At 69.8% G+C, this 57,051-nt stretch carries 58 protein-coding genes (1 of these 58 running past the window's edge); 43 read left to right on the forward strand and 15 right to left on the reverse strand.

The window, feature by feature from the left end; all coding sequences use genetic code 11:
* The first annotated feature begins 209 nt into the window (after window positions 1-209).
* From ABT245_RS15900 to ABT245_RS16040, 29 genes are all read left to right on the forward strand, one after another.
* Window positions 210-2,111, forward strand: a complete 1,902-nt coding sequence (locus ABT245_RS15900; protein WP_351733816.1) for a glycoside hydrolase family 15 protein — start codon at window positions 210-212, stop codon at window positions 2,109-2,111.
* 25 nt (window positions 2,112-2,136) lie between these two features.
* On the forward strand, window positions 2,137-3,654 hold the full coding sequence (locus ABT245_RS15905; protein ID WP_351733818.1) for a sensor histidine kinase: 1,518 nt from the start codon (window positions 2,137-2,139) through the stop codon (window positions 3,652-3,654).
* Between the two features lie 69 nt (window positions 3,655-3,723).
* Complete coding sequence (locus ABT245_RS15910) at window positions 3,724-4,239, forward strand: roadblock/LC7 domain-containing protein (protein ID WP_058082652.1); 516 nt, start codon at window positions 3,724-3,726, stop codon at window positions 4,237-4,239.
* Window positions 4,240-4,268: 29 nt separating this feature from the next.
* Window positions 4,269-4,649: a DUF742 domain-containing protein gene (locus ABT245_RS15915; protein WP_502982135.1), complete on the forward strand. Its 381-nt coding sequence runs from the start codon at window positions 4,269-4,271 to the stop codon at window positions 4,647-4,649.
* Window positions 4,650-4,701: 52 nt separating this feature from the next.
* Entirely contained in the window at window positions 4,702-5,289 is a 588-nt protein-coding gene (locus ABT245_RS15920; RefSeq protein ID WP_058084133.1) for a GTP-binding protein, read from the forward strand.
* Window positions 5,289-5,930 carry a GAF domain-containing protein gene (locus tag ABT245_RS15925; protein WP_058082650.1) on the forward strand — a complete coding sequence of 214 codons (642 nt, stop codon included), beginning with the start codon at window positions 5,289-5,291 and terminating at the stop codon, window positions 5,928-5,930. Before ABT245_RS15920 ends, ABT245_RS15925 begins: the two co-directional genes overlap by 1 nt.
* Window positions 5,931-6,014: 84 nt before the next feature.
* Window positions 6,015-7,268 (forward strand): acyl-CoA dehydrogenase family protein, encoded by a 1,254-nt coding sequence (locus ABT245_RS15930; RefSeq protein ID WP_058082649.1) that lies wholly within the window; start codon window positions 6,015-6,017, stop codon window positions 7,266-7,268.
* Window positions 7,269-7,405: 137 nt separating this feature from the next.
* Window positions 7,406-7,885: a LuxR C-terminal-related transcriptional regulator gene (locus ABT245_RS15935; RefSeq protein WP_237281007.1), complete on the forward strand. Its 480-nt coding sequence runs from the start codon at window positions 7,406-7,408 to the stop codon at window positions 7,883-7,885.
* 41 nt (window positions 7,886-7,926) lie between these two features.
* Entirely contained in the window at window positions 7,927-8,532 is a 606-nt protein-coding gene (locus ABT245_RS15940) for a hypothetical protein (protein ID WP_058082647.1), read from the forward strand.
* Window positions 8,529-9,104, forward strand: coding sequence for a DUF6624 domain-containing protein (locus ABT245_RS15945; protein WP_351733823.1), 576 nt, complete (start codon window positions 8,529-8,531; stop codon window positions 9,102-9,104). The genes ABT245_RS15940 and ABT245_RS15945 overlap by 4 nt, the downstream gene beginning before the upstream one ends.
* Before the next feature lie 73 nt (window positions 9,105-9,177).
* Window positions 9,178-9,645, forward strand: coding sequence for a DUF6082 family protein (locus ABT245_RS15950; RefSeq protein ID WP_351733825.1), 468 nt, complete (start codon window positions 9,178-9,180; stop codon window positions 9,643-9,645).
* 129 nt (window positions 9,646-9,774) lie between these two features.
* Window positions 9,775-9,960, forward strand: a complete 186-nt coding sequence (locus tag ABT245_RS15955) for an FxLD family lanthipeptide (protein ID WP_058082644.1) — start codon at window positions 9,775-9,777, stop codon at window positions 9,958-9,960.
* An 87-nt stretch (window positions 9,961-10,047) separates the two neighbouring features.
* Complete coding sequence (locus ABT245_RS15960) at window positions 10,048-12,087, forward strand: lantibiotic dehydratase family protein (protein ID WP_237281006.1); 2,040 nt, start codon at window positions 10,048-10,050, stop codon at window positions 12,085-12,087.
* Between the two features lie 2 nt (window positions 12,088-12,089).
* The gene (locus tag ABT245_RS15965) at window positions 12,090-13,154 is read left to right on the forward strand and encodes a lanthionine synthetase C family protein (protein ID WP_107112936.1); all 1,065 of its coding nucleotides are present in this window, start codon (window positions 12,090-12,092) and stop codon (window positions 13,152-13,154) included.
* 35 nt (window positions 13,155-13,189) lie between these two features.
* Window positions 13,190-15,235, forward strand: coding sequence for a methyltransferase, FxLD system (gene fxlM, locus ABT245_RS15970; protein ID WP_351733828.1), 2,046 nt, complete (start codon window positions 13,190-13,192; stop codon window positions 15,233-15,235).
* 4 nt (window positions 15,236-15,239) lie between these two features.
* On the forward strand, window positions 15,240-16,373 hold the full coding sequence (locus tag ABT245_RS15975) for a hypothetical protein (protein WP_351733832.1): 1,134 nt from the start codon (window positions 15,240-15,242) through the stop codon (window positions 16,371-16,373).
* A 214-nt stretch (window positions 16,374-16,587) separates the two neighbouring features.
* Window positions 16,588-18,528 (forward strand): ATP-binding cassette domain-containing protein, encoded by a 1,941-nt coding sequence (locus ABT245_RS15980; protein WP_351733834.1) that lies wholly within the window; start codon window positions 16,588-16,590, stop codon window positions 18,526-18,528.
* Between the two features lie 124 nt (window positions 18,529-18,652).
* Entirely contained in the window at window positions 18,653-19,480 is an 828-nt protein-coding gene (locus ABT245_RS15985; protein WP_351733836.1) for an NUDIX domain-containing protein, read from the forward strand.
* Between the two features lie 192 nt (window positions 19,481-19,672).
* Window positions 19,673-20,410, forward strand: a complete 738-nt coding sequence (locus ABT245_RS15990; protein WP_351733838.1) for a hypothetical protein — start codon at window positions 19,673-19,675, stop codon at window positions 20,408-20,410.
* Between the two features lie 4 nt (window positions 20,411-20,414).
* The gene (locus tag ABT245_RS15995; protein ID WP_351733840.1) at window positions 20,415-21,080 is read left to right on the forward strand and encodes a dTMP kinase; all 666 of its coding nucleotides are present in this window, start codon (window positions 20,415-20,417) and stop codon (window positions 21,078-21,080) included.
* The gene (locus ABT245_RS16000) at window positions 21,077-21,952 is read left to right on the forward strand and encodes an isocitrate lyase/phosphoenolpyruvate mutase family protein (RefSeq protein ID WP_351733842.1); all 876 of its coding nucleotides are present in this window, start codon (window positions 21,077-21,079) and stop codon (window positions 21,950-21,952) included. The genes ABT245_RS15995 and ABT245_RS16000 overlap by 4 nt, the downstream gene beginning before the upstream one ends.
* Window positions 21,953-22,067: 115 nt before the next feature.
* The gene (locus tag ABT245_RS16005) at window positions 22,068-22,538 is read left to right on the forward strand and encodes an NUDIX domain-containing protein (RefSeq protein ID WP_351733844.1); all 471 of its coding nucleotides are present in this window, start codon (window positions 22,068-22,070) and stop codon (window positions 22,536-22,538) included.
* Window positions 22,535-23,233: a TylF/MycF/NovP-related O-methyltransferase gene (locus ABT245_RS16010; protein ID WP_351733846.1), complete on the forward strand. Its 699-nt coding sequence runs from the start codon at window positions 22,535-22,537 to the stop codon at window positions 23,231-23,233. Before ABT245_RS16005 ends, ABT245_RS16010 begins: the two co-directional genes overlap by 4 nt.
* Window positions 23,230-24,174: an NAD(P)-dependent oxidoreductase gene (locus tag ABT245_RS16015; protein WP_351733848.1), complete on the forward strand. Its 945-nt coding sequence runs from the start codon at window positions 23,230-23,232 to the stop codon at window positions 24,172-24,174. Before ABT245_RS16010 ends, ABT245_RS16015 begins: the two co-directional genes overlap by 4 nt.
* Entirely contained in the window at window positions 24,171-25,076 is a 906-nt protein-coding gene (locus ABT245_RS16020) for a nucleotidyltransferase domain-containing protein (RefSeq protein WP_351733850.1), read from the forward strand. The genes ABT245_RS16015 and ABT245_RS16020 overlap by 4 nt, the downstream gene beginning before the upstream one ends.
* Window positions 25,077-25,111: 35 nt before the next feature.
* Window positions 25,112-26,992 carry a radical SAM/SPASM domain-containing protein gene (locus tag ABT245_RS16025; RefSeq protein WP_351733852.1) on the forward strand — a complete coding sequence of 627 codons (1,881 nt, stop codon included), beginning with the start codon at window positions 25,112-25,114 and terminating at the stop codon, window positions 26,990-26,992.
* Window positions 26,989-27,702, forward strand: coding sequence for a 2OG-Fe(II) oxygenase (locus ABT245_RS16030; RefSeq protein WP_351733854.1), 714 nt, complete (start codon window positions 26,989-26,991; stop codon window positions 27,700-27,702). The genes ABT245_RS16025 and ABT245_RS16030 overlap by 4 nt, the downstream gene beginning before the upstream one ends.
* 87 nt (window positions 27,703-27,789) lie before the next feature.
* On the forward strand, window positions 27,790-27,963 hold the full coding sequence (locus ABT245_RS16035) for a hypothetical protein (protein WP_351733856.1): 174 nt from the start codon (window positions 27,790-27,792) through the stop codon (window positions 27,961-27,963).
* Between the two features lie 98 nt (window positions 27,964-28,061).
* Complete coding sequence (locus ABT245_RS16040) at window positions 28,062-28,970, forward strand: aKG-HExxH-type peptide beta-hydroxylase (RefSeq protein ID WP_351733858.1); 909 nt, start codon at window positions 28,062-28,064, stop codon at window positions 28,968-28,970.
* A gap of 309 nt (window positions 28,971-29,279) precedes the next feature.
* On the opposite strand, the gene ABT245_RS16045 is transcribed toward ABT245_RS16040, so the two are convergent.
* The 4 genes from ABT245_RS16045 to ABT245_RS16060 all read right to left on the reverse strand — a co-directional run bounded on the left by ABT245_RS16045 (window position 29,280) and on the right by ABT245_RS16060 (window position 32,665).
* Window positions 29,280-29,678 carry a hypothetical protein gene (locus ABT245_RS16045; RefSeq protein WP_351733860.1) on the reverse strand — a complete coding sequence of 133 codons (399 nt, stop codon included), beginning with the start codon at window positions 29,676-29,678 and terminating at the stop codon, window positions 29,280-29,282.
* A 682-nt stretch (window positions 29,679-30,360) separates the two neighbouring features.
* Complete coding sequence (locus tag ABT245_RS16050; protein WP_351733862.1) at window positions 30,361-30,960, reverse strand: hypothetical protein; 600 nt, start codon at window positions 30,958-30,960, stop codon at window positions 30,361-30,363.
* Window positions 30,957-32,141, reverse strand: coding sequence for an MAB_1171c family putative transporter (locus ABT245_RS16055; RefSeq protein WP_351733864.1), 1,185 nt, complete (start codon window positions 32,139-32,141; stop codon window positions 30,957-30,959). The genes ABT245_RS16050 and ABT245_RS16055 overlap by 4 nt, the downstream gene beginning before the upstream one ends.
* Window positions 32,138-32,665 (reverse strand): secondary metabolite protein, encoded by a 528-nt coding sequence (locus ABT245_RS16060; protein WP_351733866.1) that lies wholly within the window; start codon window positions 32,663-32,665, stop codon window positions 32,138-32,140. The genes ABT245_RS16055 and ABT245_RS16060 overlap by 4 nt, the downstream gene beginning before the upstream one ends.
* 792 nt (window positions 32,666-33,457) lie before the next feature.
* On the opposite strand from ABT245_RS16060, the gene ABT245_RS16065 reads away from it, so the two are divergent.
* Window positions 33,458-34,189 carry an MmyB family transcriptional regulator gene (locus ABT245_RS16065; protein ID WP_502982128.1) on the forward strand — a complete coding sequence of 244 codons (732 nt, stop codon included), beginning with the start codon at window positions 33,458-33,460 and terminating at the stop codon, window positions 34,187-34,189.
* Window positions 34,190-34,202: 13 nt separating this feature from the next.
* Here ABT245_RS16065 and ABT245_RS16070 read toward each other — a convergent pair whose 3' ends face one another.
* Window positions 34,203-34,643, reverse strand: coding sequence for a helix-turn-helix domain-containing protein (locus ABT245_RS16070; RefSeq protein WP_351733870.1), 441 nt, complete (start codon window positions 34,641-34,643; stop codon window positions 34,203-34,205).
* A 743-nt stretch (window positions 34,644-35,386) separates the two neighbouring features.
* On the opposite strand from ABT245_RS16070, the gene ABT245_RS16075 reads away from it, so the two are divergent.
* From ABT245_RS16075 to ABT245_RS16120, 10 genes are all read left to right on the forward strand, one after another.
* Window positions 35,387-36,298, forward strand: a complete 912-nt coding sequence (locus ABT245_RS16075; protein ID WP_351733872.1) for a helix-turn-helix domain-containing protein — start codon at window positions 35,387-35,389, stop codon at window positions 36,296-36,298.
* 2 nt (window positions 36,299-36,300) lie between these two features.
* Window positions 36,301-36,993: a zinc finger domain-containing protein gene (locus ABT245_RS16080; protein ID WP_351733874.1), complete on the forward strand. Its 693-nt coding sequence runs from the start codon at window positions 36,301-36,303 to the stop codon at window positions 36,991-36,993.
* A gap of 163 nt (window positions 36,994-37,156) precedes the next feature.
* Window positions 37,157-37,801 (forward strand): WhiB family transcriptional regulator, encoded by a 645-nt coding sequence (locus ABT245_RS16085; protein WP_351733876.1) that lies wholly within the window; start codon window positions 37,157-37,159, stop codon window positions 37,799-37,801.
* A complete protein-coding gene (locus ABT245_RS16090) occupies window positions 37,798-39,456 on the forward strand; it encodes a hypothetical protein (protein WP_351733878.1) in 1,659 nt (552 codons plus the stop codon). Before ABT245_RS16085 ends, ABT245_RS16090 begins: the two co-directional genes overlap by 4 nt.
* Window positions 39,453-39,644, forward strand: a complete 192-nt coding sequence (locus tag ABT245_RS16095) for a hypothetical protein (protein ID WP_067135624.1) — start codon at window positions 39,453-39,455, stop codon at window positions 39,642-39,644. Before ABT245_RS16090 ends, ABT245_RS16095 begins: the two co-directional genes overlap by 4 nt.
* A gap of 122 nt (window positions 39,645-39,766) precedes the next feature.
* Complete coding sequence (locus ABT245_RS16100; RefSeq protein ID WP_351733880.1) at window positions 39,767-39,970, forward strand: hypothetical protein; 204 nt, start codon at window positions 39,767-39,769, stop codon at window positions 39,968-39,970.
* 125 nt (window positions 39,971-40,095) lie between these two features.
* The gene (locus ABT245_RS16105) at window positions 40,096-40,578 is read left to right on the forward strand and encodes a plasmid mobilization protein (protein WP_351733882.1); all 483 of its coding nucleotides are present in this window, start codon (window positions 40,096-40,098) and stop codon (window positions 40,576-40,578) included.
* Between the two features lie 15 nt (window positions 40,579-40,593).
* On the forward strand, window positions 40,594-42,336 hold the full coding sequence (locus ABT245_RS16110; protein ID WP_351733884.1) for a relaxase/mobilization nuclease domain-containing protein: 1,743 nt from the start codon (window positions 40,594-40,596) through the stop codon (window positions 42,334-42,336).
* Window positions 42,337-42,687: 351 nt separating this feature from the next.
* The gene (locus tag ABT245_RS16115; RefSeq protein ID WP_351733886.1) at window positions 42,688-43,131 is read left to right on the forward strand and encodes a hypothetical protein; all 444 of its coding nucleotides are present in this window, start codon (window positions 42,688-42,690) and stop codon (window positions 43,129-43,131) included.
* Between the two features lie 79 nt (window positions 43,132-43,210).
* Window positions 43,211-43,906 carry a hypothetical protein gene (locus ABT245_RS16120; RefSeq protein ID WP_351733888.1) on the forward strand — a complete coding sequence of 232 codons (696 nt, stop codon included), beginning with the start codon at window positions 43,211-43,213 and terminating at the stop codon, window positions 43,904-43,906.
* 55 nt (window positions 43,907-43,961) lie between these two features.
* Here ABT245_RS16120 and ABT245_RS16125 read toward each other — a convergent pair whose 3' ends face one another.
* The 4 genes from ABT245_RS16125 to ABT245_RS16140 form a co-directional block, all read right to left on the reverse strand.
* On the reverse strand, window positions 43,962-44,366 hold the full coding sequence (locus tag ABT245_RS16125; RefSeq protein WP_351733890.1) for a hypothetical protein: 405 nt from the start codon (window positions 44,364-44,366) through the stop codon (window positions 43,962-43,964).
* 219 nt (window positions 44,367-44,585) lie between these two features.
* The gene (locus ABT245_RS16130) at window positions 44,586-45,407 is read right to left on the reverse strand and encodes an SPDY domain-containing protein (protein WP_351733892.1); all 822 of its coding nucleotides are present in this window, start codon (window positions 45,405-45,407) and stop codon (window positions 44,586-44,588) included.
* Between the two features lie 16 nt (window positions 45,408-45,423).
* Complete coding sequence (locus ABT245_RS16135; RefSeq protein ID WP_351733894.1) at window positions 45,424-45,714, reverse strand: hypothetical protein; 291 nt, start codon at window positions 45,712-45,714, stop codon at window positions 45,424-45,426.
* Window positions 45,715-45,812: 98 nt separating this feature from the next.
* Window positions 45,813-46,166: an SPDY domain-containing protein gene (locus tag ABT245_RS16140; RefSeq protein ID WP_093724906.1), complete on the reverse strand. Its 354-nt coding sequence runs from the start codon at window positions 46,164-46,166 to the stop codon at window positions 45,813-45,815.
* A gap of 490 nt (window positions 46,167-46,656) precedes the next feature.
* On the opposite strand from ABT245_RS16140, the gene ABT245_RS16145 reads away from it, so the two are divergent.
* The 3 genes from ABT245_RS16145 to ABT245_RS16155 all read left to right on the forward strand — a co-directional run bounded on the left by ABT245_RS16145 (window position 46,657) and on the right by ABT245_RS16155 (window position 51,667).
* A complete protein-coding gene (locus ABT245_RS16145; RefSeq protein WP_351733896.1) occupies window positions 46,657-49,224 on the forward strand; it encodes a GIY-YIG nuclease family protein in 2,568 nt (855 codons plus the stop codon).
* Window positions 49,225-49,370: 146 nt separating this feature from the next.
* On the forward strand, window positions 49,371-50,894 hold the full coding sequence (locus tag ABT245_RS16150; RefSeq protein WP_351733898.1) for a gamma-glutamyltransferase: 1,524 nt from the start codon (window positions 49,371-49,373) through the stop codon (window positions 50,892-50,894).
* Window positions 50,895-51,331: 437 nt separating this feature from the next.
* On the forward strand, window positions 51,332-51,667 hold the full coding sequence (locus ABT245_RS16155; protein WP_351733900.1) for a DUF2267 domain-containing protein: 336 nt from the start codon (window positions 51,332-51,334) through the stop codon (window positions 51,665-51,667).
* A gap of 202 nt (window positions 51,668-51,869) precedes the next feature.
* Here the strand turns inward: ABT245_RS16155 and ABT245_RS16160 are convergent, their stop codons facing one another.
* The 6 genes from ABT245_RS16160 to ABT245_RS16185 form a co-directional block, all read right to left on the reverse strand.
* The gene (locus ABT245_RS16160; protein ID WP_351733902.1) at window positions 51,870-52,913 is read right to left on the reverse strand and encodes a SpaA isopeptide-forming pilin-related protein; all 1,044 of its coding nucleotides are present in this window, start codon (window positions 52,911-52,913) and stop codon (window positions 51,870-51,872) included.
* 65 nt (window positions 52,914-52,978) lie between these two features.
* Window positions 52,979-53,467, reverse strand: coding sequence for a hypothetical protein (locus ABT245_RS16165; RefSeq protein ID WP_351733904.1), 489 nt, complete (start codon window positions 53,465-53,467; stop codon window positions 52,979-52,981).
* Between the two features lie 31 nt (window positions 53,468-53,498).
* Window positions 53,499-54,368, reverse strand: coding sequence for an SPDY domain-containing protein (locus tag ABT245_RS16170; RefSeq protein ID WP_351733906.1), 870 nt, complete (start codon window positions 54,366-54,368; stop codon window positions 53,499-53,501).
* Between the two features lie 30 nt (window positions 54,369-54,398).
* Window positions 54,399-55,019, reverse strand: coding sequence for an HAD family hydrolase (locus tag ABT245_RS16175; RefSeq protein WP_351733908.1), 621 nt, complete (start codon window positions 55,017-55,019; stop codon window positions 54,399-54,401).
* On the reverse strand, window positions 55,016-56,161 hold the full coding sequence (locus tag ABT245_RS16180; protein WP_351733910.1) for an MFS transporter: 1,146 nt from the start codon (window positions 56,159-56,161) through the stop codon (window positions 55,016-55,018). The genes ABT245_RS16175 and ABT245_RS16180 overlap by 4 nt, the downstream gene beginning before the upstream one ends.
* Window positions 56,158-57,051, reverse strand: the 3' portion of a protein-coding gene (locus ABT245_RS16185; protein WP_351733950.1) for an ATP-grasp domain-containing protein. The gene runs 333 nt beyond the window's last position; 894 of the gene's 1,227 nt are visible here — the last part of the coding sequence; the start codon falls outside the window, past its right edge; it ends in the stop codon at window positions 56,158-56,160. The genes ABT245_RS16180 and ABT245_RS16185 overlap by 4 nt, the downstream gene beginning before the upstream one ends.

Here is a 57,051-nt window from a genome sequence, read left to right on the forward strand (position 1 = left end):
TCTGATCGCACTGATTCTCGGCCCCATGGCGTGGCTGGTTCTCCAAGGTGTCGAGCAACCGGCCGCCCCTCCAGCGGACGAGCACTCGGCGCCGAGGCAGAACAGGCTTCCTCGCTCCGGTGGCCAACGAGCCTCTCCTACCGACATCCCGGCTGCTACGGCGGCCCCGAAGCAATCCCCGGATTCCCGGGCCTACGGAGACCCACACGATGAATCGCCTTCCGCGCATCGAGCAGTACGGCCTGATCGGTGACATGCAGACCAGTGCTCTCGTCTGCGACGACGGCAGGATCGACTGGCTGTGTCTGCCCCGTTTCGACTCACCGGCCGTCTTCGCCGGCCTGCTCGGCACGGAGAAGCATGGCACCTGGCAGATCGCTCCTGCCTCGACCACTGGGTGCCCCAGTTCCGGAGCGGTCGCCGAACGCCGGTACCGCGGCGACTCGCTTGTGCTCGAATCGATGTGGCGCACCTCAGCCGGTTCGGTCCGCGTCCTGGACTTCATGCCGCCGCGCGACGGGGCACCGCAGGTAATCCGCATCGTCGAGGGCTTGCACGGCGAGGTGGAGATGGTCTCGGCCATGCGTCCGCGGCCGGGATACGGCAGCGTCAGCCCGTGGATCTACGAGGCCGGTGGGCGCATGGTCGCAGAGGCCGGCGTGGACGCGCTGTGGCTCGACGCCTCCGTCCCGCAGGCGGAGAAGGACGGCGTCATCGTCAGTGCCTTCGCCGTCGCTGCCGGGCAGAGAGTGGCGTTCGTCCTCAGTTGGTGCCCGTCCCACGCACCCGCTCCGGAGATCCCCGATCCGGAGGCCGCACTCGCCGCGACGCTCACCTTCTGGCAGGACTGGACGCAGGAGTGCACCTACGACGGGCCCTACCGCGAGGCCGTGGTCCGTTCCTTGATCGCGCTGAAGGCGATGACCTATGGACCGAGCGGTGGGATCGTCGCGGCGCCGACCACGTCGCTGCCCGAGGAAATCGGCGGCAAACGCAACTGGGACTACCGCTTGACCTGGCTGCGCGACGCCGCCATGACCCTCGCCGCCCTACTGGGCACCGGGTACGGGCAGGAGGCGCAGGCATGGCAGCGATGGCTGCTGCGTGCCGTGGCCGGTGATCCGGAGAACCTGCAGATCATGTACGGGATCACCGGGGAGCGTGACCTGGAGGAACGGGAGCTGCCCTGGCTGCCCGGGTATGAGGGCTCAACGCCGGTGCGGGTCGGCAATGGGGCAGCGGACCAGCCGCAGCTCGACGTGTACGGCGAGGTGATCGAGACCCTCTACCTCGCACACGAGAGCGGTGTGGCCCATTGCGCCGACACCGCCATGCTGCAGCGGCGGCTCGTCGAGCACCTGGCACAGCGCTGGCAGGAGCCCGACGCGGGAATCTGGGAAATCCGCGGGGCACGCCGGCACTTCGTCCACTCCAAGGTGATGGCCTGGGTGGCGATCGACCGCACCATCCGCCTGGCCGAAGCCAGCGCGCTCGACATAGACCTGGCTCCCCTGGTCGAGCTGCGGGCAACCATCCACCACGAGGTCTGCGCCAAGGGCTTCGACCCGGTGCGCAACACCTTCACCCAGTCCTACGGCTCCCAGGAACTGGATGCCGCCACGCTGCTGATCGCCCGCGTCGGATTCCTGCCGCCCAACGACCCGCGCGTCATCGGCACCGTGGACGCAGTACGTCGTGAACTCTCCACGCCGGACGGGCTCGTACGCCGTTACCCGACCATCGGTGACCAAACCGGGATGGACGGCCTGACCGGAGACGAGGGCGCATTCGTCCTGTGCTCCTTCTGGCTCGTGGACGCGCTGGCCCTGACCGGCCGCCTCGACGAGGCCCACGCCCTGTTCGAACGCCTCTTGGCGCTGCGCAACGACCTCGGGCTTCTGGCCGAGGAGTACGACCCCGTCCGGCAGCGCCAGCTCGGCAACTTCCCGCAGGCGTTCAGCCACATGGGCCTGATCCGGAGCGCCCGGCTCCTTCAAGTCCTGGGGTTGCAGTCCCCCCACCGCCGCGGCGCTGTCGCGGTTCCTGCGCCCCGCTCCACCTCTCGCAGCACACGTCAGACCTGCGCAGACATGACGCCGCAGCACGCTTAGCCCCCACCCCCTTACGAGGATTCCCATGCCCGACAGCGCCTTGCCGGCACGGCCGGCCGCTACCGGCCACCGCAGACGGCGGCCTTCGATCGACGCGTTCATGCTGCACCGTGTCCGCCGCGCCGTTGCGCTGCCCCTGGTGCTGCTTGCTGCGCTGCTGGGTGCCGTCTTCTCCCTCTGGTCGGTGTCCGCAGTGAGCCCCGGCTGGCTCCTGGCCGGCCTGGTCTGCGGACTGACTGTAGTCGCCACGGTGGCGGCTCGCGGAGCGCAAACGGCCGCAGGGGCCGTACAGACGGCCGCGGAGGAGGCCCAGGCACCGGCACTGGCAGCGATGGCGGGGGCAGCGGCGGCCGTCGAGAAGTCGGTGCAGTGGTCGGCGGACGAGCTGTGTCGCGGGGGGCGCCCGCCGCTGCCGGACCTGCAGGCGCCACCATCGACCGGTCCGAACACCGAGGTCATCAAGGCGTTGAGTGCCCTGCAGGTGCAGGCCATCGCGTCGCTGATACGGGTGCACGACGAGTCCCAGTCCGTCGTCCTTCTGGAAGTGCTGCGCCGCCTGGCCATGCGCGAGCACGCCCTGGTCGGCAAGGCGCTCGAAGCGTTAAGCCGTCTGGAGATGCTGACCGACGACCCGGAGCTGCTGGCCAAGATCTTCGAGATTGATCACCTCGTGACGCGGATGCGTCGCCAGGTCGAGAGCACGGCGGTGCTGGGCGGTCACTCCCTGCGCAGTGTGCGTCGGCCCGTTCCCGTCAAGAGCGTGCTGCGCGGCGCGGTCTCCGAGGTTGTGCAGTATCCGCGTGTGGCCGTCGCGGCCGGGTCTGTGGGCGCCGAGCTGGGTCTTCCCGGTCATGTGGGTCCGGACCTGACGCACCTGCTGGCTGAGCTGATCGAGAACGCCTGTGAGTGTTCCGATCCGGCTACGAAGGTGATGGTGCGTGCGCAGCGGGTGGCGAACGGGCTGGCGGTCGAGGTCGAGGACCGGGCCATCCCCATGCATCCTCAGACGCGGGCGCAGATGAACCGCCTGCTCCAGGCCCCCGACGAGGTCGACGTCAGCGGCCAGGTGCGAGCGGGGCAGCTCGGCTTGCTGGTCGCTGCGAAGATCGCCCAGTCGCACGGGCTGTCCGTTGTCCTGCAGGAGAACGTGACAGGAGGCACCACCGCCCTGGTGGTCATCCCGGCACGGCTCCTGGTAGCGATTCCTCCCGCCGACGATGCGAGCGCGCTGCCCAGGGACGCCCGCCCCTCCGAGCCGCAACCGCAGCAGGTTGCCGCGACTCCAGCCACCCCGAGGGCGGGGCAGGCCACACGCCCCGGCTCCGCAGCGGCGCCGGCAGCCGCAGAGGCAGGTCACTCTGCTGATGCGCCCGCTCTTCCCACTCGTAGACGTCAGGCCGGCTCGTTCCGTCCGCCACACGAGCGGGAGCAAGCCCCCTTGACCGCGGCGACACCAGGGCTCGCAGCCGCCTTCCGCAACGGCATCCAGGCCGGCGGGACCGCCGGTTCTCCCCCCGCTTCGACAGAGCGCCCCGGGCCCTGACCTTGTCACTCGACGTTCCCGGTGGCCCGTTACATCCGCCGGCCCTTCCCCCCTTCTGGAGCGATCCTTATGAGCACCCACCCCGCGATGAACAACGTGACCGGCGACGCGCCCGCATCCGAGACGACGGCAAGCGGACAGCGGGACAACATGGCCTGGCTGCTGCGTCAGTTCGCCTCCGACACTCCGGGCGTTACCCATGCCGTCCTGCTGTCGCGCGACGGACTGCGGCTGCTGGACAGCGACGTCGACAAGGACTGGGCGGACGAACTCTCGGCCGCACTCAGCGGAGTGGCATCCCTCGCGGCGAACATCACCGGCCCCAGCCACAAGAAGCGGCCGGCGAAGCAGGTCGTCATCGAGCGAGACGACTGCCTGTTCTTCGTCCAGAGCGCCGGGCGCAGCGCGGCTTTCGACAACCGCCCCGGCAACGAACGCGGTGAGGTGGACACGATCCTCGCCGTCATCGCCACCAGGGACGCCGACGCGGGCACTGTCGGGTTCGAGATGGGGCGCCTGGTGCAGAAGTTCGCCCCCTACATGTTGATCCCCGTCCGCGTCGGCACGGGCGGAGAGGTCCGGTGAGCCGACACGGCCGCCCGGCCGAGGAGTCGATGTTCGTGCGGACCTACACCTTGACGCGCGGGCGTACCAAGCCGCGGCACCTGCTCGGTCTGGAAACCGTGCTGGACGCCGGACCGGGGCGGCCAGGGCCGGCGCAGGCCGAGGAATGCGAGGAGATCCTCGCCCTGTGCCGGGAACGCCGGCGGTCGGTGACCGAGCTGGCGGGCCGACTCCGCCGCCCCGTCACCGCCGTGAAGATCCTCGTCTCGGACCTTCTGGACGCCGACGCCCTGGTCGTGCCCGTCACCGCCCCCTATGCCGCATCCGACCCGGACTCGGATGGCGGTCCCTCCACCCAGCTACTTGCGGCCCTCTCGGCGGGCCTGAAGAGGAAGTGGCCCGATGCTGTTGCCTACCCCCAGGCCGGATAGCCCGGCCGTGGTGCTGCGGACTGCGCCGTCCCCGCACGCCGGTGCACCGACCGTGTTGAAGATCGTGATCGCCGGGGGCTTCGGCGCGGGCAAGACCACCGCTGTGGGCGCCGTCAGCGAGATCACGCCGCTGAGCACGGAGGAGTACCTGACCGAGGCGAGCGCGGACGTGGACAGCCTGGAGGGCGTCGAGGCGAAGCAGACCACCACGGTCGCCTTCGACTTCGGCCGCCTCAGCCTGCCCGACGCACCCGTACCGCTGGAACTGTTCCTGTTCGGCACACCCGGCCAGGACCGGTTCGTCGACCTCTGGTACGACCTCTCCCGCGGAGCCGTCGGCGCGGTCGTCCTGGTCGACACCCGCCGCCTGGAAAGCAGCTTCACCCCCGTCAGCTTCTTCGAAGACATCGGCCTGCCCTTCGTCGTCGCCATCAACCAGTTCGACGGAGCGCACCGTTACCAGCCCGAGCAGGTCCGCACCGCGCTCGAACTGCCCACCTCAGTACCGGTGGTCACCTGTGACGCCCGTGACCCGAACCACGTCGCCGGCGTCCTGCTGACCCTCGTCGACCACGCCGTGAAGAACGCCTCCGCGAGCCGCATTCACCACGCGGCCCCTGCCACCCTCCAGGACGCCTGATGCCACAGCACCCCAGCGACCCCTATGTCGCACCGTCGACCACCCCACCCGCCCTGTCCTTGCCGCGACGCGACGTGCGGGACGCCGTCCGTGGGCCGTTCACCCCGCCGGCAACCGCCGTCACCGGCCCGCAGGCCGAGCAGGCACCGGAGCTGGTGCAGCGGTACGAGCTGCTCGAACGCTTGGGCGTCCCCACCGTGGCGAACGAGGACTTCGACGAGCTGGCCCGTGACATGGCCACGCAGGCCGGATTCCTGTACGGGTTCGTCAACCTCTTCCTGGAGGAGCAGACCTTCGTCGGGCTGCACCAGCCGCCCGCGGACAGCGGGTACGTCATCGTCGGGCGCACCATGAGCCGCGACCACGGCTGGTGCCCGGAGGTCATGGCCCGTAAGAAGGCCCTCCCGCTGCACGACGTGCACGCCAGCCCGCGCTTCAGCGGCAACCAGGTGGTCGACGCGGTCGGGATCCGCTCCTACTTCGGCGCACCGCTCATCCACGACAGCGGCACCTTGCTGGGCACGGTGTGCGTCATCGACCCCGAGAAGCGGCCCCTGAGCGAGGCCCGACGGCTCAGAGACATCGTCATCAACGCCGGCGTACAGGTGATGGACCACATCGTCCGCGCTCCCGTCCGCTAGGCCGTTCCACCACCCCCCACCCGGAAGCCGTAGGCGATTCCCGGCCGCTCCACCGTGCGACCTTCACCCAGGGAGAGGGAGACCATGTCCGCCACACCCACCCCGCCGCCACCGGCGCTGCGTCCCTACCTCACCGCCCACCACGAACTGCTGTGGGACGAGGCGGACGCCTTCGCAGCCGAGCACGTCGCGCCGCGCGCCGCACGCATGGAGGCCGCCCCGGGCAGGGTGGAGCGCGAGGTCGCAGACCTGATGGCCACGCGGGGCTGGTTCGCCGTCACCGTCCCGGCCGTCTTCGGCGGGCTGGGCGCCGGACACGTGGCCAAGACGATCCTGGTCCACCGCGTCGCACGGGTCTCGGCGACTGCCGCGGCCATCCTGCAGGCCACCTTGATCCCCGTCGGCGCTCTGCTGCACTTCGCCACCTACGAGCAGAAGGGACGCTGGCTGCCCCGTGTCGCGGACGGTTCCCTGCTGCTGTCGATCGCCGTGACCGAGCCGACCGCCGGCGGGCACATCGGTGGCATCGAAACCACCGCCGAACGAGCCGGCAACGAGTGGATGATCACCGGCAGCAAGGTCCATATCGGCAACAGCCACCTCGCGGGAGCCCACCTCGTGGTCGCCCGAACCGCCAAGCCCGGCGTGCGTACCTCCCAGGCTCTCACCGCGTTCATGGTCGAATCCGACCGCTCCGGGCTCTCCGTCGCCGACCACCGTCCCGGGCTCGGCCTGCACGGCTTCTCCGCCGGCCGCCTCGATCTCGACCACGTGCGCGTCCCCGAGGACAACGTGATCGGAGAGATCGGTCAAGGGCTGAGCGTGGCGCTGAGCAGCAGCATCCTGTACGGCCGACCCAACCTGGCCGCAGTCAGCCTCGGAATCCACGAAGCGGTCGTGGCCATCACGACTGCTCGTCTCAAGACCCGCTCCCGTTACCGGGGCACCCTGTCCGACCTGTCCGTACTACGGGACCGCGTCGGCGGCATGGAGGCCCGCTTGCGCGCCGGCCGCATACTCGCCTACCAATCTGTGCACCTCCTCGACCAGGGCCTGCCCTGCGACGCCGACCTCATCAACGCCAAGTACCTCGGCCACCAGTGGGCTGCACAGTCCGCTCAGGACGCCATGGAACTGCACGGCGCCCACTCCCTCGACGGCGACTACGTCCTCCAACGCCTGTGGCGCGACATCCAGCACACCTACCCGCCCGCCGGAACCGGCGAGGTACAGCGCATCGGCCTCGCCGACGCCGCGTTCGACGAGGACCACATCCAGTGGTCCGAGCGCCTCGCCGCTGAAACCGCCTGGGCACGACCCGACCCGACCGCCATATGAGCCACCGTGCGCGGCACCCCGTGAATCCAGACCGCTGCGCACGGGCCCGTGCCGCCGGCCCCGTTCCCTACGGGGACCGGCGGCACCCAACCGGTAACCATCACCCGAGCCGAGAAAGAGACACAGTGACCCCGCCCGTGACGACCAGCGCACCGATCACCCCCCTGACACCGACCTTGCAGCGCGTCGCCCAGCACCTCGCGAAGGGCCTCACACCCCAAGAGATCGCCACGCAGACCAAACTGTCGGCCGCTACCGTCCGCCAGTACGTCCGCGACATCCGCGAGAGCCTCCACTGCCCGCCCCGTTCCAAGCCCCCGGTGATCGTGCACCGCCTGTTCGCCACCCAGCAGGCGGCCTCTCCGGCAGCGGACAGGCCAACGCCACAGCTCAGCCCGCTGCAGCTGCTGCTGCTCCGAGCCGTCGCTGAGCACAGCAACCCGCGCGACATCGCCGTGGCCGCCAAGATCGCCCCCGCCGACCTGCGCGCCGCGCTCGACCAGCTCCTCGCCGACACGGGCGCACAGGACACCACCCAGCTGGTGATTCTGGCTCACGGCTGGAAGCTGCTGACGGCCGAGCAGGCCCACGCGACGCGGAGCGGAGCGAGCCGGTGAGCAGGCCCCCGACTCCCCTGGCCCGTGAGGAGCGACCGGCTGTGACCGCGTTCGCTCCGGCGCACCTGGTCGCCGTATACGAGGTGCGCTCGTTACGCACGGACGCCGAGCGCGAGGAAGCTGCTGCTCTTGTCCAGGACCGTCAGCGTTGGCTCACCTTGCGCGGTCTGCCGGTGCCCGCCCGTGCCGACGTCCCGGCTCTCTTCCGCGACCCGCAGACGAGGCCGGCTGGGCTGTTCGAGGACGGGAAGCTGCTGGCCTGCATGATCCCGCAGCGTGACCCCGACCTCGGATGGGGCGAGGGGGCGTGCCTCTTCCTGGGCTGCTTCCACACCCTGCCTGACCAGCCCGACGACATCACGCGGTTGATCACCCTGTGGGCCTCCGACTTCGCCGCCCGGCTCGACCTTCCGTTCGTACGGACGGAGGCGCTGGCCCGTCACGCCCTCGAAGCGGAACCCGTCGCCGCCCTTCTGCGTCGGCTGACCGACATGGGCTGGGATGTGCGGGGTTCCGGCCCGGGACGAGAGGGTGATCGAGTCGCCCGCCTTGAACTCGCCGCCGAGCGTCGGTCCGGGCTGAGCGCGCTGATCGGCTGCTGCGTCCACGAGCCGCAGGCAGCCCCGGACGATCGGGGCAGTGCGTGACGACCGCCGATCCACAGCGGCCCGATCTCGCCCGCGAGCTGATCGCCCGGGCAGCGGAGTCGGCCGCGCACCGGCTCAAACGAGTGCGTAACCAGCTCGATGCGGTCCAACTCGGTCGAGGCCGGCACGCTGATCACGCCAACACCAAAGTGTTGCGCCGCATCCTGGCCGAGCACGACTGGCCCGGCCACCGCCTTGTCGGCCCCGACGCGGCCCGTGCCGCGTGGAGCATCGCTCTTCACAGCGACGACGAACCCGACTTCCAGCGCGCCGCCACCACCCTGCTGAAGCGGGCGGTGCAGGCCGACGATGCGCTCATCCAGCACTGGGCGCACCTGCACGACCGCGCCCTGATCAACAACGGGCACGAGCAGGAGTACGGAACGCAACTCCTCCTCCGCGCGGGAGGTATCGAACTCTGCCCGCTGCGCGCGCCGGAAACGCTGGACGCGCGAAGGGCCAGCGTCGGGCTGCCGCCCGTCGCCGTCGCCTTGAAATCGGTGCATCGCCGCTACGGCTCGGATCACAGAGCTGAAGACGCCCAGACCTGCGTACTCGCGAAGGCCGCATGAGGAAGCGGAACCCAGGCTCTCCATCAGCCGGACGCTTGTCCGCAACCCCGCTCCACGAAAGGAACGTAGACATATGAGGCCCACCACCGCCGTCCTCGTTGCCGGCGCTGTCCTCTCCCTCACCACCGCCGTGGTCGGAGCCGCCCGGCTCAGGCAGAACGCGCGGCACCAGACCGAGCGGAACGAGGCGCTCGTCGCCCGCAACCAGCTCGACTGGCTGGCGCAGATGTCCACCAACGCCGACCTCGCCAAGCTCTGGGCGCCCGAGGACATGGACGTCGAGGAGTACATGCAGCTGCTGAAGGCCAACCAACTCATCTGCATGCTCAGCCTGCGCGACCGCCTCGGCTTCATCCGTGACGGGCACCTGCCGTTCTTCGCATCGATGGTCATGAGCAGCGACGTCTGCCGGCGCTACTGGCGCCGCTTCGGCGACCTCCGCGCTCAGGAGGCCGAGGGCGACGAGCGGGCCGAGCACTTCACCAGGGTCCTGGACCAGGCCGCGAAGAACCACCCGCAGGCGCAGCCCGCAGCAGCCTGACGGCACCACATACCGACCCCCAGGCGTCACGGCTCAGGCGGCTTCGCTGACCGTCGCCGTCTGGGAGCAAGCTCCGGAGCCCGACCGGGCCCCGGTACCCGCACCACCCATCACCCCTAGGAGGCATGCATGACCGCCATCCAGGCCGAGAGGCCGACCACCCCCGCGCAGGCCGACCCCGTAAAGACCGACGACGACCCGTTCGGGCTCGACATCACCTTCATCGAGGGCACGCCGGCGACCGAGACCGTCCTGATGTGCAGCACGGGCGACACCTGCGGCAGCTCCTGCCCCAGCGCCTGCACCACCTCGTAAGCCGGACCACCCCGGCAACGCGGGCCGGACGGGGCTCTCCCCGTCCGGCCCGCCCCGACCGCCACACAGAAGATGAGGAGAGCGCTGATGACACGGCACCGGCCCAGCCTGTACGAGGGCGCGGGACAGGCCATGCTGCGCGCCGCGGTGCACACGACCGAGCCCGTCATGCCGCCCTGGCCGGCGTCCACGGCGCCAGTGGAAGAGTGGCGCGCGTGGCTGAACACGGTGTGGTCCGACCCCGACTTTCGCCGGACCGTGTCGCAAGCGAGCCCTCACCTGGCAGAACAGGTGCTGGCCATCATCGACGGCCGCACGCCGAAGGTGCGCCGGATGCGCCGGGCAGCTCTGGCCACTGCCCGCTACGCAATCCGCTACGCCCGCCGTTCCACCCCTTACGGCCTGTTCGCCGGTGTCGCCCCGCTCGGCTTCGGCCAGGGATCATCCGTCCACTTCGGCGAGGAGCATCAGGCCGTTGCCCGCCCCGAGCCGGTCGGGCTCGACGAGATGCTCAGTGCCTGGGAAAGCGACGCAGCGCGCATGGCCAGCGCAGAGGTATGCGTCAACACGCTGATCCGGCAGCGCGACCAGCACATCCACGTGCCGTCCGAGGGCGATGCCGAGTTCCGCCTCGCCCTCAGCCCCGCGCTGCGTCTCGTACTCGGCCTGGCCCGATCGCCGATCGGGTACCGCCAGCTGGCCGACAAGCTGGCCGCGGAGTTCCCCACCGTGAGCGACACGGCACGCGACCGGCTCCTGCGCGAACTGCTGCGGGTGCGGCTGCTGCGCTCATCGCTGCGCGCACCCGCCACTATCGCCGACCCCACCGACGTCTTACCGCCCGCGGCGCGCACTCAGGCAGCCAGCCTGCAGGCAGCGTACGACCTACGGCTGGACGCCGACGTGCGGCTGCCCGAACAGGTGCTGACCGAAGCGGAGACCGCGGCGACCATCCTGGCCCGCCTGGTCACTCATCCGAACGGGACACCGACCTGGCGTCGATGGATCGAGCAGTTCACAGAGCGCTACGGCGAGAACACCGACGTGCCGGTGGAGGAGGCAACAGACCCCGACCGGGGCGTGGGCTTCCCGGCAGGGTTCGTCACGGCGAGCGAACCACCCCGGCCGATGTCCCGGCGCGACCGCCTGCTGCTGGAGCTCGCGGGCACCGCCGCCGCCGAAGGCAACCGCACCGTCGCGCTGACCGGGGCGATGATCGAGGAACTGGAAGCAGCGGCCGGCGACAAGCCCCAAGACCTGGCGCCCCACCTCGAAGTGGCCGCACAGATCCACGCCTCCTCCGTGAAGGACCTAGACCGAGGCAACTTCCGGCTACGCGTTCTGACCGTCTCCCGCTCGGCCGGATCGATGACCGGACGGTTCTGGCACCTCCTGCCGGACATGGAGGCGACGTACGCGCACCTGCCCACCGTCGATCCGGCGGCGGAACTCGCGCAGCTCTCCTTCCACGCCGGGCGGGTGCCGGCCGACCTGCTCACCCGCGCGCCGCAGGCCCTGCCCCGCGTCGTCAGCGTCGGTGAATTCCGCCACCCCGGCCCGAGCATCCTCTTCCCCCGCGACCTCTCGGTCGCCGTTGCCGACGGCCGCCCCCAGCTGGTGGAGTCCGCGACGGGCAAGCAACTGGAACTGCTGGCCCCCACCGCCATCAACTTCTTGTGGAACAGCTGCACCCCGCCGATGGCCCGCTTTCTCGGCGAGATCAGCCGGGCCGCATCCCCGCAGGTGACCTGGTTCGACTGGGGCGCCGCCTGGACGCTGCCCTTCACCCCGGCACTCACCTACCGGCGCACCATCCTTACCACCGCCCGATGGAAGATCCGCAGCCGTACGCTGCCGGCCCGCACGGCCCCGCTTCAGCAGTGGGCGGACCAACTGCACGCCTGGCGTGCCCGGTTCCGGGTGCCAGAACGCGTCCTGCTTGCCGAGGACGACCAGCAGCTACCCCTCGACCTCACACGCGACGTCGACCTGGACCTCCTGCGCGCGCACCTGGACGCCAGCCATTTCGGGATCGCCACGCTGCACGAGGCGTCCCCGCCGGACGCCGACGGGTGGATCGGCGGCCGGGCCCACAGCATTGTTGTCCCGCTGGCCAGGCGCTCATGACCATGACGACCGTGCCCCGTACGCAGGACCTGTCCGAGGGCGCCCTGGGGATGGCCCTGCTCGACATCGAGCGCGGTGACCTGTCCTCTGCCCGCCGCCACCTCGCCCAGGCCACCGTCAGGGGGGTGAGCACCGGCAGCAACGCCAGCCTCTTCCACGGCGCACCCGCCCTGGAATTCGTCCTGGCCCGCGCCCACGGGGCCAGGGACGACGTCCGCGCGGCCGTGGACCGCATCGTGGACGCCCGGCTCGCCGCCGCCCATCGCCGTCAGGCGGCCGGCGCGCTGCCCCACCTCGCCGAATGGGACCTCATCCGCGGCATGACCGGGCTCGCCGCACTGCTGCTGTCCCGCCGTCCGATCGCGTCCCGGCTGCCCGACGTGCTCGCCTGCCTCGTCGCGCTCGCACACCCCGCCCGAGGTGAAGGCCGCATTCTGCCCGGGTGGTGGTCGCCGGTTGGCCCCGACGGGAAACAGATGATCGGCGGACACGGCAACAACGGCATGGCTCACGGCATCGCGGGGCCCCTGGCCGTGCTCTCCCTCGCCCTCCGCGCCGGAGTCAGCGTCCCCGGGCAGGAGGCGGCCGTCGGTACATTCGCCACCTGGCTCGACCGACACGGCACCCACTACTGGTCTACCGCAGCGCACCTGGACGCCGGCCATCCGCCCGAGGCGGAGCCGGCCCGCCAGTCCTGGTGCTATGGCCAGCCCGGCATCGCCCGCGCCCAACAGCTCGCCGCGCTCGCCCTCGGCGACCCCGCACGGCGCCAAGCTGCCGAGGACACCGTTGAGGCCATCCTGACCGACCCCCTGCAGCTCGCCCGCGTCACCGACTCGACCCTCTGTCACGGCTGGGCCGGCCTGCTGACCCTCACCCGAGCGGTCGCCGCCGACAGCTCTGCTCCCGCACGTTTCACCCCCATCATCCAGGACCTGCACCGACGTCTGGCCGCTGGCTGGGAGCGCCTCCCCAAGCCCGGCTTCATGGAGGGTCGCGCCGGCGCCCAACTCGCCCTGAACGCCACGGACACCACCGGCTGGACCCGCATCCTCCTGCTCGCCTGACCTCGCCCCGCCGCCTCGCAAGGAGTTCCCTCCTCATGACCTTCGACGACGAAAACCTGCCGATCCCTGCGGACACGTCCTGGTGCCAAGCTTCCGTGGCCTTCCCCGACCAGCACACGGACGCCGCCCAGGCCCTGGCGACCGCGCTGGCCGGGCGCCGCTTCCACTTCCTGCGCAAGGACGCCGGCGTGCGCCTGCGCACCGAACAGCCCGTCACCGACCTGCTGGACCAACTCGTTACCGACCGCGTCATCACCAGCTGGACGGGCGGGATCTACGAGCCGGAGACGCACGCCTTCGGCGGCCCCGAAGGCATGGAAGTCGCGCACGACGTGTTCTGCGCCGACAGCCCGGCCGCGCTCGCCGAGACCGGCACTCCCGGCGCCCGGGAGCGCAGCGTGATGCTGCTATCCGCCATGATCCGTGAGGCAGGACTGGACCCGTTCGAAGCCGGAGACGTATGGGCCCGGTGGGCTGCACTCCGGCCCCCCGTTACCCCGCCCCAGGGGCCCGCGCTGGAGAAAGCCGTCTCCGCGATGCGGCGGCTGATGAACGCGGACGCGGCCATGCGTCCAGACGCGGAAGCGGGCTGGGTCGAGCGCGTCACCGCGTTCGAGGACGCCGGCCGCCGCCTGCGTCGGCTGGCTGCCGACGGCCGACTGATACGCGGAATCCGGGGCGTCATCGCCCATCACGCGATCTTCGCGTTCAACCGTGCGGGCGTGCCTGCCGACGTGCAGGCCGCCACCGCGTGGCTTGGCCGTCACGTCGCCTTCTCCGCCGATGAAGGAGCCGACGTGTCTACCCGCAAGTCCGTATCCGCGGACCCTAGCCTCCCTCGAATGGAGACCACTGTGACACCCGCAACCGAACCCAACGAGCTGCGCGAAGCCCTCGCACAGCGGCTCGTCGACAGCGGCCACCTGCGCAGCAAAGCGGCCATCGACGCCTTCCGCGCCACCGACCGGCACGCCTTCCTGCCCGGCGTCGACCTGGACGCCGCGTACAAGGAGGACGCGGTCCCGATCAAGCACGACGAGCACGGGGAGATGATCTCCTGCATCTCCGCGCCGTCCATCGTCGCCACCCAGCTCGAACAGCTCGGCGCCCAGCCCGGCCACAAGGTCCTGGAAGCCGGAGCCGCCACCGGCTACAACGCCGCCCTTCTCGGCAAGATCGTCTCACCCGGCGGGCAGGTGTGGACGCTCGACGTCGACGAGGACCTCGTCGCCGGTGCGAGCAAGCACCTCGCCGAGGCCGGTGTCGACAACGCCACCGCGGTGATGGCCGACGGCGCGGCCGGGCTGCCCGAGCACGCCCCCTACGACCGGATCATCTTCACCGTCGGTGCCGGCGACGTGCCCGTGAAGATCCTCGACCAGCTCGCCCCCGGCGGGCGCCTGGTCCTGCCGATGCGCATCCGCGGCAGCATCTCCCGCTCCTTCGCCTTCGAACGCGACGGCGACACGTGGAAGACGGTCTCCTGCGAGATGGCCACCTTCATCCCCCTGCGCAAGGGCGTCTACGACGACGTCTACACCCTCGTGCCGATGTCCGGCGAGGGTAACGTCCGCCTGGAGACGTTCAGCGAACAGGACGTCGACCGCGACGCGCTCCGCTCCGTCCTCGATCAGCAACAGACCAAGATCTACACCGGGGTCAAGTTCCGGCAGGGCTCGGCATGGGAGTGGTTGTACCTGTACCTGGCTTGCGTGCTGCCCAACGGCCTGTCCCGGCTGCCGGGCCAGCGCCCCGGGTTCACCCCGCACTTCGGCTGGGGCTCCATGGCCGCGCTGGACGCCGGGTCGCTCGCCTACCTGACTGTCCGTGAGGGTGAGGACGAGGAGGGCCGGTACTGGGAGATCGGCGTGATCGGCCACGGCGAGGGCGGCGCCGACCTCGCCGAGCGTGTCGTGAGCGAGATCCGCGCCTGGGACGCAAGCGGTGGCAACGACGCCCCCGAGCCGGGCTTCCGGATGGCCGTCGCCGACTCCCGCGACCGGCTCACGGCGGACGATCCGCGCTTCGTCGTTGACAAGCCGTACAGCCGACTCGTCGTCGACTGGGCGCGCAAGGGCTGAGTCGATGATCCCCGCGATAGCCAGCCGCATCCCCCTGGTCCGCCGCACCAAGGCGCCCGCGCTCCCCTTGGAGGAGCGCATCAACCACCTCACCGGGCTGACCGTCGCGCCCGCAGGTGCGAGCCACCACGACCTGGTGGCCCGCGCCTGCGGGGTCCTCAACTACGCCGCGCTCATCGCCTCCGACGTCGGTCTGCCCGACCTGGCCGCCGACCTGTGCTGGCGCCAGCACCAGGTCTTCGCCGACGCCGGACGCCTGAGCGGACCGATCGGGGTCATGTCGCTAATGCCGCTGGTCAACCTCTCCCGGCTGCTGACCCGTGACGGCCAGGGTGAGGCCGCCTACGACCTACTGGTCCGCCTCAACCACGCCGCGCGGCAGCGGGAGAAGACCGAGATCGACGGACGCGCCGTCGACCTGTCGGCCCTGACCGGCACGGACGAGGAGTACCGCACGGTGTGCCAGGAACTGTGGGTCACGCTGCTCGTGGACGGCGCCCGCGCTCTCGCCCGCGTCGGCCGGTGGACCGCCGCGGCAGAGGCCATGGCCCAGCACCGCGGCATCGGTAACCGACTCCTCGACGGCCGCCAGATCAAGATCATGGCCCTGATGGAACAGGGCCTGGACCAGCAGGCCCGCGAATTGATCGACACCACCCAGCCCACGGAGCCCTGGGAGAGGACCATCGCCCTCCTCCTGCACGCCCACTGCCGCCCCGCAGACACACCTGTCGCCGAAGCCGCCCTCGACCACACCCTGCACGAAGCCGCCCGGCTCCTTGCCCACCCCGACCCCTCAACCGCCGCCTTCCAGACCCGGACGGCCCTCTCAGCCCTCGAACTGGAGCCCGCCGGGCGGCACACCACCCCCATGCTCGACGCCCTCGTCGACATCGCCCGACTCGACGCCTACGCCGCCCGCGACGTACTGCATCATCCCGCCGCCGCATCCGCCTTGGGCACCGGCCCGACAGACGTCCTTGGCACGGTGATCACAGCGGCAGGACTGGGAGCACGCTCCCTGCCGGCCCACCACCACGAGGCTCTGACCGGCGCGGTCGCCCATGCCGAGACAGAGCTGGAAAGGCTGCTGGAGGCCGAGCGCGACCTCAGCCAATCGGAAAACCGGCCGGGATGACCTGCCGCATCACCTCACAGCACGGCGGTGTCAGCGTTTCGGCCACTTCGGGCGCGGAGCCGCTCCCCACCACACCAGGGATCCCGGCCCCGCAGGGCCTCCTCGCACCGGAAATAGCGGCCTCCCCAGCACGACCGAATGACGTGTGTTCGAAATCGCTACCGGGGTCGTTGATTCTCACGACTCTGCCGCAGCGACCGTCCCAGGGGGAACGATGACCTCGGCCATTACGCAGGATCAGCCGGCAAAACCACCGAAGGGCGCTTCTCAGGATGACTCACTGCAAGAGGCCGATGTTCGAGAGGAGGAGTACCTCTACCGCGACCAGTCCCGGCTCCAGGCCGGTTCCCTGCTGACGTCCCGCACCATGGCACGGCGCCTTCCCTCGCTCGTACGGCGCTCGGTGCAGATGGCCTGGCGGGTGGACCGCGGCGCAACCGTCGGACTGCTGGTGTGCCAGATCGGAACGGGCGTCCTCGCAGCCCTTGGCCTTCTGGCCGTCACGGGCACGATCACCGCGTTGATTTCCTCTGGTGACATCACCAAGCGGCTGTGGGACGCCGCCCCGCAGCTGGCCGTCATCGCCGTCGCCACTGGTCTGCGCGCCCTGCTGGGTATCACCGTCGTCTGGCTGACCGGCCGACTGCGCCCGGTGCTCGGCCGGGCTGCGGAGCTGACGATGATCGAGGCCGCGCTCGGCGCGGAACTGGCCGCGAACAACAAGCCCGGCTACAACGACGCCTACGACATCGCCGACCGCGGCGCCCAGGTCACCCCCGACCTCGTGGAAGAAGCACAGGACGTCATCGCGGCGACCGCGACGCTCGTGGCCGGCGCGACAGTGCTGACCGTCCTGCACCCGCTGCTCCTTCCCCTCCTCATTCTCGCGTGTCTGCCGCAGGCCGCCGCCTACGTCCGTTCCGCCCGCGTGATCTACCTCACCGGGCTGGAGACCTCCGGGCGGCGCCGGATGCTGGCAAAGCTGCGCTGGCACATGGCCTACGTCGAGTCCAGCGAGGAGATGCGTGCCTGTCTGGCCGGCCCCTTTCTGATCGGTCGGTACCGGCGGCTGGCCGCCTCGGTCAACGCGGCCGAACGCAAGGCCGCGAACACGGGCGCGTGGATGGGTCTGGCTGGGGCCCTCACCGGCGGGATGGCCTCGACCGCGGTGTGGGCGGCGCTGCTGTGGCTGCTGGCCTCGGGCCGTATGAGCTTGGCGGCTGGCGGTGGCGCCGTCTTCGCCCTGCAGACGGCCACCGGCTCGGTACGCGGCATCATCAACGGCGGGGCCCGCCTGGTGCGCACCGGCTGGTACGTGCAGGACTGGCAGAACTTCCTCGACAACGCCCACGGCCAGGCCATGACCGACTCCCGCGGCACCGCCGTCCTGCCTGCGGTCCCGGAGCGTTTCGAGGTACGCGACGTCACCTACCGCTACGACGACGCCCCGAAGGACAGCGTCAGCGGCGTATCCCTCCACGTGAACCGCGGCGAGATCGTGGCCCTGGTCGGGGAGAACGGCTCCGGCAAGACGACCCTCTCCCGTCTGCTGTGCGGACTACTCCTGCCCACGGAAGGCGAAGTGGCCTGGGACCACGCCTCCACGGCGGACCTCGACCCGTGGAGTTCGTGGGAGCACGTCGCGCTGGTCCCTCAGAAGTTCACGTACCTGCCGCTGACGATGCGCGACAACATCACCCTCGGGCAGGGCGACACCAGCGACGCGGCCCTGCTCGCCGCATGCGAGGCGTCCGGTGCTGCGGAGATGCTACCGAGCCTCCGCTCCGGCCTGAACACCCTCCTGACCAGCGAGTGGTTCGGCGGGCAGCAGCTCTCCGGCGGGCAGTGGCAGCGCCTAGTCCTCACCCGTGCCTTCCACCGGAAGGCTGCGCTGCTGGTGATGGATGAACCCACAGCCGCCCTCGACGCCCGCGCTGAGCACCGCATCTTCTCCGGCCTGCGCGAACTGGCCAAGGACCGCGCCATTCTGCTGATCACGCACCGGCTCACCAACGTGGCCGTGGCCGACCGGATCGTGGTCCTGGACGAAGGACGGATCGTCCAGGAAGGCACCTATCACCACCTCACCCAGGAGCCGGGGCTCTTTCGGTCCCTGTGGGAGTTGCAGCGCCGGATGAGCGGCGGCGCTACCTGATCACCGCTCGCCGGCCGCAACGGACATACCGCATCCAACGGAGGCACGCGTGTCTGACGACACCCAACAGACGATCCCAGCCGTCCCGAGACCAGCGGCAGTCGGTGAACCGCAGGAACACCACATGCACCTACTCCCGCGGTACTACCGCCAAGTGGAGGCAGGCCGCAAGACGATCGAAGTGAGGGTGGCCACCCTGCAGAAGCGCGCCGTTGCAGTCGGTGACGCGGTCGTCTTCCACGACCGGGGCACCGGGCGGGAACTCGACGTCATCGTGAAGCGGATCGCCCCGTACGACTCCTTCGAAGATCTGCTCAGCTCGGAGGACCCCGCGCGCATCGCCCCGGATAGGCCGCCCGGCGAGCTGCTCGCCAACCTCCGCAGCATCTACCCGCCGGCCAAGGAAGCGCTCGGCGTCCTCGCCCTCGAATTCGACCACCGCCCTGCACGGCCGGGCCGCCCGATGCCGATGACACCCGCGCAGTACGCGGCGACCGTCCCCCACCACACGGTGTACGGCTGTCTGTACATCCGCGACGAACGTGACCGGCCTGTCCAACTGCGTTCGGTTTACGGCTCGCGACTCTGGCAGTTCCCGGGCGGCAACCTCGACGTCCAAACAGAGGACCCACTGCAGACCGCTCGTCGCGAAGCAGTCGAAGAGACCGGCCTTGAACTCGGCCAGGATGCGCCGAGGCTGCTTCTGACGCACTTCGTGCACGCCGGGCCCCGCCTGCCGCTGAACAAGGTGGGGCTCATCTTCGACGGAGGCCAGCTGGCCACGGGTCAGCTCGACCGGATCCGCCTCGACCCCACCGAACACGACATGTGGGCCGTCCACGACCTCGCCACCTGGCAGGAACTGATGACACCGCGCGACTTCGCCCGTCTCGACGCCATCGAGCGAGCCCGGCGCGGCGAAGGTCCCGCCTACCTCAGCACGCACACCTGAACGGCAGCCGCACCCACCTAGGAGGCATCGTGACCGCCGAGCGAGGCGACTGTGAGCTATTGCGGCATGGTCGCGACCAGTGTGTCGCGTCCAGTTCCGACGAATCCAGAAAGGGTGTCCTCATGCCCGGGGAGGCTGCCGCCCACACCACCCCCCGGTGATCTTCCGCCCCTATCCGACGAAGGAGCCCGTGTGTCTCTCTCCCCACCTGGTCCGAACCTGTACGCGTCCTGGGAGGCGCTCGCCGATGGACTGCAGGTCCAGCGTCTGGCCCTGCACCTACCGCAGCTTCGCGAGCAACTCCTCAGACCGCCCAGCAGCATCGCGTTGTTCACGCAGACGCGGCCGAGCGTGCTGATCGTGCGCCCCGTCACCCTTGTCGAACCGGCGGCCGAGGCTGTGATCGACCAGGCCGGCCTTGCGCACTGGCTGCGCATGCCGGCCGAATACGGAACGGCCGACGCCGGGACGAACCCCTTGTCCGCGAGTGCCGATCAAGTCGCCGTCACCCTGCTCGACGGCGTCACCCATCCGGTCGTCCGCGCTGCAGTAGCCGCCGTGTGCTCCGCGTCGGCTTGGTGGGCGGGCGCGTTCGCTGTCATCCGGCACCTCGGCGTTCACCACACCTCCCTCCAGCCCGTCGATACCGCGATCACCCTGGAGACGCTGCAGAGGGCGACGAGTGTCGTGGCATTCGGCACCGCCCAGCGGATCCTCGCCGCGCAGTTGCGCACCACGCCGGCGGACGAGGCCGTACGCATGGCTTACTGCCACGCGCTCACCGAGAGCATCGTCATCGAGGGCAGGCTTCCCGACCTGCTGGAGCAGCTGGGCGAGCTGCGGCTGGTCGATCTGGTGTCGACGTCGATCCCGTGGCGCGGCCGGTTCACGAAGTACGCCGGGGGCACCGGCGCCGGACAGGTGGAGTAAGCCGATGGACCGCTATCCCTTCATCGTCGTCGAGGGTCTGGACGGCACCGGCAAGACGACCCTGCGTAAGGGCCTTTTTCGCCTCTTCGAGGGCCTCTTCCGCGTCACGCCGCTCGCCGTACTGACCACCAACTTTCTCAACCCGGCCGTCGCGCTGGACCTGGTGGAGGGCAAGTACCAGCCCACCGAGGAGAATCGGGACGGTTACCTCGAGGCGCTCGCAGCCGACAAGCAGGCCACCGCCGACCGGCTGATCTCTCCTTCGCTGCCGGCCCGCCCGGTCATCGCGGATCGGTGGCTGCTGTCCGAGCTGGCCTTCTTCGCCGTCAAGCACGACCGCCCGCCGAAGGAGACCTACGCCCAACTCACCAAGCAGCTCCGGCTGATCCCCGACCTGACGCTCGTGCTGGACACCAAGCCCGAGACAGCGATGGACCGGGCCGCCGACCGCCCCGGTGACGCCACCCGTCCCGACTGGGACGTGATGGACGTCCAAGCCAGAGTCCGAGAGGTCTACCAGTCGGTGACCGGCGCGCCTGCCGCGTTCCCCGCCCTGGGAAGGGTCGTCCGGATTAACGCCGCACAGGACCGCGCCACCGTCTTGCTCACCGCCTGGAAGGCCCTGATGCAGCACAGTCTGCTGCCCGATCTTCAAGGAGCCGCGTCGTGACCACGCCCGCCGAGGCCGACATAACCCCGTTCGGAACCCGGCTTGCCGCCGCAGTGGGCGCCCACCGCCCACTGCGGGCGATCGGCGCCGCGAGCGCGGTGGCCGCCCAGGTCGCCGTGGAGACGGGCTTCGACGCCTTATGGGTGTCCGGCCTGGAGGTCTCCACGGCCTTGGGGCTGCCGGATGAGAACGTCCTGGGTCCGCGTGACCTGGCGGACACCGTCCTCGCCCTCACGCGCACGGCGGCGCTGCCGGTAATCGTGGACATCGACAACGCCGGGGGCACCCCGGCCGCCGCCCGCCGGTTCGCCGGCGACCTCGCCCGCGCGGGAGCCGCCGCCCTCTGCCTGGAGGACAGCGCCTATCCCAAAGTCAACAGCTTCGCCCTGCACCGCAGCCAGGGGCTCGCTCACATCGAGACGGTGGCCGAACAGCTCGCGGCGATCCGCGGTACGGCTGACACCGGGGTGACCCTGATCGCACGGACCGAGGCCCTGATCTGCGGGGCGAGTGTGGCGGAAGCAATGGAACGGGCCACCACGTACGCGGCATGTGGCGCGGACGCGGTGCTCATCCACTCCAAGGACCCCACCGGTCAGCAGGCCCTGGCCACGGCCGCGGCCTGGACGGGCACCGTGCCGCTGGTGACCGTGCCCACCGCGTTCGCGCACCTGTCTCCAGACGATCTTGGCGCGGCCGGATTCGGCCTGGTCATCTACGCCAACCAGCTCTCGCGCGCCGCGCTTGCGGCGATGCGTCGCGTCGCCTCCTCCTTCCAGACGACGGGCTCCTTCACCGCCGATGGAACGCCGCTGTCAGACGTCGCTGATCTCCTTCAGATCGCCGACCCTGCTGCCCGCGCCTGCCTGTAACAGACGCCCAGGCTCCCTGCTCCACCACCGTTCGCTCTGCTCCAACCCCGCACCACCAGCATTCGCCGGGCAGTCAGCCGCGGCGAAGTCTACGAGGGAAGGAAAGCACTGCGCTATGACACCTCTGCCCCGCATCAGCGTGTCGGTCAAGGCCGCGATCGTGCACCAGGGTCGCATCCTGCTCATGTCGTACGACGACCACTCCGGCTTCCACTACAACCTGCCCGGTGGAAAGGCCCAAGAGGGCGAACCGTTGCGCGATGCGGTTGTGCGCAAGGTCGAGCAGGAGACTGGCCTGCGGGTCCGCACCTCACGGCTGCTGTTCGTCGTCGAGTACGTCCCCGAGCAGTACGACGACGAATTCGGCACCGTACACAAGACCCAGCACAACTTCCTCGCCGAGCTGCTCGACGAGGACACCACCCCGCGCAAGTCCGACCCGCCCGACCCGATCCAGGTCGGCTTCGAGTGGGTGCCGCTGGAGGAGTTGGGCGGCAAGTACCTACTGCCGCGGGTCAACCAGCAGCTGCTTGACGCGATCGCCGGGGTCCCGGCCGACCGCGACGTCCTCGTGGACAGGTGGTGACCGTGCATCCCCGTCCCGCTTCCATCGCGCTGATCCTCCCGGAACTGCACGACTGGCTCCTCGAACACCACGGCGACACCGTGGATGCCGATCGCCTGCCCGCCATCCGTACCGAACTCGAACAGCTAGCCGTCCGTGACGTGCCCGGAGCCGTGGTGGAACTCGGCTGCTACCAAGGCGCCATGGCGTTATGGATGCGCACCGTCTTGGACGTCACCGGACAGCACCAGCGCGCGGTTCACGTCTACGACTCCTTCCAGGGGCTGCCCGAACGCGGAGCAAAAGACCCGGACCTGTTCAAAGCCGGCTGCCTCCGTGCCGAGCCGGAACAGGTCCTTGCCCTCCACGATCGCTGGGGCCGCACCGCGCCGGTGATCCACCCTGGCTGGTTCGCCGACACCCTCCCCGACCAGCTCCCTGACAAGATCGCTTTCGCCTACCTGGACGGCGACTACTACGAATCCATCCACACCTGTCTGACCGCGTGTGTCCCGCGCATAGCCCCCGGCGGCACGCTGATCGTCGACGACTACGCCGACCTGGAGGCGAACCCGAAGGCATGGAACGGGCTGCCCGGTGTCAAGGCAGCGTGTGAGGACTACTTCCGTGCTCCCTCCCCGCTGGAGGTGATCGCCGGCGCTGGGGACCTGGCCTTCGGCCGCTACACCGCGCCTGTCGTCGGGACGCAGCAGTGAGTACGGTGCACGAGGCACCGCTGCTTGTGAGCATGCGGGGCGCGGCCGACACCGTCCTGCTGCAGCGGCATCTGCCCGGCTGCGCGATCCGGGAGATCACCGCGCTCGCCTCGGTGGACCCGAAGCTCGCCTGCCGGGCTGAGGTGCTGGTGCTGCGGTCGGGTCACCGGCTGGGCGCCGAGCGGCTGACTGATTGGCCGAGGCTGCGGCATGTGATTCGGGCCGGGTCGGGCCTGGACGGCATCGACGTCCAGGGCCTGACCGCCCGGGGCGTCACCGTGCACCGCAACCCGGATCCGGCCGCCGACGCGGTCGCCGAATGGGCCCTGGCCGCCCTCCTCGCACTCGCCCGCCGGATCCCGTACGGACATGCCGCCCTGCTGCAAGGACGGCATGCGAAGCAGGACTGCCTCGCTCCGCCGCTTTCCGGGATGCGGGCGGCGATCTGGGGCGCTGGGCCCGTCGGTCGGGCCTGCGCGAAGGCGCTCGCTCCGCACGTCGCTGAGATCGCCTTCGCGGCCCGCAGCGGCCTACCAGACACTTTTCCTGCACGGCCCGGCAGTGAATTGCCGGTGTGGGCAGACGCTCATGTCGTGGCGCTCCCGCTCACCGACGAGAACAGAGGCAGGTTCGGGACCGAGTTCCTCGTCGCAGCACGGGAACGGTGGCCGCTGCTGATCTGTGTCGGCCGCCTCGGCACTCTCGACGTCACAGCCTGCCTGCGCGCACTCGCCGACGGCGGCCTCGGCGGCCTCGCCCTCGATCCCGTTGAGGAAGCCGATCTGCCGCTGTGGTCCGGCAAGGCCGTGCCCGGTCCGCTGAACCTGGTCGCCACCCCGCACATCGGTGCCCAGCGTCACGATGTCCGTGCCCTCCTCGACCGCTGGGTCGCCACCACCGCCGCCGATGTGCTGGCCGGTGCAGGAAGGAGCGTCCGATGACCGCCGTGCCGTGGCTGGAGAGTCGGCTCAACGTCGCCGAGCAGACCGCAGCCAGTCTGGCCGACGAGTACGCGGACGCCGCGGTGTGGCTGGTGGGCGCGCTCGCCGAGGGCCTGGCCCACCAACACAGTGATGTGGACCTGCTCCTGATCACTCCGGGAGCCGTCGCCGGGCCGGGCTCCCGCCTCGTCGATGGCATCCGCGTCGACGTACGGTCGGTGAGTCAGAGCGCTGTGGACGACTGGCGCACCCTGCTCGACGAGTTCACCGTGACCCGCCACGACATCGCCACGTTCCGCGCGGTCCGGGCCCGGCTGAGCGACCTCACCCTCCTGCGGACGGCCCGCCCGCTCACTCACTCACCAGCTAGGGCGGCGGTCTTGGAGCCCGAGCAGCAGGCCACCTACCAACGGTGGGCGCTCGCGGACCGCTGCGAGGCCGCGGCGAGCCTGGCCGAGGACCTGCTCGGTCTGGCCCAGGCGGGCCTGTATCCGCACGCCGACCTGGTATGGAACCAGCTCGCCCGCGTCGTCGCCCAGGCAGAAACCGTCGCCGCCGGCGCCCCACTGCTCGGAGAGAAGTGGCTGCCCAGCCTGTTGAGCAGAAACGAGGCCCGCTTCAGGCCCGTTCCGCCCCTGCCTGAGCCGCGGTGGGTGAGCGCCGCAGCGCACAGTCCCTTCTTCGCCTCCGTCCAGGCCCGTCTTGCCGGCGCCCTGCTCACGCTCTGGCCCACCATCGCAGAACCCGAGCCGGTCGACGAGGCGCGGCTCGGCGGCTTCGGCTGGCTGCCGCAGCGCTACAGCGACGGCTGGTTCCTGCGCCGCTGCGACGAACGCGTCCCGCTCTCCCATGGCCGAATGCGCACCTGGCAGCAGGCCGCCGCACGACGCGCCCACACCTGACCCACTCACCTCGACCCGTAATCGGGGAGGCCCCGATGCCACGCACGCTCACCAACCCCACAACGATCGCCGGCACCCAGGTGTGGCGGCCCCTGGAGGACACAGACCAGACTGCTGCAGTCTCCGTCGTCCTCAAGCTGCGCGGCGAGACCTGCGACATCGACTGCCTGTACTGCTTCGAAAAGCGCAAGCTCGCGCCAGGCGGCGCCCAGATCACCCCGCAGCACATACGTCGCCTCGGCCACATCTTCGGTCAGCGGCCTCTCGCGATCGAACTGCACGGCGGTGAACCCCTGACCGTCGGCAAGCAGGCCATGGCCGATCTCCTCGACGAACTCGCAGCCCAGACCACCGTGCACCGCGTCCACCTGCAGACCAACGGCCTGCGGTTGGACGGCGAGTGGCTCGACCTCTTCGACGCCCACTACCCGACCCTGCATATCGGCATCTCCCTGGACGGCGACGAACAGGGCAACTCCTGGCGCGTCGGCTACGACGGCACCGCGATCTACCCGCACATTGTGAAGGCGCTGAACCTGCTCGCCGAGCGCAAACGCACCTGCGGCATCGTCACCGTGGTCACCCCCGCCGTCCTAGGCCGCGCCGCGGAAGTCATCGATCACATCGCCGCCTTCGACGCCGTGCGCGCCGTGCACCTCCTGCCCGCCTTCGACACCACCGTCACCCGGCCGCTCAAGTCCACCGGCCGGCGTACCAGCCCGAGCCGCCGGCTCCAGGCCGAAGCGATCAGCGTCGACGGCCCGGCCTGGGCGATCACTCCCGCCCAGTACGCCGAGTTCATTCTCGACGCCACGGCCCGCTGGATCGGCGCCGGCCATTTCCGTCGGATCAAACTCGACCCGGCCGTCGCCACCATCCGCCGCCTCAAGGGCCTGGACACCTCCCACTGCCATTTCTCCGCGCACAAGTGCTCCCACGTCTTCACCGCCTACCCCGACGGCCGCTTCGGCTCCTGCGACGAACTTCCCTGGCCCCAGGCCCATCTGCTCCCGCTCACCGCCGCACGCGGCGAGACGGACATCACCGACGCCCAGCACGCCAACCGGTTGCTCACCTCCGGGCGGCACCTGATGACCAAGTGCGCCTCCTGCCCGTACCAGGCGATCTGCGGCGGTGGGTGCACCGCGACCCGCTGGCGCATGGCCAAGGCGACCGGCAGCGACGACGCGTACTGCGACCACCGGGCCCGGCTCATCGACGGCATGGCCCATCTTCTCGCCGCCCCCGACCACCCGTCCGGCGCCCACTGCCTCCGCGCCCACTGGCGGGCCACCACCCCGAATGTCATGGACAACGTCCACGCCTTCCTCGCCCGCTGGGACGATCCCACAGCCCTCCGCGCCCCGGTCCGGCTCCGGCGCAGCAAGCACGGAAACATCAACGCCGTCGGACTGCCCGGCCCCCACCCCGCCGACGATCTCGACCCGCACCACCCCCAATGGCGCAACGGCATCGAGGACGGGGTGTGGCCCCTGGTCGACACGATCACCAGCAGCTGGAAGGCCGTCACCTACGACTCCTGCCAAGGGCACGCCCACGCGGGCACCGGCCTGGCTCCGTCCACCTTCCGCGTCGGCCTGCTGCCTCGTACCCGCACCGAGTACGCCGCGCTCGCCGCCCGGCTATGCCACGCGCTCGCCGCCGCCGACGGGTACCTGCCCTCCGCCATCACCGCCCACCTCGTCCGCACCGAGCTGACCAGCGCCTGCACCGGGCGCCGTCACCCCGTCCTCAACCTGACCCTCACCCCGGCCCCCGGCAGCACATGGGCCGAGTACTTCACCGGCCTCGACCAGGCCGTGCGCACCCTCACCCACGTCGCCCGCCACAGCCCGGCGGTCACCGGATGCGCCTGCGCACTCCGGCCGCCCCGACCCACCCGGGAGGCACGATGATCCACATAGCGGAGACGCTCACCGTCTCCAGCATCGAGAACTTCCTCACCACCGACGAGATCGCCACCCTCACCACCGTCATGGACAACGTGCTCGGAGATGACGGCGTCCGCCGGTTCGACACCGAGCGCACCACCACCCTGCATTCCATCCCCGGCCACACCAGTGAGCAGGCCATGGCCGTGTACGAGCCCGCCGGCCGCCTCGAGATCCATCCGCCGCCCGAAGCCGTCGCGAAAATCCTCGCCCAGGCCGTCGAGCGGGCTATGCCGGCACTCCGGCGCGCCCTGCCCGCCCTGACCTCGTGCCGAGAATGGATGTACGTCGAGTACGCGCCCGGACAGCACGTCACCCCGCACGTCGACGGCATCGCTCCGCACCCCACCGACCCCATCCGCCAGCTCGCCGGGATCAGCGTCGTCCTCGAACACGCGCAGGCCGGCGGCGAGTTCTTCGTTGAAACCACCTCCGACCCCGCCCTGTGGAGCGACCAGCACGGCGGCACCGGCTACTACCCGGCCATGGCGTTCACCCACGACGGCGCCGACCACTCCGCCGAATGGTTCCGCTCCATGCCACGCACCCGCTGGAACGTGCGTCCGGCAACCGGCACCGCCCTGCTGTACGGCTCCCAGACCACCCACGGCACTGAGCCGGTCCGCGTCGGGCGCGAACGCAAGTTCATCAGCTGGCTGATCAGCGAAGTCTGATGCAGCTATGAGCCCGCCCAACCGCAGCCCGCCCCCTTGTGCGGTGCGCCCCCAACAGTCCAATCCCTGCAACGCCCGGAGGAAGATATGTCAACGACCGATGCGTGCGGCGAGTTCCTCGCCTGCGTGGACCAGCTGCGCGACGACAGTGCCGTGCGCCTGACCGCGCACACCTCCAGCGTCTCCGCTGACGCCTGGAGCGACCCGGACGCCGGCGTCGAGTCGGCCCCGGCCGCCCCGGCGGCGGCCAGCGCCGGCTGATCGACCAAGGCCCAGGGGTCTACCCCCCATCACAGCCCCGGTGCCGGTGCCCTGTCGGGCCCGGCGCTGGGGCCACGCAGCCAAGGAGCCCTCCCGACATGAACATCGCTGCTGTCCTGGACCTGGAACCCATCGCCACCTACCGCCGTGAGCGCACCGCAGCCGTTCTGGAAATCCTCTGCCCGGATCACGCTCCCGCGCCGGGTGGCGAGTCGCTGCCCCTGAACTACGCGGTGGCACACCATCGGCTCGAAGGCGCGGAGAACGCCGCCCGCCGCGGCGACACGACCATGCTGGACTGGTATCGCAACACCTCCGGGGCTGCCCTGACCACCCTGGTCCGCCCCTCCCGCCTTGGTCCACGCATCGTGATAGCGCCGAACGAGGACGAGATGATCCGCGGCCCGCACTCCGACACCCCGTACTACGTGCTCGGCCCCGACACCACCCGCGGCCCCGAATCCCTGGCCGTGCAGACCGACGAAGCCTTCGACTTCATCGGCGCTGCCAGCCTCGGCAAGCTGGTCGCGGCTCACGCCACCGTTATCTGCTTGACCGGTCGGCGCCGCCCCGATCAGACTCTGCGCAGCTTCGCCATCACCCGGCTGCCCGCGACCGTGTTCACGGACCACACCGGCCACGCCTCCGTGCTCGGCCGGGACCTCGTGCACGAAGCCGCCCACAACTGGCTCAACGACGCCTTGGCCGCTCTCCAGGTCACCATCCCCGATGACGAGACCTACTTCTCCCCGTGGCGCGGCACCGAACGGCCCGCGTACGGGTTCCTCCACGCCTGCTTCGCCTTCCCCCTCACCGTCATCTACGCCGCCCAGATCCTGCCCGGCACCTCCGGGACCGGGCACGCCATCCTCGCTGACCATATCCGCCAACAGCGCACTCACCTGGCCGCCGCACAGGACGACTTCACCCGCGCGCTGAAGCTGGTTACCGACCAGAGGTTGCGTGAGCGGATCGACACCGTCTTCCAGCACGCCCGCGTCCTCTGAACTGCCCTCCAGGCTGGAACACTGCGAATCGATCACACACACTCCGGTAACCGCTACGTTCCCCAGGCAGCCTAGCCACATCTGGAGCGGGCCTTGTGCGGAAGTCCTCGCAGGTCAGCGCAAATGGACGGGAGCCCTCGGAAACGCGCTGCGAGCAAGCCGGGAACGCGTGCCCCGGAAGCAAAGCAGGTCTTGCCTGGCCACTAGGGCACTGCGGCTCGTCAGCGACCGGCGGGCCCGATCGCTGACGAGCCGACTACGCCCATGAGCGCTGCCAAGTGCGCTGGCCTGTTCAGCGTGGTGAGTCGATTAAGCGTCTCCTTCCTTCCTCGCTGCGTCCAGCGCTTCCTTCAGCTCTTCACGGGTCCAGCCGCAGTCCTGGTCACATTCGCCGGGGTGGTCCCAGATAAGCAGACAACTCTCGTCGACTACGCTTCGGTTGCATCCCGGCGCGATCCGGAGCTCGCGGTAGCCAGCGTCGTCCCACAAGAGCCACCACAGAATGAGCTTCCCTGCGATGAACTGCACCTGTGCGCAGGCCGCGTGCCGCCATTCAGCGTCGTGCACGGCGAATTCGCAGCCGAGCGGCTCGGTGTCGGCCTCGAAGTCTGCGCCGGGGAGGATGTTCATGTCGCGCGCCTCAGCGTTGGTCAGCGCCGCGGCCGCGGGGCAGGCCGTCGCTGGCCAAGGCTCATTGGGCGAGATCATCAAAGTCCTCCACGTTTCGATGCCTTCACTCTCCAGGCGCGACCGACGTGGAAAACGGCAATAAATCTTGGAAGCAGCAATGTGACCTGCATCACCGCCCCCTGTGGGCCCTAAGGGGCCTCACCGGGGCCGTACGGACCACGCTGCTGCTCACCGCCGCCTACCGGCCAGGACCGCACGACCGCGCTCGACCTTCTCAATGAGGCCCAAGAAGATGTCGCGCGCCGCCCCGAAGCGCCCAGCGGTCTTTCACCATCGACGCCACCCGGAGCCAAGTCGACGTCTACCGCATCGGCGTTCTGAACGCCCTCGGCACCCCGGACGAAGGTGTCAAGATCGCGGCCGGCCTGAACATCGACCTCATGCCGACCCCGGAACGCAGGGCACGGGCCTGGACCGACACCGCGCGCATGTGGCACGCGCTCGGCGACAGCCAGCAGACCTTCACCGCGCTGCGCCACGTCGAATGTGAAGCACCGCAGGAAGTGCGACGGCCAGCCTTACGCGCGCTGACGTCGGATCTTCTGTACGGGCCCGCTCGCGTTCAGGGCCTACGAGAGTTCGCCGTCCGCACCGGAGCACACGCATGACAGCTCTGGTCATCGACGGTAACGGGTGCGGTCGTGCGCACAACCCGCCCCAGGAATCGCCATCCCACCTCAGCTTCGGCAGGTTCGGAGGGTTAGCGGAGCGCGGCGAAGACGGCTGCGGCAACCGCTGACCCAAGGATCGTGCCGGCGACTACCTGCCCGGGGGTGTGGTCTCGCAGCTCGATTCGTGACCAACCGACAACTGCGACCAGTGCGTAGCCGCACAGGGCCCACGGGCCATAGGTCTGGGCGAGCATGATGACGGCTCCCGCGGAAACGGCCTGATGTACCGATATCTTCCAGGCCAGCGTGACCAGGGCGAGCGCGGCGAGTGTGGCGAGCATGCTGGCGACCAGGGCGATCAAGGCGCGGGGCGCGTGCAGCGTTGCCATAAGGGTGAAGCAGGTCAGCACGGAGGTCAGAATGACCGCCATCACCAGAAGCCGTGCCCGCTTCGCACCGACGTTCCTGTCTCCCCATCTGCCTTTCTTGATGCCGTGGTCGATGAACAGGATGGGGATGACCGCGGCAAAGACCACCCCGACGATGCTCCAGGCAACGCCGCTCCAGCGGTCGACGTGCCAGCCGACTGCAAGGCAGATGATGACGATCCACGTCTTGGGGTGGAGCCGGTCGCTGATGACACGGGCGATGTCCTGGCGGGCCGGCGGTGCTGTCGAAGTGAGGCTCATACGGGTTGCTTCCGGTTCTGTTCCTGGATCCTGGCTGCCTCGGCTCTGGCGAATGCCGCGACGCTGCGGCAGCGGTCGTAGGCGGCACTAACCTGGCAGGTCCACCGCAGTTCGGCCGCTGGGCTGAGCCCATCGCTTCCCGACCGGGGATGCTCTCCCTTGTACGGGCTGGACGTAGTGGCGATGAGTGCTGCGGTCTTGAGCCAAGCGGCCTCGGCGACGGCGGAGCGTGCCCGTGGCGGGTAGCCGGCGTTCTTCGCCATGTCGAAGGCGCGGTGTTGCAGGTCGGCGGGGACGTACTCGCGCAGGGTAAGGGTGGCGTCGCTGATCTCAACGAGTCGGCGGTGCAGCAACAGGCGGGTACGGGCTTGACCGGCACTGATGGGCAGCACGACGGACGGTACGGCGTCGGTCAGTCCGCGCCACAGGGGATTGAGTCGCGGCAAAGCCCTTCGCTGCCGCAGCGCGGTGGCCGCGATCGAGATGGGCGAGAGGCAGCTTCCGGTCGTGATAGCGGCGATGGCGGCGACCTTGAGGATCGTCGACACCGTCTCCGCGCGTTGGACGTCAGCCACCGTGGCGTAGCCGACGGCGACATGGGCGAGGTGGACCAGGCGCTGCAGGGCGTAGAGGATACCGATGCTGCCTCCGAGACCGAGCAGGCTGTGCCCTGCGCGGATCCATCGGTCGTGAGCGTGACGGGCTGCGTGTACGAAGAGGATGGCCGTCACTGTCATGGCGGAGCCGATGTACAGGGTGAAGACCGCGACGTGTAGGAGCGCCCATCCGGAGGAGTCGTGGGCCACGATGATGTCGTCTGGGACTCGGGCATCGTCAGGGGCCAGGCCGAACGCGGTAGCCATGAGTACCAGGCAGGCGGCTTCGAGCACACGGCGGGAGCGCTGGAGGAAGCCTCGGGGGCGCACCACGGCGATGACGAATTCGAGGACCGCCGCAGCCGAGACGAGCCCGAGCATGTGCTTCAACAGGTATCCGGTGCTGTCGACACCTGTCAGGGAGTCGATCCGAGTCGAGACTGCGGGCACCTCAAGTGTCATCGCTGCTGCAAGGCTCAGGAACGCCAACGAGATGGCTCGCTGTTTACGTGAGTGCCGCAGTGAGGGCGCCCTCCATAGAGCCACGGCCCAAAGCGTGATGGCGAGGATGATCTGATGATTCATCGGCAGTTCCTGCGCGGGTGGGCCATGGTGGCGTCCACACGGTCCAGCAGACCGTGATGTGAGGTGGAGGGCGCAGTCGGGAGCCGTTCCACGATCTCCCCGAGGATGGTCGCCGTCAGTTCGGCGTCGTGCTCCTGGTCGGTTGAGTAATTGGTCCGGCCGAAGACCGCTCGCACGCGGGTCGGCGCAATTTCTGGCGGCAGAGCAGCCAGAAGGGCCGACACACCGGAGTCACCCTTGTGGTTCAACAGCATGTGCGCGATCTCGTGGAAGATGACCTGCAGGCGATGACGCTGGCTTGTAGCAGTGACGTGCCAGATGTGGTCCTCGTCGGGGTAGGCGACCCAGAGACCGCACGGCAGCCGCAGTCCATCACTATCGGGCAGCTCTCTAAGAACCAGCCGCCGACCGCGCTGCGCCGACAACGCCTCGCAGAACGACTCAATCGTGAAGGGCCGCTGCACACGCACGCCGCGCAGGGCCTCCTCGCACATGCGCCACAGCTGCGACTCGCGCTCCTCCAACCCTGGTAGGTGCGCGTGGCTTTCATGCCTCCCGCGAAGAAACATGGGTGGTCCTTAACTGCACGATCTTGATCATCTACTCAGGACCGGCGGGCGACACACAGGTGACCCGCAACGGTTCCCGCCCCCGAAGGCCACCGAACAACTCCGCCCGGCACTACGGTCGCCGACGCACCTCAGCAACACATCGGTGAACCGGTCGATGCCTGCGTTTCGGGTAGCCGGCTGGAGAGCCGAGCGTCCGCTGCACTTCCAATGCCGAACTAGGCGACAAAAGGAAGCAACCGGATTTCGGCAGCCGAAGGGAAGTGGGGAGCCTCACACAGCGCCCGGTACACGCCACATAACTGCGAACCACCCTCCACTTCACCCCGAGCCCGCACCTTCTGACTCTCGGGAACGATCTTAGGTCACCACGCCATCCCACTTAAGCTCAAGATCAGAGGAGGGGAACTCACACTTCCCCTTACGGCGTATAAGCGTCAGACGGTTGAATCTTAGACGATCTTTACGGCCGATCAGTCCGTTTTAGCCCGACTATTTCACCCTGCTAACCTTCCCTTCAGGGGGCCGCCGCCGAGGTTTCATCACAACCTGTGACCCACATCTCAAGATCGACAAGTTATGCCAGCCAACCACTCCCCCCAGCCCGCGTCGCGTACGACCATTACGCGGATTCTGCGCCAGGCCCGGCGACGCATCGACCCTCGCGATATTCCAGGAGCTACCGCGATTCTGGGCCCGCAAAGCAGCCCCGGCCTGACACAAGATGCGGTCGCTCAGCTGCTTGGCGTGTCCACCAAGTGGTACCGGAACCTGGAACTGGGCAAGCCTCTGACCTTCTCCAAGGCGATGCTGGAGGGGGTGCGGCGCCTTCTCGCCCTGACCGAGGACGAGTGGGAGACCGTGTGGCAGCTGACTTACGGAAGGCCGGCGTCCGACACCAGCGCAGACGATCCGCCCGCCGGGGCCCGCCAGCCACCTCCGCCGGTCGTGAAGCAGTTCATCGAATCGCAGCCCTGGCCCACTTACCTGCGAGATCACCATTGGGAGGTCTCGATCTTCAACCGTGCGGCAGGTCGTGATTTCCCGTGGATGCTGTACGGAACCAACGTGGCGGTCTGGGTACTCACTTACCCGGAGGCCCGTACCCAGCTCATCCGCTGGGAGGAAGACTGGGCCATCCCGATGATCGCCGAGCTCCGGTTGGAGGCCGAGCGCCGGAGCAATGACATCGGGCTTCAAGCGATCATTCGCACTGTGCAGAGCGACCCCGTGGCCCGCAGACTATGGGACTTGCCCAACCTGCCAGCCGTGTCCCACCCCAGTGCCAAACACCCCCGCACGCTGTATTTGCCACGACAGGGAGCGAAGGCGTTCGAGATCAGCGTGCTGACGATGAGGGTCGATGACATGCCGTCATATCGATTGACCGTCATCATTCCGGCTCACGATAAGCCCTCTGCGTCACAGCTGACACGAGCGGCAACGCCGCGGACGGCAGGGGCCAAGCGGCCTTCTTGACGGCAAGCGTCCCTCAGTCCGCGTCAAGCCCTTCGGCCTTGCGTGCACTTCTAATGACAGCAGCGACCATTCGCATGCTGTCCACGGAAAGCTCGCCAGCGCGGAAGAAGACGTCCTCAGCGCCAGCCTTCTCCAGCACATCTAGGAGTTTCAGCCCCGCCACGACCCGGTCCACGTCCGCGCCGCTCATCTCCTTGGAGAAGTAATCCTTCTTCACCCTGAAGTGGTCGGCTAGTAGTTCCACCGTCTTCAGCGTGGGGTTCGGCTTCGAGCCCTGCCTCAGTTGCCGGATGGCGCTCTCGGAGATCCCGGTGGCGTTAGCCACCTCGGGGACGGTGTAGGGGCGGCCGGTCGCCGGGTTCTCCACGCCGTCGAACAGGGCGTTCAGTCTCACCTTTACCCTGCCGGCTTCCAGAGGCACGTCCATGCCAGCATCGCTGCCCGTCTCCGACATGGCCGCTTCACCTCCGATCTCAGCATCGCTGCGCAGTGTACTCAAGTGTCGACTGCACACCCAACCCTACCCCGCATCAGCACTTTAGTGTTGACAAGCCACCGATACTCCGACGTAGAGTCGCCCCACCCGCCAACACTAAAGTGTTGACGGGCAGGTCAGAGCCGCTCTTGCGACCCAGCACATCCCTGGCGCAACCCGTCGGCCGCACGCTACGAGGAGGTCTGTCCATGTCCCGCCGCGCACCGCGCCCGGCACGCGCACGTGCCATTCCTCGTCACGCTCTGCAACTAGTACAGAGATTAAGAACCAACTCTGGATCTTGACACCGGTCCGTGCGTATGTTCGTCGTCCCCCCGGGCAGCCCGCCCGGGCTCCGCGATCGTGAGGAGCACAGCAGGTACCGACGAACTCGTGCAGGCCCGCATACAGCGACGGCGCCCAGGAGCGGCTACTCCAGGACGCCGAACGCGTAGCGGCACGTACCGCCCCAAGCCAGGCCCGGCTAGGCCCGACGGGGCGGAGATTGCCCACCATCACCACGCTGATCCCTTCCCGAGGGGCGCTTCAGCGCGGCAACACTGCAAAGGGGATTGTTACATGCCTCCCGCCCTGCGCAAAAGGCCGAGACCTCTGGCCGATGCGACACCCACCCTCATTCTGGCGCCTCGCCGCCTCGGCCTGCTGCACGCCACCTCGGCGTCCGCGAAGCGTCGGCCGAACGTCCTGGCCGGGGGTCGCCGATGAGCAGCGAGGCCCGCGAGTGGGTGTGGGAGCGCAGCTCCAGCCGGGGCACCGCGCGGCTGGTCCTGCTCTCGATCGCCGACCGCGTCGCCGACGGCAAGTGCGTCGCCTGGGCCTCTCTCGCGAGTCTGGTCGAGCGGACGAACGCGAGCCGGACAGCGGTACGGGATGCGCTGGCCGCGCTCGACAAGAGCGGCGAGCTGAAGATCCTGGGCCACCTGGAGGGCCCCCAGCGCAGCACGGTCTACCGACTGCCCCGGGCTGCCGCGTGGCTGGCCAAGGTCGCCGACGCGCGACGTAAGGACCCGGAGGCGTACGTCGAGCCGCCGGCCGACTCCGACCCGGTCCCGGAGCTGGACGAGGAGGCCGAGAAGGGACTGCGGCGGTACGGGATCTGGCCCAAGAAGGGTACGGAATCCGGCACCTCCCGCCGGAATCAGACCGGTGCGGAATCCGGCCCCTCGCGTCGGAATCCGACCCCTCGACGTGCCGGAATCCGGCCCCAGCACGGTACGGATTCCGACACACAGAACCGTAGAGAACCTAAGTTGAACCGGAAAGGCAGCAGTGGTGGTGCTGCCGTCACCTCGGTTGCCGACTGGCGGGTCGATCCCGCCAGCCACACCTGGGCCCGCCAGCAAGGTCACCTCGACCGCCTCGGCGAGGACGGGCTGCGCGCCGCGGATGCGAAGTGGCGTGCCCACCGTGCTGGGCACGCCCCCAGAGCGGCGGCTGCCTGGGCTGCCGACTGGCGCTCCTGGATCGCCCGGGAGCATGCCCCGGCTCGCCCGAACCTCTACGCCCTGCCCGGCAGCGGGCCCGCTCCGGCGGGCGGCATGACCCGCGCCGAGGCCCACACTGCCGCCCTCCTCGCCGCCCTCAACGAGCCGACGCCGACCGGAACGGAGTAGCCATGGACCGCCGCGAAACCGCCGCCCTGCTGGCCTACATCGGCCGACTCGACCCCCGCACCATCCGCACCATCCGCACCAGCCAGGGGGAGGCCCGCGACCAGCTTGCCCAGTGGCACGAGCTACTGGACGAGGTGCCGCTGGCCACGCCACACGGCTGGGACGCCTGCGTCGTCGCCCGCCGTCACATCCGCATCTCGCCGTACCAGATCCTGCCTGCGGACATCGCCCGCCCGTGGGAGAGCTACAAGCGTGACCGCCTGCACCGGCATACCGACCCCACGCCGTCGGCCGACCCGGACGATCAGGCGGCCTGGACCGCCGAGCTGGTCGGCACCCGCCGTGCGGTCGCCACCGGCACCGCCCAGCCGGTGATGTACCGACAGCTCGCCGCGAGCCGGGTCAACCCGAGGCTGGAAGCACGGCTGAAGGAGGTCGGCTCCTGCATCCCGCCGGAGGCCAGGACTGCCCTCACGCCCTTCCGTCGCGCCCGCGCCGCCCGCGAGGCCGCCCTCGCCCAGGGCCAGCCCGACGCCCTCTCGGTGTGCTGCGACTGGTGCGAGGCACCGATCGGCGAGCCGTGCCGCCGCCGACGCGTCGGCCCTGACGGCTTCTCCCGCGGCAACGCCCCACGGGCCACCGTGCACCCCTGCCGACAGGACCTCGCAGCCGCCCAGCATGCGGCGATGGCCTGACCGGTCCGCCCAGTGGTGCACCGCGCCTGGTGCACCCGTGCAACACCACCGTCCCGCCCCTTGCTGCGGCGCCCCTGTCCCGCGCCGCAAGCAGGCGCCCGACGCCGCGTCCACCCACCGCCGACCTGCTGTCGGCCGGCGCGGCAGCACACCGGAGACCACCTTGCGCCACATCACCACCCACACCACGCCGGCCACCGGCCTGCGCGGCATCGGCGACACCAGCTGGCAGCCTCACGGCGCCTGCTACGGCATGGCCCCCGACGACGCCGACGCCACCTTCTTCCCCCTCCCCCGGGACCACGAGGCCATCGCCGACGCCAAGGAACTCTGCGCCTTGTGCCCCGTGCGCCGGGACTGCCTCAACTACGCCTTGGAGAACGACCTTAAGGAGGGTGTCTGGGGCGGGCTGACCGCAGCCGAACGCCGCCCCTGGCACGACGGACTGCCCCACCGTCTCGACTACAGCCGCGTGGTCGCCTTCTTCAACGGCCGCGACGTCCACCTCAGCTGGGCCGAACGGCAGCTCGTCATCGACCACGCCTACGTCCGCGGATGGCGACCCGACCGGCTCGCCGCCGCCCTGCAGATCAACACCAAGCACGCCAGGGACCTGTTGCGGCAGGCCGCCAACAAGGTCTTCGACCGCGACCGCACCCTCGGCATGCCCCGGCAGAAGAACGCGAAGAAGAAGACCGCGCCCGCAAAGACCAGCCGACCTGCAACCGCCCGACCCACCACGCAGCAGCCCGTCTCCCGTCCGGCGACGTCGACCCCGGCGCACGCCCCTCTCGGAAAGGCCGCATGACCCACCCTGCCCTGTCTCTCGGTGCCGGCCCCGACCTCTCCCACCTCCTCACCGTCGGCGTGCCCGGCGCCGCCATAGCCCTGGCCCTGACCGGCTGGGTATTCCAGCGCCGGGTGACGCGCCCGCAGAAACGTCTCCGCAGCGGGGCGGTCGTGGTCTCCGCCCTAGCCGCGCTCGGCTGCACCGCCTACAGCGCCGACACCAGCTGGCGCTTCGCCGCCGACTACCTCGACATCGCCGGCACGGCGGAACGCGCGAGCATGTTCGCCGCCGCCGAACTGGGCCTTTTCGCGACCGCGCTGATGGCCCGCCAGAGCCTGACCACCCAGGGAGCCCCGGGGCTGCCCGGCACACTGGTCTGGGTCATCACCGGAGTCCAGGTGATCCCCGCGTATGCCGAGAGCGGCCCGGTAGGAGGCACCGTCCGCGCCTTCGTCGGACCGGTCATGGCGGCGATGCTCTGGCACCTGGCCATGGGCATCGAGCTGCGCCTGCGCACCCCTGGCGCCGCCTCCCACGGCCTGATCGCCACTCTCGGGCGAGAAGCACGCGAGCGACTGCTCTCACGACTTGGCATCGCCGCCCGTGACCGCGACGCCGCGCAGATCACCCGGGACCGCGCCACCGCCCGCGCCGTGGCCCTCGCCACCCGGCTCGCCGAACTCACAACCGAGCAGCGGCAGAGCCGGCGAGGTCGGCGCCTGACCCGGCGACTGTCGAAGACGATCGGCCGGGCCTCGGTCGGCACCGACCCGGCCCAGCGCGCCGAGCTGCTCGCCCAGCTTGCCGCCCGCCGACACGCACTCGCGCTCGCCACCGTCCCGCTGCCCTCACCGTGGTCCCCGCCTCACACCGACGAGACGGCGAGCACGGTCGCCGCCGCGAGCGTCGAAAGCAGCTCGGTCCCCGACGACAGTCCCCGCACCGGCGTCGCTCGGAACGGGGACCGGGGACTGCAACCTCACCGGGGACCGGAGACCGAGAACGCCGAGCAGCACGACGGGACCGGGGACCGTGAAGCGGGGACCGCGGTGGGGAGCGAGAACCGAGCCTTGAGTCCCGGGGACCACGAGCCGGGGACCGAGGCAGTGAACCCGGAGCCCGGTGGGGAACACGAGACCCGCTCGGGGACCGGCCTCCCGGTGGATGAAGCGCCTGCACAACGCCCTGAATGGCACCGGGGACCGGGGACCGCCGAGTCGGGGACCGACACCACCGGGGACCGGGGACCGACCGACACGGGGACCGACACCACCGGGGACCGGGGACCGACCGACACGGGGACCGACACCACCGGGGACCGGGGACCGACCGACACGGGGACCGACACCACCGGGGACCGGGGACACCAGGTTCCCATGCGCCGGACGCCGGCCTCCAAGGCGAAGGGCAAGCGCAGTGGCCGCTCGCGAGGCCCGCAGGCGCAGCGTCCGCCGCGCGAGCCGGAGCAGGACGTCGACCAACTGGTCGAGCTGATCCGCCCTCACGTGCCCGCGCTGCTGGAACGGGACGGCAACGAGGCCGTGACCCGGGTCCAGCTCAGGGAGATCATCCGCCGCGAGAAGCTCCCCGGCGGCCGAAACGACCGACTGAGTCTGGTTCTGACGGCCCTGCGCAGCCCGGACAGCACCACGACGACAAGGACCACCCGATGAGAACCTGCCCGCAGTTCGCCGCCCTCCGTGAGGAGTACGAGCGGGAGATCGGCTATCTGAGCGCCCACTCCGAGCGGCATGCCGGCAGGCCGTCGGCGAAGGCGAGCGCGACGTACGCGGCTTCCACGAAGGCGCGGATGGCCCGGGCGCTCAGCGGCCATGTCGGGCGCTGCCCCGAGTGCGGGTGACCCGCAAACCCGCAGTTCACTCCCCCCCCCTGTCCCCCTTTGGAGGCCCGGCGCACGCCGGGCCACCGCCCCGTACCGAGAGGCATCACGTGGTTTCCCACCCCATCCCTCCGTCGCGGCACTTGGCCACCGAGGCGGCTGCGTGGGCCACCGTTCTGGTCCGCCGGCACCTCGTCCACGCGATGGTGCCCGTCCCGACCGGCCAGTGGCTCGTCCAGCAGGTGCCGAACGGGCCGGTCCAGCTCCTGCACGGACCGGCCTCCGTCCTCGATCTGGCCGCCACCATCCAGGGGCAGCTCCGCACGGCGAGGCCCGACAGCCGATGACGAACCCGAACGAGAACAGCACCACCCCGGATCCTGCTCGGGACCCCAACTCGATCTCAGGGCGAGCAAGTTATCCCCTTGGATACTCCGCCTCGAGCGGAGTATCCAAGGGTTCCCCTGCCCCTGTGGGGCAGGGGCTCGTCCGGCGCCGGGGGACGCCAGACGAGGAGGCTGCGACCGAGGGCGGATCGCAGCCAGAGGGGATAAAGGACGGACGTGAGCAGCCGCGCACGCGCCGCCGCAAGTACCAGCGTCGCCAGCGCCCCCACGTCCGCAACACCCGCTTCAGCGACGACGAACTCGCCCTCGTGACCGCCGGCGCGAAGGCCGCCGGCCTCACTCTCGCTGGCTTCCTCGCCCGCGCTGCCCTGTCCGCCGCCCGCGACCTTGAACGGACCGCGAGTGCCGTCGCCGGCGAGCGTGAGGTGATCGCCGAGTTGTTCGCCGCCCGTCGCCACCTCGGTCATGTCGGCGGCAACTTGAACCAGATCGCCCGAGCGGTCAACGCCGGAGGGCACCCGCACGAACTCGACGTGGTCATCGCGGCCACCGACCGCGCAGTCCAGCGCGTCCAGCACGCCACCGACCGGCTCCTCCACCAGGACTAGGACCCCCTCACCGGCATGATCCCCAGGATCCAGAAGCGCGGACAGCGCACCATCGGCCTCCTCTCCTACCTCTACGGGCCGGGCAAGCTCGAAGAGCACACCGACCCGCACCTGGTCGCCTCCTGGGATGGCAACGCCCCCGACCCCGGCCGTGACCCGTCCGCCACGCTCAAACAGCTCCAGCAGCTCCTCGATCAGCCCGTCGAGAACGTCGAGCAGGCCGACCAGCCCAAGAAGCATGTGTGGCACCTCTCGGTCCGCAACGCCGAAGAAGACCGGATTCTGAGCGACGAGGAATGGGGCGAGGTCGCCCGGCGCATGGTGGCCGCCGCCGGCATCGACGACCCCGAGGAAGGCGCCGGATGCCGATGGGCGGCGGTCCGGCACGCCGACGACCACATCCACATCATCGCCACCCTCGTGCGCGAGGACGGGTTCAAGCCCGACCTCGACCACGACGCCGTCCGGGTCCAGGCCCAAGCCCGCACCCTCGAAGCCGAACTCGGCCTGCGCCGCCTGAACAAGGGCGACGGCACCGGCGCGAAGCGACCCACCAGCGCTGAGCGCCACAAGGCCGAGCGCCAGGGCCGCGAGCGCACCGCCCGCGAGGAACTGCGGGAAACGGTACGGCGCGCGGTGACCGGCGCGAGGAGCGACGAGGAATTCTTCGACCGGCTCGCCGCCGCCGGACTCCTGATCCGCAAGCGTGCCGCCCCCTCCGGCGACCTCCTCGGATACAAGGTCGCTCTGCCCGACGACCTCAACAAGGACGGCGAGCCGGTCTTCTACCCCGGCGCACGCCTCGCCCCCGACCTCTCGCTGCCCCGCATCCGAGAGCGCTGGTCCGGCGACGCCCAGGACAACCCAGCCGCCCGGCAACAGCAAGCACCCCGGACAGGACCGGGCGCTCCAGCCTCCGCCCGCCGCAGCACGGCATCAGCCGCCTGGCAGGCCGTCCTCGTCGTCGAGCACGGCGACGATGCGATCGCCGCTGCCCACATCGCCGCGGTCGGCGAGGTCCTGGATGCCCTCGCAAAGACGTCCGCCGCCCACACCCGCCGCGAACTCCGGGACGCGGCTACGGCCTTCGAACGTGCCTCGCGCTCCCATGTCCGCGCCGTACGCGGGCACGACCGAGCCCTGCGGCAGGCCGCCCGCGACCTCGTCCACGGCGGCCCGGCCCTCGGCCGCGGTGAGGACGGCGCCACCACGGCGATGGCCATCGACATGCTGTTCTTCCTCATCACTGCCGCCGCGCACTGGCACGCCAGAAAGGGCCACGCTCAGCAGGCCGAGGCCGCCGCCCGGGCTGCCGAGCACCTGCGTACCGCCTACCAGGCCGCCGCCGCCCAGCCCCTCGGAGCGCTCCACCAACGAGGCCGGCGTCTGAGCCGACCGATGCTCCAGCGGCAGACCGTGCTGCTGCGCGAGGCGCTGCCGGAGCTGGCCGAGCAGATCCTCGCCGAGCCCGGCTGGTACGCCCTGGCAGCGACCATCGCGGATGCCGAAGCCGCCGGCCACGACCCTGCTGCCCTCCTGTCCGACGTAGCCGAACGCCGCGAACTCGGTACCGCGAACTCCGTCAGCGACGTGCTCGTGTGGCGGATGAGGCGGACGGCCGACCTGCCCGCCGACGCCTCCCACCTGCCCGATCACAGCCCCGTAGCAGGCCAGTCCCCAACGCGCGGGACGACGACCAGGACCTCCGCACCCGGCAGGCGGCGCAGCGGAGAGGAGGCATCGCATAAGACCCGGTGAGCCCGCCGGGTGCCGGTACGCAGATCTCATCGCATCACCAAGAGAGAGGAGAGCACCACCGCTTCGCCGGCAAGCCACAGCATGGCCGTGCGAGCCGAGCCAGTAGGCATCGCGAAGTTGGGCGGTTGGGGGAAACGGCGACGTGTGATCGGGCACACCGTGACAACGGCATCTCGCCGCACGAAGACAGGCAAGGTCGCCAACTCGTCATCCGGACAACGGAGAAGCCGGAGCACCCCGATGACCTGGCTGAAGGCGGCTGTGGACTTTGTGAATTGCAACCACCGGGAGCGCAGGGCACGATCATGAAGCGCGCAAGGACGAGGTGACGAGGTAGAGGAGAACGCCAGGGTGTTTCACCGGATACGCCGCCGGGCCAAGGAGCCGAGCGAAGCTCAAAGGCAGTTCGCCGAGCTGCACGCGCGGATGCAGGGCCAGGCCCCGCCGGGCATCGGGTTGCAGGCGGCCGAACCGGAGCCCGTCGAGCCAGCCGTCGTCGTGGACGACTTCCTTCCGCCGGAGCTGCGTGTGCCGAGCCACGACCAGGTCGACGGCAAGATGATGCCGTGGAAGCAGCCCCTCGTCCTCGACGGCGAGATGGCCGCCTGCGCCGAGTGCGGCGCGTACCGAGACTGGCTCATCCTCTCCACCCGCGGCGAGATCTGGCTGCGCTGCCGGGCCGGCCACCAACAGCAGGAGACCCGCCTCGACACCGCCTGGTTCAACCGGAACAGCGGACCGGCGGACGCGACGCACGCCACGTTCGAGGACTGCCTGCGCCACCTCGGGCACTGACCACCACTCCTACGACCCCACCGGGCCCTCGGGCCCGCACTGACCACCCGTCGCCTAGCACCAAGGGGTCAGTTCCGTCATGCGCGTTCGCGTCGCCACCACCACCCTCGGCATCACCGCCGCCCTCCTCGCCCTGCCCGCCTGCTCCACCGACACCACCGGGGCCAAGCACCAGACTCCCGCCTCCGCCCAGACCGGAAAGCCGGCCGACGCGGTCCACAAGCTGGCCGCGCTCTCGTCGGCCGCGCTCGAGTCCCGCCTGCTCGATCAGAGCGACCTCGGCAACGGCTACCTGCCCAAGCCGGACCGCCCCACCCGGCACGACGACGTCACCGTCGTCGGCTGCCCGGCCCTGAGCGAGCTGGGCGGCGACGCGGCAACCGGCGGCACGCTCACCTTCCCGCACAAAGCGAAGGCCACCTACACCTACGGCGACAGCTCCTCGGAGATCTCCGAGGAGCTGTACAGCGACACGGCGAACAAGCTGTCCGCCGGCATCGGACGGATCTTCGACGCCATGACCGGCTGCCCCGCCTATCAGGTCGTTGCGGGCGGCACCCCGATCGACATAACCGCGCAGAAGCTGCCCGCGCCCCAACGACTCGGGGATCAGCAGTGGAGCCAGCTCCTGACGTTCTCCACCGCAGGGCGGAGCACCGTGGTGAAGCAGACCGCGATCCGGGACGGCAATCTGCTGCTGATCGTCTCCGGCGCCCCGGCCCTCGTCGACCGCCACCTCGGCAAGGCCCTCGGCAAGGCCACCGCAACCGGCTGACCTGCCCGGTCATGCTGCTGCCCCCCGACCACGGTGGTCAGGGGGCAGCAGCGCGTCAGCCGATGCGCTGAGCAGCGCGCGCCGCCTGGGCGGGAACCCAGGCTTGGACCTGGCCGGGCTGGACGTAGAGCACGTTCGGGTTGTGGCTGTGCGGCCCATAACCACTGGAGGCATTGACCAGCAGGTACGCGCCCGCGGGGACGTGCCAATTCCAGAACCAGGCGTCCCGCTGCCGACCGGTGTCGCACCAAGTCACGACGGCCTTCGCCCCGCGGCGACCGCGCTGGTAGACCCGCGTGATCTGAAGAAGATCTCCTCGGCCTGCATTCCTGTGCTGCTGGAACGCCTGCCACTGTGCTGCGAGGGCGGCCATGCGCTTGCGGCGTGAACGGACCTTCAGCGCGACGATCATGGCGACGACAAGGACGAGGGCAAGAAGGACGCCGGGGCTGAGGTGCATTGCTGCATCCTGCAACTTGACGTCACAGGGTGGCAAACCCTTCGGGGACAACGAGGGGCAGTGTCAGCGACTGCGCCTCTGGCGACCGGGTTCCGTCCCGGCGGGCAGCAGCTAGCGCGTTGTGCGCACGTAACTACCGGCCCGAGAAACAAGAAGCCCGGCCCTCCATTTCGGAAAAGGCCGGGCTGTGTGTTTGGGGGAAATGGCAACGGCGGGGCGTTAGATGGCCGGCGCGCGCAGGAGACGCTCCCGGGTGGCCTCGGGCAGCACCCGCCGCAGGACCGGTGCCGTCGAGCTGAGGGAGGCGGCGAAGGCGGCCACAAGGTCGTGCGGGACGCTGGCGGAGAAGGAGGCCGCCCACAGGCACGGTGCGCCGAGCGCGGGCTCGGCCCACGCTTGCCACCCGGCCAGCCCCGCCTCGTCGTCTTCGGTGATCAGGGCGCGCGGGTCGCCGTCCTGGATGAGAGGCGGCACCTCGCCGAGGCTGAGGTGCGAGGTGAACGTCGGGTCTGTCGCTGCCGCCTGGGGCTGGTCGATGTCGCGGAGCCATCCGTGTGCGGCGACGGCGTCCAGGACCAGCTCGGGTCCGGCAAGCGGCAGGGCGGGCTCGTCGCGAGCGTCGAGCGCGACGAGGAAGTCGGCTACGGCCTCGCCGGGGACGTCGGGGGTGAAGTAGGCCGACCACTGGGCGAGCGGGCTGCTCGTGTCCGCGCGGGCGGAGATCTGCCAGGCGATCGGCAGGTCCCCCAGGTGGAACGGTTCGTCCGCCAGGCTCCACTGGGCCCAGCGCAGGGCGTCGGGGCTGATGTGCAGGACGGTGCTGCGCAGGACCTGGCGGTCCTCGGGTGCCTCGTCCGGCTCGTGCCGTCCGCGGACGATCGTCAGGCTCGTCCAGCCCAGGCCGACGAGCGTGTCGGCGACGGCGTCGTAGAGGCGCCCATCGTCACCGGCCAGATGCCGGGGGCCGACCCAGAACGCGGGCTGGCCGCCACGTGGAGTGGACGGGTCGGGCGGACATTCGGGGTACAGGGGCGCCTCCAAGGGGCTCGGCGCGGGTCTAGTTGCCGCCGACACGGCGGCGGGGGCGGCGCGGGGGTGCCTGGACGTCGCCCTGCCAGGTCAGGGCGACGGCGACCTCGGGCGGCAGATGGCCGAGCTGTGAGCCCTCGTCCCGGCCTTCGGCGAGGTAGACGACGGTCTGGCCGGTCTCGTCCACGGACTGCACGACCTGCGCCAAGCGGTGTGCCATCGGAAAGAACGGATTCATGGCCTGGCGGACCGGAGCACTGCGGTCGCAACCGGACAGCAGGTCGATGAGATCGCCGACGGTCATCTCCGTGGACGTCATGAACGGCCTCCTTGGGTGAGGAAAACGGTGAGCGATGGAATCGGCCGGCGTCAGCCGACGACCCTCCCGGCGAGGACTACGCGTGGGCGCCTGCACTGTCATACGCGACGTGAGGTTTCCAGCACGCGCGCCACGGCGGCAGCGACGATGTCGGCCGGCGTCTCGGTGTCGAACGACAGCTGGTAGCCGGGTACCTTGGCGGTTCCGGTGACGGCGATCTTCCATCCCTCGCCGTCGGTGCCGGGACGACCGAGCGGGAACCAGCCGAGGTAGAACCGGCCGTCCTTGGAGCTGACGTGCACGTCCGCACGGTCGTCCACGATGAGGTTGAAGTCCTCGGCGCAGAACTGGTCCATGACGAGCGTGGGTTGGCCAGGGCCCAGCTGCCACTCGCGCAGCCGCAGGGCTTCGACGGTGGTGGAGAAACCGGGGCCGACGGAAGCCACGGTCATAGACAATCACCTCTCTGACCTGGGGTTTCTTGCAAGGTCGTCTACGTTGACATGCTCCCGCGCAGGTTGGCCAGTCTTTCCGTGATCTTTCCTGTCTGCCCCCGGCGAACTGTCCTCCTTGGACAGTGAAGCCAGTCGCCCTGGCATCTGATCCAGGCGCTTGACAGCGAACCGAGTCGTGAGGGCTTCCCACACCGCCACGGGCCCGAGGAAGTCAGCGGGAACGTCGCGATGCGGGTCTCTTGTCAGCGGCACCTCCTACACTCCGCAGATGCGACAGGCCAGGATGATGAGCTGCCTGGCCGTGGCCCTCCAGGCCATCAGGGCTGATGGGCATGGCGTCTGCCAGGCGCCTGCATGTCCCACAGGTCGCCGACAGCACGCGCCGGCAGAGCTTTCACGAGGACGGTCTCCGGTGCGGATGTCGGAGAGGGTTCCATTACCGTCCTTGTCTAACAGGGGGATTAGAGCAGTGCCTTCCGCTACTGGCTTGACCGACCTGCGCGAGCAGTGGATCCAGAAGATCTGCGCGGGGATTGCCACCTCTGTCGGTCGCCACCACCCGTTGCTGGATCCGGCGCGGATCGTCGGTAACCCGAGTGATCTGGATCTATTGCGTGCCCTCCTGATCCTGCGGATCGCCGTCTTGGACGCGCGTGGCCGGTCCACCGCGCACATCACGGGACTGCTGGCAAAGCACCCGGTCTTCGCCGATCCCAAGCCTGACACGGATCAACTCACCAGCCTGGTCGAGCATGTCCGCCGGCACGTGGAGCGCGACGGCCTTGTCGGTTCCGTCCTGCTGTTCGGCCTCGGACTGCGCGCTGCGGATCCAGAGAGCACGTATGCCCTCCTCCTGGACCACTGGTCACGTCGGTCGTCCCGCGCGGCGACCGCCGCCCAGGTGGCCAGGGAACCGGCCCGGCACTGGGGCGTGGAGGCTCGCACCGGAGAGGCTCTGGTGCCTCTCTCAGTCATATCTCTTGATGCGTACTCCGACACCATCTGGTCCAGGCTGGAAGCGGAACGCGACGCTCATGTGCGGCATGCCGCCTCAGTTGCCTTGATCAGGAAGGGCAACGACGCTCATCGCCTGTGGCTGGCGCAGTTTCCCGCCGACGAAGCCAGGCACCTATGGAAGTTGGGCGCAGATGTGGCCTACTGCACCGCGGCCAAGGAGCACCTTCGAGAGGTAAGCCGACAGCTCCGGAAGAATCACGCTCTGCGGCCAGTGATCGCCCGAGCCTTGAAACTGGTCAACGAGCAGCTAGAGATGCTCGGCGAGGCGATCGGCTGCCTGAGCGACACAGAGCGCGACATGCTGCGGGCGCGCACCCATCAGGAGCGCTTCCAGGACGCCTGCATTCAGACCTTCCTGAACCACTCCCTCGACTTCCGGCAGTCGTACCCAGGCAGTTCCTGTGTTCCTGATGCCGAAGCGGTACACGGCACCTTCGGCCCTCTGCCCTGGTGGAACATCATCGGCCGAACCGCAGCAGAGGCGGAGGCTGCCCTCGCCGCATTCACAGAGGGGGTGCTGCCCCTCGGTTTCGAGCGGGATCCCGAACATCGGAACCGCCTTCTACTCATCTGCCGTAAGCCCAGGACGGAGTCCCCGGGCATGCACGCCCACTTCGTCTTCGACCTGGACAACCCAGGCCACGCCTGCGAGCTGCTCCTCATCGCGAAGCGTGCCGGCGTCCCTATCGACCTCTATGCCCAAGCACACAACGAGTACGACGAAATCGAGTCCACCCACCTAGGCACTGTGTACGCACACATCGGTCCGGAGCTCGCCAGTCTGATCACGGAAGCCGCCACCAATGCACTGGCCCGATCCCTGCCAGACTTCCGTAACCGCGACTACGACGAACATGAGGGGATCGAACCGCTCGAAGAAGCGTTGCGCTGTCTGTCCCGCGCTGAGGTGGAGCACTTCTCCTCGGGACGCCGCATCACCGTCTCATCCCGTCACAACCTCGAAGGTGGGATCGAAGTACTGTCGTCCGACCCGCCAGTCACGCTCTCCGGATTCTCCAGGGGCACCAAGAGGCAGAAAACCGGCAGCTCACGGAAGACGGGCAACGGGACTCCTCTGCCCCCTCCTCGGACCACTGGGTTCGTGTACGTCCAGCGGAACCCTGCCTTCCCGGACATGCTCAAGATCGGCTACACAGACCTGCTCGCGGAGGACCGAGCCAAGAACCTGTCGGGCACATCGGTCCCCTTCCCCTTCGACGTGCTCTTCAGGGCCCACACATCCCGGCCCAAAGACGTCGAACAGGCTGTCCACCGCCTCCTCACCGCCCAACGCGTTAACGCAAGCAAGGAGTTTTTCCGCGTCTCCCTTGACACGGCCATCGAGGCGATCCGCCGGTGCCAGAGGGAGGTAACCGGTATCAACAGCTGGGAGCCGATCCCTGCGCTTCATCGCCTGCCCGCGAATGACCGAGTCGTCCTGCCCCTGAGGGCAGGGCAGTTGTTCGTGCTCACCGCGTACCCCCATCTGCTCAGCTCGTCCGCTGAGGTTCTCGACATCTGGATGGCCCACGCGGACGGCGACCTCCTGGAGATCCACTCCACGCATGACCCCGGGCACGTGGCCGGAATCAGCGACAGCGATCCCGGCGCTTACGAGGACCCCGTTCCCTTCCTCGACAGAGACGGAACCGTGCGGAACGGCATGCTCCATGGCAGGGAGCGCCTGGTAGCCGGCGACCGGCTGATCTGGTTCTCGGACGAGGAGGGGCCGACCGACGCCCGCGGCGTCGTCTTTGAAGCGAACGCGTCCTGCCAGGTCACCTACCGGACATCAGCCCCCCGACGGGGCCCGCTGGGTATTCCTCTCCTGCTGAACGATCCTGACCGGGACCTTCCTGATGCTATGGGGGCACTCGTCAAGGATGTCCTCGCACTGCGCCCACCGCGCACCTGGGCTCCCCGGAACCCTCAAGAAGAGGACGGCTGGGCGGTAGCAGCCACGGATCCCCAGCCACCCGAGCACTGGCTCCCTCAACTCGAACGACGGCGAAAGGACGTGCGCCGGGACCGACCCTGAGTACCGTGCGGTATGGGGGGCCAGCTCGACGAGTCCATGTCCAGCGCCAGGACTGAATTACCAGCCGGATCGATTGCGCCGCGGCTCCGTAGACGGCTCGATACCCGGCTCCGGGAGCGGTCTGAGCACATGCCAGAGTGAACCGCATGATCCCCGCGCACATCCCCGACGAGCCGCCGCTGACCTACCCCGACAGCTTCGACATACCAGTCCTGTTCCGAAACGGACCCGCGAAGAAGCCTCGGCGGCAGTGGCGGACGGCCAAGCACAAGGCGTGGGCGGGATCGGACGGGTTCCCGGCGGCCGACGGCTGGTACGCCCCGACCACCACGTGGCGGGAGATCATCAAGGCTGCCACCGAAGTCGGCCGGGACGTCACCCCGCACCTGCAGAACCAGCCGCGCTACGCACACGGGGAACTGGTCGCTCGGGTCTCTCCGCTGTATGCCTACCTTGGCGCGCACGTCGTCGAGCCCCGTCACCCCGTGCCTGGGTACAAGGGGCGGCGCCTGACCTGGAACCCGGTGTACGCGCACGGCACCGAGCGCAGCGCGAAGAACGCCGCCGGCTACCGGCTGGGCATGACGATGACCGAGTGGGCCTGCCGTTCGTTGCTGGGCCTCGGCCAGACCGAGCACCTCGAACTCGGCGGGCCCATCCCCGCTCTGTACGACACGTTCAAGGACCCGAAGAAGAAGCTGCCCGACCTGTGGGGGCGCCACGAGGCAGAGGAGAGGTACTGGCTGATCGAGGCCAAGGGTGGCGACGTCGGCCTGGGCACGCTCCGCAAAGGGTGGGCGCAGCTGGCGGCCGGCAGCAAGATCCTCGGCGCGCATGCGCACCGCACCGTCCTGGTCGGAGCGTCCGTACGTCCCGGTGACGATCTCTTCCTCACCATCGACCACAACCTGCACCCTGGCCAGCCGCCCCTCAGCCCTGATGGGTCTGGCATCGACGAGGAGGCGGCGGGCGCGGGCAACCTGGAAGACCGCCTCGGCGACAGCGACGACGCGCTCATCGGCGCGGCCCGAGCCCAGATGCTCACCTACCTCGCCTTGCGCTCCGCTCCCGTCTCGCAACTGCGCACCGTGCCCGTGCCCGCAGACCGCACTTCCCGTCGTCGGCGCACCGGACTCACCACGCCCCTGGAGCACGACGGCCTCACCCTCGCCATGCGGGCCGATGCCCGCGGAGCAGCGCTCCAAGCCGAGCAGCACACCTTGCGCGCCGGTATCCGTTCCATAGGGCTCGACGACTTCCTCACCTGCCGCATCCCCGGAACCGAAGTGCACCTCGGCATGTCCCGGAAGCTTTTCGCCGCCTGCGAGCGCCTCCATGAGGAAGACCTCGCCATCGCCCGGCGCACTCCAGGACTGCGCGCCGAGGACGAGCCGAGCGGTGACCGAGAGCTCAGCGACGAAGCCCAGGAAGAACAGCGGCTCACCCAGCGGCGGATCTTCCGCGAGCAGCAGGAGGAAGCCCGCCCTCGGCTGCGCCTCCTGCTCCGCGACGCCTACGAGCGGGGTGCGACGAGCGACTGGAGCAGCCTGCTGCGCCGATCCCAGGAGCCGGCACTCGACCTGGAAGGCGACGAGAGCCTCCTCGAAGCGGCGACACCAGAGACGTACCTGGCGGTCAGCCGCTACGACCTGCCCCCGGCACGCGCCTAAATCTCCGCATCAGCCGATACCAAGCGTTCGGGGTGCGCCAAGGAGCAGCTCCCCTAGCCTGCATGACAGGCGGCAGCTAGCGCCTGGCGGATGGAGCACCGAACGCACAGAGCCGATTCGCCGCTGTGGGGGCGTAGCTGAACAGTCGGGCGCGTGATGGCATGGATCAAGGTATCGGGGTAGACCGAAGGGTGTTCGCCATGGGATCTCTGGCCGCTGCCCGGCAGCGGCCGGGGAGAACTGCGAGGGCTTCGTGCCGTCGCCTACGGCTCTGAGCGCGGCTGAATCGACAGCGACGGTCACAAGTCGGGAGACGGGGCTGCCGCCCGTGCGGCAGCCCCTCGCGGTGGTGCCCGCCCGCTCGTTCGGGAGGAGATCATGCGTGTGAACTGGGACGCTTCCTGGCAGCGGTCCAAGAGCGCGGCGAATACCCGACCATGGAAGAGGCAGAACGATCCTCCCGCGTCGTGCTCGCTCTGCTGGGCGCGCACCTGGTGGGCGAGGTGCGAAGCGAGCTGGCCGCCCGCCTCCCCGAGACGCTCGCGTTGGTCCTGCTCAACCCGCTCCAGGCACACGAACCGCTTGTGCCAGAAGGGTTCGTCCGGGCGACAGCGGCCTGGATCGAGGGCGCCACCGAGCAGACCGCGGCCTGGGAGGTCAGCGCCGTGCTCAGCGTCGTCGCCGACATCGCTGGCGACGACCTGCTGAACCGGATCCTGCTGCAGCTCCCCGCGGGCTACGACCTTCTCTTCGGTCGCCCCCAGCCAGCCTGACCAGTCGGGGCGCAGCACGACACAGCGCTCGGCCGTGCCGGTGCGAACGGTCCACGCGCGGGCCGGCCTGCGCTATGCCGGGCCAGGCATAGCGGCGGCACGCCGCACGTGCCAGAGGTGGGGCAGCGGTTCGGCGTCGATAGACGCCAGCAGGCCCCCGGATGCGCTTTACGGGGGCCTGCTGGCGGTGGTTGATCTTCGGCTAGTTGGTCTTGCTGTTGTCGTCGGGCTCGGACTCGGCAGCCCTACGACGGCGCACAGCGACCAGGGTGACGGCGCCGGCGACGATGAGGATCCCCGCGCCTGCGGCGATCCAAGGGGTGGCGTCGGCGCCGGTGTGGGCGAGGGAGCCTGCCTGGGTCGCCGGCGTGGAGTCGCCGTCCGGGACTGCGGCTGCGGTGGCCGAAGGGTCGATATCCGGCGTGCCGGTGCCCGGCGCGGAGGGCTTGGCCCCGCCGGTCTCGCTGCCCGGCCTATCCGCAGGGGTGGACGGGGTACCGGTGGGCTCGGTGGTCGGCTTGTCCGAGGGGTGGGGCTTCGGGCTGGTCGCGGCCTTGGTGTTGGTGACGGTCACAGTCACAGGGGCGCCGGGGCCCGCGGTGAACGTCTTGGACGGCTTGTAGAGGCCGTATCCGGCGGGTGCCTTGACCTGCTTGACCCAAAACTCCGTCTTCCGGCTGGACACCGGCAGTTCCCCGGAGGCTGTGCCCTTGGCACCGGTCGTCAGGGTGAGCAGCGTCGAGGTGCCGGTGCCGATGTTCACCGTTGCGCCGGACAGGAGCTTGCCGGTCTTGTCGTCCTTGGCCTGCAGGAGGACCTTGGCGGCCTTGTACGAGTCCGTGATCGTCAGCCGCGTGGTCGCCCCGGGCGTGACGATGACGTCTTGGTCGGCGACAACCTCGTGGAGCGGGCTGCCGGAGGCCGTCTCCTTGAGCCGGTAGGCGCCCGGCGTGAGGTCGGGGAAGGTCAGCTTCCCCTGCGCGTCGGTTGTCCCGCGCCCGGCCTCCTGACCGGCTGAGTCGAGCAGCAGGAACGCGGCGCCGGGGAGCACATCTCCGGCCGTGTCCCTGGTGGTGATCTCGACGCTGCCCGCGTCCGCGGCCGGCGTGTCGGCAGCGACTGCCGAGGTCGAGGGTGTCGGTTCGGAGGGCTGGGCGTTCGCGACCGGCGCCCAGGTGAGGGTACCGGTCACTGCGGCGGCGACGGCGGCGGATCGGACGGCGCCACGGACGAAACGAGCGTGCACGAGGAAGGGGACTCCTTGATCAGTTGGTGGAAGGTCGGTCACCGGACGGGGATCCAGGTCGGGACTCAGCGGGGGCGGGCTTGGCTGCGGGTGGCCGGCGGGGCGGGCGCCTGGTGCGCGGAACGACCCGCGGTGCGGTTCGGCGTGGACGCGGCCCAGGCGCCGGGGAACCAGACGGCGGTGTACTGCTCGATGGCGTCGCGCAGCCCGGTGGTGACGGCTCCCTCCCACGGTGGACGGCCGGGATAGCGGTAGGTGCGGAACGTGCTGTACTGCTTGGTGTTCGGCTGGGTGTTGTGGGCTTCGTCGCGGCGGTGGAAGGTGCCGTGATCGAGGAAGCTGAGGGCGACCGCGTCGATTTCACCGCGGTCCGGGTGGATGACCGCTACACGAAGACCGCCGTAGGTGTCCGCGTGGATGGTGGCGGTGAAGTCGATTCGCAGCCGCAGCGGTGCGCCCGGGACCGGCACGGCGAAGTAGGTGGCTCCTACGACGGCGAAGTCGTGTAAGGGAAGGCATAGCTCGGCGAAGAACTCGGCGGCCTGCAGGGACAAGAGGAATCTCCGGTCGGGGGTGGGGCCGGCGTCATCGGCGCGGGCCGGGCAGGGCCGGTCGGCTGGTGGTGCTCCAGCGTGGGACGCTGGCCGCGGGCAGCGCGGCCGAGCGGCGGGATGCGGCAGCCCGCTGCACGTCGAGCGGGGTAGGGGCTGGCGGCTGCGGGGGAACGATGGGGGTGAGCTGGGCCATGCCCTCGATGTAGCTGAGGGTGTCCTGGCGCCACCGGGGAAGCGGGGCCGGATCGGCGACGCACTGCGTAACGGCGGTGAGCAGGGCGACGGGGGTGTCGGTGCTGGCCGTCGCGTACCAGAGGGGCCGGTCGATGGATTTTCCCGCCCACAGCTGCCAGCGGGTGTCACGGGTGGTCAGCTCGGCTTCCGGATCGAGGTCGCCGGTGGTGAACTCCATGCCGGCGAGCCCGTCCGGGGCTTGGACGGCGAAGACGCCCCAGCGGGGACGGTCGATCTCCCAGCCCTGCTGCAGGAGCGGGACGACGGCGAGGAAGGGATCGTGCTCGTGGATCCCGGTAACCGGCCGGGCGAGGTAGGCGTCCGGCCCCTGCTCGTAGGCGGTGGCGAGCGCGGTGGTGAACGCCTGGACGAACTCGGTGGGGACGCGGTCGTTGAAACAGACGCCCCATGTCGGCGGGCCGAACGGGTCCTTGTGGGCGTTGATGCGCCAGAGTCCGTCGTCCTCGCCTTCGGGCAGGTAGCCCAGGCGCACGCGCCGGTCGGGGGAGTTCACGTACACGTTGCCGAGGTCGTCGTGCTGGAGGTCCCAGCCATGGTCGAGGAGCGGGGTGAGGGCGGGGTCGCCGGTGAAGGTGCTGCTGGCGAGATGGCGTGGGGAGACGAAGACGTCTCCGTCGAGCGTGTGAAGGTCGTCGTGGAGGGACACGGGTTCCTCAGTAGCGGCGAGGCGGATGAGTCAGGCAGCGGGCAGCAAGGCTGTTCGGAGGGCGTCGGTGGAGCCGGTGTAGTGCAGCGTGCGCAGGCCCAGGCGGGCGGCGGCGTGGCAGTTGTCGGGGCGGTCGTCCACGAACAGCACGCGTCGTGGATCACTCACCCCGGTGGCCTGCAGTGCCTGCTGGTAGGTGGCCGGGGCGGGCTTGCACAGCTGCAGGCGGGCGGAGTAGAGCGCCTGGGTCATCATGCGGCGCCAGTCGTGGGTGTCGAGCACGGTACTGAGGTGGGCGGGTGCGTTGGACAACAGCACCATCGGCAGTCCGGTGGCATGGGCGCGGCGCAGGACGGACAGGACACTGGCGTCGGTCGCGGTCCACATGTCGGTGTCTGCGGCGAGGAGTTCGCGCAACAGGCGGAGGCCGGGGTGGGAGCCGAGGACGCGGGCCCAGTACGCCAGGTCGCTGAGCTGGCCGGCGTCGTAGAGGTCGCGGGCGTTCCAGAAGGCGCGCTGGAATGCTGCGAGATCGTCTTCGGGCCAGGAAGCGGTACGGGCCAGCCGTAGCCACTGGGCGCGGGTGGGCTGCAGGCCGAGGACGCCGTTGTAGTCGAGGATGACGGCGTCGGGGCCGGTGGGACGGGTCAAGGGGCGGTGTTCTCCAGGGCTCGGCGGGTGAGGGCGGCGAGAGCGGCTGCGAGGAGGGCGGGCAGCAGCAGGGCCGCGGACAGGGTGGTGGCGCTGGCGAGGGCGCCGATGACGGCGGGGCCGGCGAGGAGGCCGAGGTAGCCGGTGACGGAGATCGTGGCGACGGCTCTTGGGCCGTGTCTGCCGGCGGCGGTGATCAGGGAGGGGACGGTGCCGGACAGGCCGAGTCCGAAGACCGCCCAACCGGCCAGCGCCGCAGACACGCTGTCGACCAGGACGCCGGTGGCCAGTCCGGCGGCGGCGAGCGCAGCGCCGGTGCGGACCACGGCAGGGGCGCCGATGGCGGCGGTGAGCCGGTCGCCGGTGAGCCGACCGATCGCCATCCCCGTGCTGTAGAGGGCGAACGCTGTCGCGCTGAGGGCGGTTGTGGCGTGCAGCGTGTGCAGGTGGACTGCGGCCCAGTCGGCTGCCGCCCCCTCGCCCAGCAGGCTGGCAGCCGCCAGCGCCCCCAACAGCCACACACCTCCCGCCCTGCCCTGACCGGGCTCCTGGGGCTCGGGGAGCTTGAGCTGGTCGGCGCCGCTCAGTGCGAGGGTGCGCGGGCTGGCCACGAGCACGGTCGCGGTCAGCGTGAGCCCGGTGGCCAGGAACAGGGTGCTGTGGGCTGTGCGGGCCGTGGCGGCGGCCAGGGCGGCACCGCCCAGGGCGCCGATCGAGTACGCGGCGTGCAGGGAGGACATGACCGGCCGGTCGGCGGCGTTCTGGCAGCGGACCGCCGCGGTGTTGGCGGCGACGTCCAGGACACCGTGCGCGGCACCGAAGGCAAGGGCCGCCGCGAGTAGCGAGGCCAGCGTCCGGCACTGCCCGAGCAGGGCGAGGGCCGCTGCCAGTGCGACCGCTCCGCCGATCAGGAGCAAGGGGAGTCGGTCGGGCCGGGCGAGCCGACCGCCGGCCTGCAGTCCGGCAACCATGCCGAGGGCTGCGGCGAGCAGGACGAGGGACAGGCCGGCGGTGGTGAGGTGGGCGGCGTGCTGGACGGCCGGCATCCGGGCGCCCCAGACCGCCATCACCACGCCCAGGCCGAGGAAGTAACCGGTCAGCAGAATCCGGCTGCGGCGCACGGAAGCGTCGGTGCGGCTCATGCGGGGCGGCCACCCGCAGCTGGCTCGCCGGCTGTGCGGGGCGCCACGTCGACCTGCAGATGGCGCACAGCCTGCGTGGCGCGGGCCTGTGCAAGGTCCGCGGTGGGCGCGGTGGTGATCAGGTAGCCGATACGGGCGGTGAACATGTTGCCGCCGTCGGCCGGGAGGAGCAGCTGGTCGCCGACCTGGTGCTGGAAGTGCACGCGTTCCAGCCAGCGCGGGCTGACGCCGTCGAATCCGAGGCGGAGCAGGGTGCCGGAGGTGTCGGGGTAGAGCAGCTGGATCGCAGCGGCCGAGGACCGGGTCGGGTTGAGGTCGGGGGTACGGCCGCAGGCGATGTCGGCGGCGGCGCGCGGCAGGTCGATGCCGGTGGCGAGCTGGACGAGGTGGCCGATCATGTCACCGGCGATCCGGCCGTTGACCTCGACCAGCCGCGGCCGGCCATCGACCAGGCGCATTTCGACATGGGAGACGCCGTCGGTGATCCCCAGGGCGTGGATCGCGGCCCGTGCCGCCGGGGCGACCACGTCGAGCAGCGGGTCTGCGGCGTCGACGGAGTGGGCCAGTTCCTCGAAATACGGCGGGGCGCTGACCGTCTTGCGGGTGACGGCCACCACGGTGGTCTCCCCGCCGTAGGTGACGCACTCGGCCGAGACCTCGGGTCCGTCGAGATACTCCTCCACCAGCACGCTGGTGGACTCGAGCCCCAGCCCGGCCGCCTGGTCGGCGAACTCAAAGGCGGCGGTGAGCTGTTCGGGGGTGTCGGCGCGGATCACCCCGATGCTGGCCGCGTGCGCGGCGGGCTTCAGCACGACCGGGTAGCCGATCCGCTCGGCCGCCGCCTGGGCCTCGGCGCGCGTGCGCACGCTCACCGAGGCGGCCGACGGGAC

It is taken from the genome of Streptomyces sp. NPDC001508, from assembly GCF_040298665.1.
Taxonomy (GTDB): Bacteria; Actinomycetota; Actinomycetes; order Streptomycetales; family Streptomycetaceae; genus Streptomyces.

Coding starts and splice junctions, on each gene's coding strand:
- ABT245_RS16120 (WP_351733888.1), top strand. CDS start 43,211: ATGCGCGTTCGCGTCGCCACCACCACCCTCGGCATCACCGCCGCCCTC.
- ABT245_RS16070 (WP_351733870.1), bottom strand. CDS start 34,643: ATGTCGGAGACGGGCAGCGATGCTGGCATGGACGTGCCTCTGGAAGCC.
- ABT245_RS16055 (WP_351733864.1), bottom strand. CDS start 32,141: ATGAATCATCAGATCATCCTCGCCATCACGCTTTGGGCCGTGGCTCTA.
- ABT245_RS15925 (WP_058082650.1), top strand. CDS start 5,289: ATGCCACAGCACCCCAGCGACCCCTATGTCGCACCGTCGACCACCCCA.
- ABT245_RS16095 (WP_067135624.1), top strand. CDS start 39,453: ATGAGAACCTGCCCGCAGTTCGCCGCCCTCCGTGAGGAGTACGAGCGG.
- ABT245_RS15975 (WP_351733832.1), top strand. CDS start 15,240: ATGATCCCCGCGATAGCCAGCCGCATCCCCCTGGTCCGCCGCACCAAG.
- ABT245_RS15965 (WP_107112936.1), top strand. CDS start 12,090: ATGACGACCGTGCCCCGTACGCAGGACCTGTCCGAGGGCGCCCTGGGG.
- ABT245_RS16140 (WP_093724906.1), bottom strand. CDS start 46,166: ATGACCGTGGCTTCCGTCGGCCCCGGTTTCTCCACCACCGTCGAAGCC.
- ABT245_RS15910 (WP_058082652.1), top strand. CDS start 3,724: ATGAGCACCCACCCCGCGATGAACAACGTGACCGGCGACGCGCCCGCA.
- ABT245_RS16045 (WP_351733860.1), bottom strand. CDS start 29,678: ATGATCTCGCCCAATGAGCCTTGGCCAGCGACGGCCTGCCCCGCGGCC.
- ABT245_RS16135 (WP_351733894.1), bottom strand. CDS start 45,714: ATGACGTCCACGGAGATGACCGTCGGCGATCTCATCGACCTGCTGTCC.
- ABT245_RS16125 (WP_351733890.1), bottom strand. CDS start 44,366: ATGCACCTCAGCCCCGGCGTCCTTCTTGCCCTCGTCCTTGTCGTCGCC.
- ABT245_RS16080 (WP_351733874.1), top strand. CDS start 36,301: ATGGACCGCCGCGAAACCGCCGCCCTGCTGGCCTACATCGGCCGACTC.
- ABT245_RS16005 (WP_351733844.1), top strand. CDS start 22,068: ATGACACCTCTGCCCCGCATCAGCGTGTCGGTCAAGGCCGCGATCGTG.
- ABT245_RS16150 (WP_351733898.1), top strand. CDS start 49,371: ATGATCCCCGCGCACATCCCCGACGAGCCGCCGCTGACCTACCCCGAC.
- ABT245_RS16180 (WP_351733910.1), bottom strand. CDS start 56,161: ATGAGCCGCACCGACGCTTCCGTGCGCCGCAGCCGGATTCTGCTGACC.
- ABT245_RS16040 (WP_351733858.1), top strand. CDS start 28,062: ATGAACATCGCTGCTGTCCTGGACCTGGAACCCATCGCCACCTACCGC.
- ABT245_RS16090 (WP_351733878.1), top strand. CDS start 37,798: ATGACCCACCCTGCCCTGTCTCTCGGTGCCGGCCCCGACCTCTCCCAC.
- ABT245_RS16075 (WP_351733872.1), top strand. CDS start 35,387: ATGAGCAGCGAGGCCCGCGAGTGGGTGTGGGAGCGCAGCTCCAGCCGG.
- ABT245_RS15915 (WP_502982135.1), top strand. CDS start 4,269: ATGTTCGTGCGGACCTACACCTTGACGCGCGGGCGTACCAAGCCGCGG.
- ABT245_RS15900 (WP_351733816.1), top strand. CDS start 210: ATGAATCGCCTTCCGCGCATCGAGCAGTACGGCCTGATCGGTGACATG.
- ABT245_RS15995 (WP_351733840.1), top strand. CDS start 20,415: ATGGACCGCTATCCCTTCATCGTCGTCGAGGGTCTGGACGGCACCGGC.
- ABT245_RS15950 (WP_351733825.1), top strand. CDS start 9,178: ATGAGGCCCACCACCGCCGTCCTCGTTGCCGGCGCTGTCCTCTCCCTC.
- ABT245_RS15980 (WP_351733834.1), top strand. CDS start 16,588: ATGACCTCGGCCATTACGCAGGATCAGCCGGCAAAACCACCGAAGGGC.
- ABT245_RS16050 (WP_351733862.1), bottom strand. CDS start 30,960: ATGAGCCTCACTTCGACAGCACCGCCGGCCCGCCAGGACATCGCCCGT.
- ABT245_RS15985 (WP_351733836.1), top strand. CDS start 18,653: ATGCACCTACTCCCGCGGTACTACCGCCAAGTGGAGGCAGGCCGCAAG.
- ABT245_RS16155 (WP_351733900.1), top strand. CDS start 51,332: ATGGAAGAGGCAGAACGATCCTCCCGCGTCGTGCTCGCTCTGCTGGGC.
- ABT245_RS16035 (WP_351733856.1), top strand. CDS start 27,790: ATGTCAACGACCGATGCGTGCGGCGAGTTCCTCGCCTGCGTGGACCAG.
- ABT245_RS16110 (WP_351733884.1), top strand. CDS start 40,594: ATGATCCCCAGGATCCAGAAGCGCGGACAGCGCACCATCGGCCTCCTC.
- ABT245_RS15960 (WP_237281006.1), top strand. CDS start 10,048: ATGACACGGCACCGGCCCAGCCTGTACGAGGGCGCGGGACAGGCCATG.
- ABT245_RS16025 (WP_351733852.1), top strand. CDS start 25,112: ATGCCACGCACGCTCACCAACCCCACAACGATCGCCGGCACCCAGGTG.
- ABT245_RS15905 (WP_351733818.1), top strand. CDS start 2,137: ATGCCCGACAGCGCCTTGCCGGCACGGCCGGCCGCTACCGGCCACCGC.
- fxlM (WP_351733828.1), top strand. CDS start 13,190: ATGACCTTCGACGACGAAAACCTGCCGATCCCTGCGGACACGTCCTGG.
- ABT245_RS15955 (WP_058082644.1), top strand. CDS start 9,775: ATGACCGCCATCCAGGCCGAGAGGCCGACCACCCCCGCGCAGGCCGAC.
- ABT245_RS15930 (WP_058082649.1), top strand. CDS start 6,015: ATGTCCGCCACACCCACCCCGCCGCCACCGGCGCTGCGTCCCTACCTC.
- ABT245_RS16020 (WP_351733850.1), top strand. CDS start 24,171: ATGACCGCCGTGCCGTGGCTGGAGAGTCGGCTCAACGTCGCCGAGCAG.
- ABT245_RS16030 (WP_351733854.1), top strand. CDS start 26,989: ATGATCCACATAGCGGAGACGCTCACCGTCTCCAGCATCGAGAACTTC.